The following is a 54,459-nucleotide window of genomic DNA, read 5'->3' on the forward strand; positions in this document are numbered from 1 at the left end:
TATCCGCCGGCCTCCCCCCGGCAGACAGTCTGAATCAGCTTACGGCCGATTTGGGAACCCCTCACGATTCCGTCAGATCGGGTTCCGCTCTAGCGAGGGGGGTGTCCGGTGAGAACAGCGGCTTTTCTCTTCATCTTCGCGCTTTCGGGAATGGCCGGTTCGGCAAAGGCCGAGCCACGGGACATTTCGCGAGAGATCGACAGTCTGGTGACCTTGTGCAAATCGACAACGAGCGCGGATATCCGCGGAGAGCTGGAAGGAGGCCTGAAGCAGCTGTTCGGCAATGTTGTAGAGGCGAAAGGCGATATATCCATCAAAGATAGCGAGTATTCGTTTCTTCAGTTGTTTGAGACCGATGAGGCTCGTCTGGAGGCACAAAAAGTCTTCAACGACTGCGCAATCAATGGGATCAGGATTATCTATGGCCTGCGACAAGAAGCTGAAAAGATGGCGTCAAGGTAACCTATAACGACGTATCAGCGCAGAAACAAGATCTGACCAATCGAAGCATCCAGATACGTAAATTATTCGATGTAAACGGAGAGAATTCGTTCAATATTAAATTTTTCGTTGGCAGTGTATGCAAGATAAAAACAAAGATTGTATCTTCTTCTGGTCAAGTAGGATTGAATTATGCGCTAAAGACGGACAATGACACTGTTTATGATAGTACATATCTAACATCGGGCGAAGAAAATGCTGTTGAAGTATTTGAAGGTGAATATAGTATCTCAATGTGGATAGATCGCGGTGCTGGTAGTTTCAGATTTACAATTGGAGCGAGTTGCGAGAACTGAGAATTCTCAGGCTGAGTTGCGCTCTATTCGCCTCACGTCGTGTACACCCCGCCCGTCACGTTGACGCCCTGGCCGGTCATGAAGCGGGCGGATTCGGAAGCGAGGAAGACGACGACGTCGGCGACGTCCTCGGGCAGTTCCAGCCGGCCGAGCGGGGTCTGGGCGACGTAGTCGTTGATCACCCGCTCGGGCGTGACGCCGCGCAGCGCCGCCTCCCACTCGACCTCGCGCGACTGCATCCCGGTCTTGACGAAGCCCGGGCAGACCGCGTTGACGCGGATGCCCGCCGGCGCCAGTTCGCGGGCGAGCGCCTGGGTCCAGCCGAGCACGGCGAACTTGCTCGCCGAGTAGTGCGCGAGCAGCGGCGCGCCGACCTTGGCCGCCAGCGAGGCGGTGTTGACGATCACGCCGCGACCTGCCGCCACCAGATGACGTGCCGCGATCTGGTTGGTCAGGAACACGCCGCGGATGTTGACGTCGAAGTTGAAGTCCCACTCCGCGTCGGTCAGCTCCAGCGCCCGTTGCATCGTCGAGACGCCGGCGTTGGCGATGACGATCTCGCAGCCGCCGAGCCGGGCGAGCGTCTCGGAAAAGGCCGCCTCGACGCTGTCGCGCCGGCGCACGTCCACGGTCACCGCCACCGCGCCGGCGCCGATCTCGGCGGCGGTGCGCTCGGCCGCCGCCCGGTCGATGTCGGCGACCGCGACCGCGACGCCCTGGCGCGCCAGCGCCGCCGCGATGGCGCGGCCGATGCCGGTGCCGCCGCCGGTCAGGAAGGCACGCCGGCCGGCAAGGTCGGGGAAGACGGCGCGGGACGGGGCGGTCGACATCGGCGGGGCTCTCCGGACGGGGAGGGGGCGGCCCGGCGGGCCGGGCGGATCGCGACGAGCCTAGCGCGGGGAAATCGCCCTCCGCAATCACGTCCCTGTTCTTTTTTGTGCGATCGTGATCTATATCGTCGCGATATGGTCGATGCCGTTCGCGGGGACGGCGGCGACGCGCGAACCCCGGCCGCCGACGCGGGCCGGCGGACGGGAGACGACGGATGATCTTCGAGTTCTTCGGCGCCAGGAAGAAGGCCGTGATCGCCATGGCGCACATCGGCGCCTTGCCGGGCGCGCCGCTCTACGACGCCGACGGCGGCCTCGACAAGCTGATCGAGGGCGTGCTGGCCGACGTCGAGAAGCTGCAGGCCGGCGGCGTCGACGCCATCATGTTCGGCAACGAGAACGACCGTCCCTACGTCTTCAAGGCCGCGCCCGAGGGCCTCGCCGCGATGGCCGCGATCGTCCAGGCGGTCAAGCCGCACCTCTCCGTGCCCTTCGGCGTCAACTATCTCTGGGATCCCGTCGCCAGCGTCGCGATCGGCGCGGTCACCGGCGCGTCCTTCGTGCGCGAGATCCTCACCGGCCTGTTCGCCTCCGACATGGGCCTGTGGCAGCCGGACTGCGCCGCCGCCTCGCGCCTGCGCCATTCGCTCGGCCGCGACGACATGAAGCTGCTCTTCAACATCAACGCCGAGTTCGCCCATTCGCTCGACCAGCGCCCGATCGAGCTGCGCGCCCGCAGCGCGGTGTTCTCCTCGCTCGCCGACGCGGTGCTGGTGTCCGGCCCGATCACCGGCCAGCCGGCCGACCGCTCGCAGCTCGCCGCGGTCTGCGAAGCGGTGCGCGACGTGCCGGTGTTCGCCAACACCGGCGTCAACATCGACAACGTCCGCGACGTGATGGCGCTCGCCTCCGGCTGCGTCATCGGCACCCACTTCAAGGTCGACGGCAACACCTGGAACCCCGTCGACGCCGACCGCGTCAGGCGCTTCATGGATGTCGTCGAGACGCTGCGCTGAGCCGCCGGCGATGACCTGCGTCCTCGGCCTCGACGTCGGCACCACCTCGACGATCGGCATCCTGATCCGCCTGCCGGACACCGTGCTCGCCACGGCGAGCCGGCCGGTCCGGCTGTCGTCGCCGCGGCCCGGCTGGGCCGAGGAGGATCCGGACGCGTGGTGGACCAACGTCGCCGCGATCACCCGCGCGCTGATCGCCGAGGCCGGCGTCCGTCCCGAGGCGATCGCCGCCGTCGGCGTCACCGGCATGCTGCCGGCGGTGGTGCTGGTCGACGACGCCGGCCGGCCCGTCCGCCCGTCGATCCAGCAGAGCGACGGGCGCTGCGGCGCCGAGGTCGCGGCGATCCGCGCCGAGGTCGACGAGGCGGCGTTCCTCGCCAAGGCCGGCAACGGCGTCAACCAGCAGCTGGTCGCCCCCAAGCTGCGCTGGCTCGCCGCCCACGAGCCGGAAGCGCTCGCCCGCGCCGCGACCGTTTTCGGCTCCTACGACTGGATCAACTTCCGCCTCACCGGCGAGCGCGCCGTCGAGCAGAACTGGGCCCTCGAGGCCGGCTTCGTCGACGTCGCCGCCGGCCGGCTCGACGACGGCCTGATCGCGCTGACGGGCCGGCCGCGCACGCTCGTGCCGCGCAAGGTCGCCTCCCACGAGATCCTCGGCCGCGTCACCCCGGCAGCGGCCGCCGAGACCGGCCTCGCCGCCGGCACGCCCGTGGTCGGCGGCGCCGCCGACATGATCGCCTCCGCCCTAGGCGCCGGCATCGTCGCGCCCGGCGACGTGCTCCTGAAGTTCGGCGGTGCGGTCGACGTCCTCACCGCCACCGACCGCGCCCGCCCGGACCCGCGGCTCTATCTCGACTACCACCTCGTCCCCGGCCTCTTCATGCCGAACGGCTGCATGGCGACCGGCGGCTCGGCGCTGAACTGGTTCGCGCGCACCTTCGCCGGCGGCGAGGCGGCGACGGCCGCCGCCGCGGGCGAGAGCGTCCACGCTCGGCTCGACCGCCTCGCCGCCGACCGCCCCGCCGGCGCCGAGGGACTGACGGTGCTGCCCTATTTCCTCGGCGAGAAGACCCCCCTGCACGACCCTGCCGCCCGCGGCGTCTTCGACGGCCTCACCCTGTCGCACGACCTCGGCCATCTCTGGCGGGCGATGCTCGAGGCCTATGCCTACGCCATCGCCCACCACGTCGAGGTGCTCGCCGACATCGGCCATCGCGCCGAGCGCTTCATCGTTTCCGACGGCGGTTCGGCGAGCCGGGTCTGGATGGGCATCGTCGCCGACGTGCTCGGCCGGCCGGTGCAACGCCTCTCCGGCCATCCCGGCTCCTGCCTCGGCGCCGCCTGGACCGCCGCGATCGGCGCCGGTCTCGTCGACGACTGGGCGGGCGCCGCCCGCTTCGTCACCGCCGGCGACCGCATCGATCCCGATCCCGCCAACGCCGGCATCTACGCCGCCGGCTACGCCCGCTACCGCGCCCTCCACGGCGCCATCTCCACGGTGCCGCGATGACCGCCCCCTTCGCCGCCGTCGCCTGGGACGTCGACGGCACGCTGGTCGACAGCGAACCGCTGCACCACCGCGCCCTGCTGGCCGCCTCGGCCGCCGCCGGCGTCGACCTCTCCGACCTGCCCGACATGGCCTTCCGCGGCATCCACGTCGGCGACGTCTGGGAGATGCTGGCGCCGCGCCTTTCCGGCGCGATCGGCCGCGAGGCCTGGTTCGCCGCGATCCGCGACCACTACGTGTCGCACCGGCGCGAACTCGTCGCGGTGCCGGGTGCGGTCGAGACCGTGCGCCGTCTCGCCGAGGCCGGCGTGCCCCAGGTCTGCGTCTCCAATTCGGAACGGGCGATCGTCGCCGCCAATCTCGACGCCCTCGGCATCGCCCGTCTGATCCGCTTCTCGGTCACGCTCGACGACGTCGCCGCCGGCAAGCCCGACCCGGAACCCTATGCCCGCGCCGTCCGCCGGCTGACGCTGCCGCCGGCCGCCGTCGTCGCCGTCGAGGACAGCGCCACAGGCGCCGCTTCCGCCAGGGCCGCCGGTCTCCACGTCGTCGCCTGCGGCCCCGACGCCGACGCGATCGCCGACGCCCACCGCGTCGTCGCCGACCTCCGCGACCTCGCGGACCTCTTCGTCCGCGCGGACGTCGTCGTCCGCGGCCCCGTCGCCACCGCCTGACGGCGCGAGGGGAGGGGCGGAGAGGGCGGGCGCGCGGGCTTCACTCCTCCGCCGGAACAGCGGCCGAGCCGTGTCGGATCTCGCCGTCCTGCGCCATGGTCCGGGTGATCGTGGCGATCCGGGTGATCAGCCCCGCGATCATCGAGCGGTGCCGCGACGGATGGGCGGCGCGGAAGTCGACGTCGTCGAGCACCCGCTGCAATTCGGCCTCGGCGGCCCTGAGATCGTCGATGCCATAGCGCGTCGGGGCTCTCCTCTGGCGTTTCACGTCGCTCTCCGAGTCGCGGCCGGCTGATCCGGCCACTTGGATACTTATGTAAACGAATACATTTTATGGCAACTTTCAACTATGCACGTCGACGAAGGCCGCGCCCGCCGGGCCGCGCCCGGGCGGCACGGCCGGGGAGAGCCGCTCGGCCGGACGGCACTGGCTCCTGACGCGGCGACGTGCCGCAGGCGCGCCAGTCCCGATTCGATGCGGTCGGGCCCGTGGCGCGGATCGGCCGCCGGCGCCGTGAAACGGTCGGAATCCACGCGTAGTTCCAGGCGGTTGGGCACGCGTGTTGAACGCTCGCCCCGAGCCCTCTATCAGGAGGGTTCAGAGCAAGCCGAAAGCGAAGTCCAGATGTCCGAAGCCGCCCGCCTCGCCGCCGATGAATACGGCGCGGAATCGATCAAGGTCCTGAAGGGCCTCGACGCCGTCCGCAAGCGCCCGGGCATGTACATCGGCGACACCGACGACGGTTCCGGCCTGCACCACATGGTCTACGAGGTGGTGGACAACGCCATCGACGAGGCGCTCGCCGGCTACGCCGACGAGGTTCGCGTGACGCTGAACCCGGACGGCTCCTGCACGGTCTCCGACAACGGCCGCGGCATCCCGACCGACATCCACTCGGGCGAGGGCGTCTCGGCGGCCGAGGTCATCATGACCCAGCTGCACGCCGGCGGTAAGTTCGACCAGAACAGCTACAAGGTCTCGGGCGGCCTGCACGGCGTCGGCGTCTCGGTGGTGAACGCCCTGTCGGTCTGGCTGCGCCTCAGGATCTGGCGCGCCGGCCGCGAGCACCGGATGAGCTTCACCCACGGCGTCGCCGACGCGCCGCTCGAGGTCGTCGGCGAGGCGGCTGGGCGCACCGGCACCGAGGTCAGCTTCCTGCCGAGCACCGACACCTTCAAGGGCGTGATCGAGTTCGACTACGCCACGCTGGAGCGGCGCCTGCGCGAACTCGCCTTCCTGAACTCCGGCGTCCGCATCCTGTTGACCGACGCCCGCGGCGTCGAGCCGAAGAGCGAGGAGCTGCACTACGAGGGCGGCCTCGAGGCCTTCGTCCGCTATCTCGACCGCTCCCGCAAGCCGCTGATCGGCAAGCCGGTGACGGTGGCCGCGGCGCGCGACGGCATCACGGTCGAGGTGGCGTTGTGGTGGAACGACAGTTACCACGAGAACGTGCTCTGCTTCACCAACAACATCCCCCAACGTGACGGCGGCACCCATCTCGCCGGCTTCCGCGCCGCGCTGACCCGGCAGGTGACGTCCTACGCCGAGGCGTCCGGCATCCTGAAGCGCGAGAAGGTCACGCTCACCGGCGACGACTGCCGCGAGGGCCTGACCGCGGTGCTCTCGGTCAAGGTGCCCGACCCGAAGTTCTCGAGCCAGACCAAGGACAAGCTGGTCTCCTCGGAGGTCCGTCCGGTCGTCGAGAGCGCGCTCAACGAGGCTTTCGCGACATGGTTCGAGGAGCACCAGCCCGAGGCGCGCACCGTCGTCGGCAAGGTGGTCGAGGCCGCCGCCGCCCGTGAGGCGGCGCGCAAGGCGCGCGAACTGACCCGGCGCAAGGGCGCGCTCGACATGGCCTCGCTGCCCGGCAAGCTCGCCGAGTGCCAGGACCGCGACCCCGCCAACACCGAACTCTTCCTGGTCGAAGGCGACTCGGCCGGCGGCTCCGCCAAGCAGGGCCGCAACCGCGAGTTCCAGGCCGTGCTGCCGCTGCGCGGCAAGATCCTCAACGTCGAGCGCGCCCGCTTCGACAAGATGCTGTCGTCGGCCGAAATCGGCACGCTGATCACCGCGCTCGGCACCGGTATCGGGACCGACGAATTCGACCCGACCAAGCTGCGCTACCACAAGATCATCATCATGACGGACGCCGACGTCGACGGCGCCCACATCCGCACCCTGCTGCTGACCTTCTTCTTCCGGCAGATGGGCCAGTTGATCGAGCGCGGCCACGTCTACATCGCCCAGCCGCCGCTCTACAAGGTGACCAAGGGCAAGTCCGAGAGCTACCTCAAGAACGAGCACGCCCTCGAGGACTACCTGATCGACCAGGGCCTCGACGACGCCGTGCTGCGCCTCGCCACCGGCGAGGAGCGCGCCGGCCAGGACCTGCGCGCCGTCGTCGACCGCGCCCGGCAGGTCAAGGCGGTCCTCGACGGCCTGCACCACCGCTACGACCGCTCGGTGGTCGAGCAGGCCGCCATCGCCGGCGCCCTCAACGCCGACGTCCTCACCGACGCGACCAAGGCCGCCGAGGCCGCCGCCTACGTGGCGCGCCGGCTCGACATCCTCGCCGACGAGTTCGAGAAGGGCTGGACCGGCGAGGCGCGCGAGGACGGCGGTCTGGTGTTCCGCCGCACCGTGCGCGGCGTCACCGAGGTCGCCACCATCGACCCGGCGCTGTTGTCCTCGGCCGACGCCCGCAAGCTCGACGGCCACGCCCGCCACCTCCAGGACGTCTACGGCAAGGCCGCGGGCCTGCGCCGCAAGGACGGCGAGACCGCCATCCGCGGCCCGCGCGCCCTGCTCGACGCCGTCTTCGCGATCGGCCGCAAGGGCATTTCGCTGCAGCGCTACAAGGGCCTCGGCGAGATGAACGCCGAGCAGCTGTGGGAAACCACCCTCGACCCCAACGTCCGCTCGCTGCTCCAGGTCAAGGTCGCCGACGGCACCGAGGCCGACGACATCTTCGAGCGCCTCATGGGCGACGACGTCGAACCCCGCCGCGACTTCATCCAGACCAACGCGCTCAACGTCTCGAACCTGGACGTGTGAGGGAGATCGTGTAGCGAAGCCGGACGGTTCAATCGCCGCCGTCCGGCCCCGGCTCGTGTCCGGCCCGGCTACACCGTCGGAACGGTGCCGCCGTCGATGACGTGTTCGGTTCCCGTGATCGAGGCGGCGAGGTCGGAGGCGAGGAAGGCGATCAGGTTCGCCACCTCCTCCGGCTTCGATGGACGGCCGAGGGGGATGCCGCCGAGCGAAGCCATGATGATCCGCTTGCCGCCCTCGACGTCGGTCCCGGCCTCGACCGCGAGCCGCTCGGCGAGCTTCACCGACGCCTCGGTCTCGATCCATCCCGGCGCCACCCGCACCACCCTCACGCCCTTCGGCGATACCTCCTTCGAGAGCGCCTTGCCGTAGGCCGAGAGGGCGGCCTTGGCCGCCGCGTAGGCGATGGTCGCCTCGGGCAGCGGCATCAGGCGCTGGATCGAGGTGACGTGGACGACGACGCCGCGTCCCTGGCCGATCATGCCGGGCAGCAGGGCCCGGTCGAGACGCACGGCCGGGAAGAGATTGAGGTCGATCTCCCTGCGCCATTCCTCGTCGGTCAGCGCGGCGAAGCCGCCCGCCGGCGCCGACGAACCGCCGAGCATGTGGACGACGACGTCGACACCGCCGAGCCTGTCGCGAACGGCGGTCGCGACGGCGGCGCAGCCCTCGGCCGTGGTCAGGTCGGCGGCGACGAAGCCCCGCTCGGGGACGTCGTCCGGCCGTGAGCGCGCCGTCGTGAGCACGTCGGCGCCGAGGTCCCGGAACAGGCGGACGGTCGCCGCGCCCGCCCCGCGGGTGCCGGAGGTGACGAGGGCACGCTTGCCGCGAAGGTCGAGAATGGGTGCCATCAGCCGATCCTCAGGGTGGTGATCAGGTCGTTCTCGAGCGTGAACGCGAAGGCGAGCACGGCCGGACTGCCCGGGAAGTCGCCGCTGACGCGGGCCCGCACGACGACGCCGTCTCCGTCCCGCGCCACCTCCACGGCTTCGGTGGTGGGGCGGTACTGCGCCTGCGCGGCGAGCCACCACGCCCGGATGGCGGCGTGGCCGTGGTGTCGGCGGCCCTCGTCCTCGACGACGGCGTCGCTCGCGAAGGCGCGAGCGAGCCTTTCGGGATCCGCGTCGCGGTCGGCGTCGAAATAGGTCCTGACGGCGGTCGGCATGTCCATGGACGTCTCCAGCGTTGGTGGGGTGACACGCGGAATGTGCCGCTGGACGATCGATCCGATAAGCGGGATGAAAGGGGACAAGGTATTTCGGAAATCGGGACGATGCGCAAACCTGGACTGTCCGATCTCGACGCGGCGCTGGCCTTGGCCCGGCGGGCGTCCTTCCGCGCCGCGGCGACCGATCTCGGCGTCTCCACCACGACGCTCAGCAACACGATCGCGAAGCTGGAAGCGGGCCTCGGCGTCCGCCTGTTCAACCGGACGACCCGGAGCGTCTCGCTCACCGACGCCGGGCGGACCTTCGTGGGGCGGATCGCCCCGGCCCTTCGGGAGATCGAAGGGGCGATGGACGGCGCGCGCGCGGAGCAGGCGGAGCCGACGGGCACCTTGCGCATCAACGCCTTCGCCACCGCCGCCCGCGGGATTCTCGAGCCGCTCGTCTTCGCCTTCCTCCGCGCCCATCCGCGGGTGCACGTGGAGATCGTCACGGAGGAGCGGCTGGTCGACATCGTGGCCGAGGGCTTCGACGTCGGCGTCCGCGCCGCCGACCTCGTCCCGGCGGACATGATCGCGCTGCCGCTCGGCCCGCCGCTTGCGCACGCCGTCGTGGCATCCCCGGCCTACCTCGCGCGGCACGGCCGTCCGCGGACGCCCGCCGACCTCGCTGACCACGCCTGCATCCGCGTTCGCCTGCCCAACGGCGCGCTGCTGCGCTGGCCGTTCTCGCGGTACGGCGAGACGCTGCAGGTGGACGTCACGGGGCCGCTGACCCTGGACGAGGCCGGTCTCGCCCGCGCCGCCGTCGTCGAGGGCTTCGGGATCGGCTTCTTCCAGGAGCCGAACGTCCGAGAAGAGATCGCCGCCGGGCGGCTCGAGCGGATCCTCGCGGATTGGACGCCCCCGCTGGTGCCGCTCTGCCTCTACTATCCCGGCCGGCGCAACCATTCGGCCGCCCTCCGGAGCTTCCTCGCCCTCGCCCGGGAGATCGGCAAGGGCGCGGCGCCCTGACGGCACGACCCGAACGATCGCCGTGGATCGCCCGCGATCGGAACGACCGCGGTCAGGGCGTCGTCGGTGAAGGCCGGCCGAGGAAGTCGCCCGCGACGCCGTCGGCCGACGGAGCGCGAACCGGTTCGCCCGACGGCGCGGCCGCCGTCGCGAGCGGCCGCTCCTCCGCCGCCCGCCAGGGCAGGGCGAGCGAGGCGCGGAAGCGGCCCGGGCCGACGGGGCCGGCGGCGAACAGGCCGTCGTCGCGGAAGCGGGCGCGCAGGCGTTCGGCGACGTTGCGCGTGCCGACGCCCATGCCGGCCAACCCGTCGCGGCCGGGCCGGCCACCGTCGATCGGCATGTCGTTCTCGATCGTGATCAGCAGGCGGTCGGCGTCCCGGCGCGCGCGGAGCGCGATCTCCACCTGGCCCGCGGTCGCCCCGACGCCGTGCTTGACCGCGTTCTCGATGAGCGGTTGCAGGATCAGGCTCGGCACCAGCGCGCGCCGGACGTCGTCGGCCGCGTCGATGCGGAAGGTCATCCGGTCCGAGAAGCGTTCCCGTTCGATCTCGAGATAGTCCCGTTGCAGGGCGAGTTCCTCGGCCAGCGGCACGTCGTGGACGGGGTCGAGCGCGAGGGTGGTGCGCAGGAAGGTCGAGAGCGACAGCACCATGCGCCCCGCGCGCGCGGACGATCCCTCCTCGATCAGTCCGGCGATCGAGTTCAGCGTGTTGAACATGAAGTGCGGGTTGACCTGATAGCGCAGCGCCCGCATCTGCGCCGCCAGCGCCTCCTCGCGGACGGCGGCGAGGCGCAGGCTGCGCGCGTGCAGCTCGAAGGCGAACACGAGGGCGACGAACAGCGCGCACCAGCCGAAGAACAGCGCCGCGCCGAGGGCGGTGTCGTTCACGAATCCGGCCCAGTCCGCGCCGCCGACCGAGGTCGGCAGCCCGCCCCCGCCGAGGACCCGGCCGAGCCCGGCCCGGGCGATCCCCCCGAGCAGCGACAGCGCGAAGGACGACAGCAGGAGCGCGGGCAGCGCACCCTCGGTCGAACCGTTGCGCGTCGCCCGCCCGTGGATGCCGAGGAGCGCGAGGGAGATCGCGCAGGCGCCGAGCCAGCACGCGCCGTCGAGCGCCAACGTCGCGACCACGGATCGGACGTCCACCCCCGGTGCCCCGGACGCACCGCTCCCGAGCACGGCGGCCGGCAGCGACGCCAGGAAGATCCCCGCCCAGTAGACCAGCCCGAAACGGACATGGGCCCGGCGAATGCCGCAGTCGTCGGTGAGGCGGTCCATGCTCGCGTATCCGGTCTTCGATGCCGGCGCATTCTAGCCGTGGCGGCGACCGCGTCGACGGGGATCGGGGCTGCGCCGGCGCGACTTTCGCCCGCGCGCCGGCCGGAGGGCCGGGCGTCCCCGGTAATTCCACCGGCGCCGCGTTGCCGGCCTCGTCGGGATCGCGCATCCTCTGCCCGAAACCGCGAGCTTGTCCGTCGGAGCGACCATGGAGGCATGGGGCCTGTTGTATTCGGTCGCCGTCGGCGCCGTGTTCGTCGCGGGCACGATCCTCGTCGTGCTCGGCAGCTATTTCGCCACCCGCCGCGTGATCGGACCGGGCGCGGACGGCGATCGGACGATCGAGGTGGCCGCGAACGTCGCCGTGCGGGTCGCGACGCTGCACAGCCTGATCCTCGGGCTGGTCTATGCCCAGGAACTCGACGACTACAAGGGCGTCCGCTCCAACCTCGTCGAAGAGGCGATCGCCATCTCCGACGTCTTCAACGACGCCCGCCGCTACGGTGGCGAGGCGACCGCGACCGTGCAGGGCGGCCTGTCGCGCTACGTCGCCGTCGTCGTCGACGAGGAATGGGCCGACCTCGGCGACCGGCGAGGGTTGTCCGCGCGTGCGTGGCGGGAATGGGAAACCGTCTACGACGCCATTCTGAACCTCGTGCCGGTCTCGGAACGGGAACGCTTCCTCGCCCAGCGGATGCGCGACCGGATCGCGGTCGTCGCCCGATACCGCCAGCTGCGCGAGGCCCCGACCAAGAGCCATTTCTCGGGTCTGTTCTGGGCACCGGCGATCATCGGACTGGTGATCGTCTCGGCGGCCTTCTACGTCTACCGGCCGACACGCACGCACCTCGTGTTGCTCGGTCTGTTCGGGGCCTATTCGGGGGTGATCCTCTTCTTCATCTTCGCCTTCGCCAACCCCTACGCCGAACCGGGCAAGCTCGAACCACGACCGTTCCAGCAGTTGCTCCTCGGCGATCTCGCGGTCCCGCCTCCTTCTTAGGAGGCCGCCGCGGGCGGCCGTACATCGCGCTGCCGCCCCCGGCTCACACCACCGTCCGCGCCCGCGCGTCCGTCCCGAGCAGCCCCGTCAGCCGCTTCAGTCCGATCCTCAGCGCCGTCCGGTCCGGTGCGGCGCCGAGCGAGACGCGGACGGCTTCGGGAACGGTCGTGCCGGTGGCGAAGGCGGAGGCGGGTACGACGGCGACCCCGCCGGTGCCCGCCTCGGCGGCGAAGGCGTCGGCGCGCCGGCCCGGCGGCAGTTCCAGCCAGACGTGGGGGCCGCGCGGCGCCGCGCGGAAGCAATGCCCGGCGAGGACGGCGGCGGCGATCTCCTGGCGCGCCGCGCTCTCCTCCCGGATCGCCGCCACGATCTTCGCGAGCGTGCCGTCTGCGATCCAGCGTGTCGCCACCGCCGCCGCCAGCGGCGACGCCATCAGCGTGGTCGCCCGGAGTGCCGCGCCGACGGCGTCGGCCGCCCGGGCGGTCGGCGCGGCGACGTGGGCGATCCTGAGCCCGGGCGTCGCGCACTTCGCCAGCGTCGCGACGTACCACGTCCGCTCCGGCGCGCGCGCCGCGATCGGATCCGGCGGGTCGAGTGCGAGCGGGCCGTAGGGGTCGTCCTCGACGATCGCCAGCCCTTCGCGCCGCGCGATCGCCGCGATCGCCGACCGGCGCTCCACCGACATGGTCGCGGTGGTCGGGTTGTCGAGGGTCGGCACGAGGTAGAGCGCCGAAACGCTGCCCGCGCGGCAAGCGTCCGCCACCGCCTCGGGCACGACGCCCTCGGCGTCCATGGCGAGCGGCACGATCGCCGCGCCGACCCGCTCGGCCGCCGCCCTGGCGCCGGGATAGGTGACGACGCCCATGCCGATCCGGGCACCGGGCGCGAGGATCGCGGCGAAGATCGCGAACAGCGACGCCTGCGCCCCGCTCGCGACCACCACGCGGCCGGGGTCGACCGGGCCGAGCACCTTGCCGAGCCGGTAGGCCCCGGCGACCCGGTCGGCCTCGGTGCCGGCGACGGGACAATATTGCAGCAGCCCGGCGCCGCCGCGCAGCACCTCCGCGGTCGTCCGCGCCAGCCGGCCGGCGAGATCGGCGCGCGCCGGCTGCGGCGGGATGTTCAGGCTGAGGTCGACCGGCCGCGCCAGCGCCCGCGCGGCGGACTGCGGCGCGTCTGCCGCGACCCGCGTGCCGCCACGGCCCGGGCTGGCCTCCAGCACGCCGCGCAGCTTCGCCTCGCCATAGGCGCGGGTGACGGTGGTGAGGTCGATCCCGAGCGCCGTCGCGACGCTGCGCTGCGCCGGCATCCGCTCGCCCGGCGCCACGTCGCCGGCGGCGACGTCCTCCTCGATCGCCTCGACGATCCCCATGAACTTCGAGCCGGAGCCGATCCGGATCCGCGGCCGCCACACCATGCCCCCTCCGACGTCCCGACAATCAGATCCATACATTGAGGCCATGTATGCCATTCATTTCGCCGTCGATCCATACGATATGGAGGCGACGCGACGGCCGGGTCCGGCCCGCCGCCCGAAAGGGGATCGCCATGACCACCGACGTCCGTCATCCGCCGCAGCCGCCCGTCGCCACCGGCGTCCGCGGGCTGTGCCCGCGCTGCGGGCAGGGCCACCTGTTCGACGGCTTCCTGACGCTCGCCCCGTCCTGCGAGGTCTGCGGCCTCGACTACGGCTTCGCCGACCCCGCCGACGGCCCGGCCTTCTTCGTGATCTGCTTCGCCTGCGTCCCCGCGGTGATCCTGGCGCTCTGGATCGAGATGGCCTTCCAGGCGCCCTACTGGGTCCACCTCTTCACCACGTTGCCGTTCCTGCTCCTCACCTGCGTGCCGCCGCTGAGGCCGCTGAAGGGCTGGCTGGTCGCGAGCCAGTATTACTTCAAGGCCGAGGAGGGCCGCCTCGAGACCGACGACCGCGTGCCCGCGGCTGCGCCGACCGAACTCCGGAGCTGACCGGCTCCGGATGCCCGCGGGGCGGCGGACTTCCGACGCCGCCCCGTGGGCCGAGACCCTGCCATCACGCGACCGTCCGGCGCCGCGGCGCCCCGCCGCCCCTCGTCGGCTGCGGGCGCGCGGCTCGCGTTCTCATTGACGCACCGAACTGGATCGATCGAGAGTGGCGGGAGCGTGGACGATAGGGGCGTGACGATGCGAAGGCTGGCCATCTTGCTTTGCGTGATCTGCGGAGGCTGCCGGACCGACCAACAGCCGTCGGAGAGCTTCGCACGCGAGGTGATCCCCGGAATTTGCCTTCGCGGCAAGGATAGCCGCGATGTAACCGAGTTCTTCAATGCCAGTTACATATATATCGGGAATCATCCGGATGTACCGCAAGAATTCTACGACCGCATCTGGGGCGAGGACGGTGTGGTGAAGCGGGGCGGGCTCCGTCTGGTCACGCCGGAGGGCGCGATGATCCTGACGTCTGACGTAGAGCCGTTCGAAGTAGTGGTGGTAGGGCGCCCGCAGGTTGCCGATCTGAACGGGGATCCGAAGGGGCGCTTTTTCGAGTGCCGGCAGGGCGCATTTCAAGCGTTGGGGACCCGTGAACACTAACCTCGTCTCGTCGCGGCACGCCGAGGCTGCCGTCCGCCCACTACGGTCGCCGCGCCGCCCGCCCTTGAGCCGGCCGCCGCGCTCGGCCATATGTGGCGGCGACCCCCTCCGGTGCCGCCCGCCCGTGCCGCGCCGTGCCCCCGCTCCCGCCGCCCAGGATCCACCATGAAGAAGATCGGCTTCCTTTCCTTCGGCCACTGGTCGCCGACGTCGCAGTCGGCGACGCGGACGGCGGCGGACGCGCTGTTGCAGTCGATCGACCTCGCCGTCGCCGCCGAGGAACTCGGGGCCGACGGCGCCTATTTCCGCGTCCACCACTTCGCCCGTCAGCTCGCCTCGCCGTTCCCGCTGCTGGCCGCGGTCGGCGCGCGGACGAAGACGATCGAGATCGGCACCGCCGTGATCGACATGCGCTACGAGAACCCGCTCTACATGGCCGAGGACGCCGGCGCCGCCGACCTGATCTCCGGCGGCCGTCTCCAACTCGGCATCAGCCGCGGTTCGCCCGAGCAGGTGATCGACGGCTGGCGCTACTTCGGCTACCGCCCGGCCGAGGGCGAGAGCGACGCCGACATGGGCCGCCGCGCCACCGAGGTGCTGCTCGAGGTGCTGAAGGGCGAGGGCTTCGCCCGGCCGAACCCGCGGCCGATGTTCCCCAACCCGCCGGGCCTCCTGCGCCTCGAGCCCTACGCCCACGGCCTGCGCGAGCGGCTGTGGTGGGGCGCCGGCTCCAACGCCACCGCGGAATGGGCGGCCAAACTCGGCATGAATCTCCAGAGCTCGACCCTCAAGAACGACGAGACCGGCGAGCCCTTCCACGTCCAGCAGGCCGCCCAGATCCGCGCCTACCGCGAAGCCTGGAAGGCTGCCGGCCACAAGCGCGAGCCGCGCGTCTCGGTCAGCCGCAGCATCTTCGCCCTGGTCGACGACCGCGACCGCGCCTATTTCGGCGGCCGCGACGGCGACGCCGACCAGATCGGCTTCATCGACGACCGGACGCGCGCCATCTTCGGCCGCAGCTACGCCGCCGAACCGGATGTCCTGATCCGCCAACTCGCCGCCGACGAGGCGATCGCCGAGGCCGACACGCTGCTGCTCACGGTCCCGAACCAGCTCGGCGTCGACTACAACGCCCACGTCATCGAGGCGATCCTGACCCACGTCGCCCCCGCGCTCGGCTGGCGCTGAGCGGCCCGGCGCCGGCCGCGACCGGATCGTGCTAAGCTCCCGGCCGCGACTCGCGCGGGCGTCCGCCCGTGGCGGGCGCGCAACCTTTGGCCCATCCGGCGTATGCGCTTCATCCACACGGCCGACTGGCACATCGGGCAGACGATTAACGGCTGGACCCGCGAGGCCGAGCACCGCGCCTTCCTCGCCGGTCTGCCCGACCTCGTCGCGGAGACCGGCGCCGACGCGCTGATCGTCGCCGGCGACGTCTTCGACGGCATCAACCCGTCCAACGACTCGCTCCGGCTCTACTACGACGCCCTGGCGACGCTGAACGCGCGCCATCCGCGGCTGACCACCGTGATCGTCGCCGGCAACCACGATTCCGCCGGCAGGCTCCAGGCGCCCGACGTTCTGCTTCGGCGCTTCGGCGTCCACGTCGTCGCCGGCGTCCATCGGATCGACGGCCGCCTCGACCTCGACCGCCACCTCGTGCCGCTGCCGGCCGCCGACGGCGGCGTCGGCGCCCACGTGCTGGCGATCCCGTTCCTGCGCCCCGGCGACCTGCCGGGCCTCGCCTTCGACGACGGCGCCGACGGCTCGCCGGTGGTGGCGGCGACGCGCCGGCTCTACGGCGAGGCGGTCGCCGCCGCGCGCGAGCGGATCGGCGCGGCGCCGCTGATCGCGACCGGCCATCTCCACTGCCTCGGGGCGCTCGAGTCGGAGGGCGCCGAGCGCCGCATCGTCGTCGGCGGCGAGCACGCCGTGCCGGCCGACATCTTCCCCGCCGACGTCGCCTACGTCGCGCTCGGCCATCTCCATCGCGCCCAGGGCGTCGGCCGCGACACCGTCCGCTACGCCGGTTCGCCGTTTCCGCTGTCGGCGACCGAACTCCCCTACCGCCACGCCGTCACGGTGGTCGACGTCGATCCGGACGGCGCCGTGCGCTGGGTCGAGCGCCCGCTGGCGCGGCCGGTGCCGTGCCTGCGCCTGCCCGAGACCGGCGCCCTGAAGCCGGCCGACCTCGCCGCCGCCGTCGCCGCCCTCGGCCTCGATCCCGCCCTGCCGCGCGAGGTGCAGCCGCTCGTCCACGTCGTGCTCGCCCCCGACGGCCCGCTCGCCGGCGTCGTCGTCGAGGCCGAACGGCTTCTCGAGGCCCACCCGTTGCGCTGCGCCGGCATCCGGATCGAGCGGCCGGCCGCGGCGACCGAGGGCAGGGCGCCAGAGACCAAGGCGCTGCGGCTGTCGGACTGGCGCCCGGAGGACCTGTTCGCCCGCGCCTTCGAGACGAGGAACGGCGTCCCGCCCGGGCCGGAGCACCGCGAGGCCTTCCGCCGGCTGCTCGTGGCGGAGTGATCCGATGCGCCTCCTCGCCGTCCGCGGTCGCAACATCGCCAGCCTCGCCGAGCCCTTCGAGCTCGACCTTTCCGCCGAGCCGCTCGCCTCGGCGGGCCTGTTCGCGATCGTCGGACGCACCGGCGCCGGCAAGTCGTCGATCCTCGACGCGCTCTGCATCGCCCTCTACGGCGCCTGCCCGCGCAACGAGGTCGGCGACGGCGGCGAGGAGGTGCCGGACGGCCCGGGCCGGACGCTCAAGGCCGGCGATCCGCGCACCTGCGTCTCGCGCGGCGCCGCCGAGGCTTTCGCCGAAGCCGACTTCGTCGGCGTCGACGGCGTCACCTACCGCGCCCGCTGGGCGGTGCGGCGCGCCCGCAACCGCGTCGACGGCACGCTGCAGAAGGTCGAGCGCTCGGTCACCGACCTCGATCGCGGCGTGGTCGTCGCCAACCAGGTCACCGAGGCCGGCGCCGTCGTCGTCGACCGGACGCGGCTGACCTTCGCCGAGTTCTGCCGCACCGTGCTGCTGCCCCAGGGCCAGTTCGACGCCCTGCTCGCCGCGAACGCCAAGGACCGCGCCGCCCTCCTCGAGAAGATCACCGGCACCGGCCACTACCGCGACATCTCGATCGCCGCCCACCGACACGCCGCGGACGCGGCCGCCCGCGTCCACGACCACGAGACCCGCCGCGCCGCCACCGGCGTCCTCGCCGACGACGACCGTGCCGCCCTCGACGCCGAACGCGGCGCCCTCGATGCCGCAGAGACCGCCGACGCCGACCGCCGCACCGCCGTCGACGAGGCGCTCCGCCGCCATCGCGCCGTCGCCGAGGCCGGCCGACGCCTCGCCGCCGCCGTCGCGTCCGAGATCGCCGCGACCGAGGCCGCCCGCGCCCTCGACGACGAACGCGCCGCCCTCGTCCGCCTCGCCGCCGCCGAGCCCCTGCGCGCGCCGCGCGAACGCCGCGACGGCGCTGCCGCCGCCGTCGGCCGCGCCGAGGCCCGCCACACCGAAGCCACCGCCCGCCTCGACGCCGCCGCCACCGCGGCGGCCGACGCCACCGCCGCCGCCATGAGGGCCAGCGAAGCCGCGAGGGCCGGCGAGGAGCGCGCCCGCGCCTTCGAGCCCCTCTGGGCCGAGGCCGCGCGCCTCGACGCCGAACTCGCCGTCGCCCTCGCCGAGGAGACCAAGGCCGCCGAAGAGGCAACGGCCGCCGCCGGCGAGCGCGACCGGCTGGACGCCGAGGCCGTCCGCCTCGAAGGCGTCCACGCCGACGCCGAACGGGACCTCGTCGCCGCCGCCACGGCGCTCGCCGCCACCGCCGCGCTGGAACCGCTCGCCGCCCGCCGCGACGACGTCCTGGCGTTGCTCGCCGACCGCCGCACCGCCCGCGCCGACGCCGAAACCGGCCACGCCGCCGCCCGCGCGGCCCACCTCGCCGAACGGGCCGCGGCCGACGACCTCGAGCGCGCCGCCGAGGCCGACCGTACCGCCCGCGACGCCCACGCCCGCGCCGTCGCCGACCTCGACCGCTTCGCGAACGACCTCGCCACCCGCGACGAGCCCGCGTTGCGCGCCCGACGCGAGGCCGCCGCCGAGCTGTTCCGGCAAGTTCGCGACCTCGCCAAGGCCGCGCGTGCCCATGACACGGCCCGCGCCGAGCACGACGCCGCGACCCGCCGCGCCGAGGCCGCGTCCGAAACGATCGCCGCGGCCGGGCGCGCCGCCGAGGCCGCCGAGCGCGAACGCGACGCCGCCGACGCCACCGAGAAGGCGCTCGCCGGCCCCTACGAGCGCGCCGCCGCGGCCGCTTCCGCGGAAGCCGCGCACCTCCGCCGCGTCCTGGTGCCCGGCGAGGCCTGCCCGGTCTGCGGCGCGACCGACCATCCCGTCCTCGCCGACGACCGCGTCGCCGGCCTGCTCGCCGCCCTGAAGGCCGACGTCGACGCCGCCCGCGCCCGCCGCGAGGCCGCCGGCCGCACGATCCTCGACGCCGGCCGCACCGCCGCCCGCGGCCGCGGCGAGGCCGAGGCCGCCGCGAAGGCGCTCGCCGCCGCCGACGGCGCCGTCGCCGCCGCCTGCGCGGACTGGCATACCGGCGTCGAGGCCGCCGGACGGCTCGGCGCGGCCGCCGGCCTCGCGCTCGACTGGCCGGACGAGCCCGCCGAAGCCGTCGCCACGGCCGCGCTCGCCGTGGTCGAGGAGGCCGGCCGCAGCCTTCGCGCCGAACTCGACGCCGTCGAGACGCTGAAGTCGGCGCGCGAGGCCGCGATCACGGCGCGCGACCGCGCCGCCGACGCCATCGCCGCCCGCGCCGCGACCCGCGAACGCCTCGCCGCCGACCGCACCGGTCACGCCACCGCCGCCGCCCTCGCCGAGCGCGACGCCGCCGCCGCCGAACGCCGCGAGTCGGAGGCGGCGGCCCGCCTCGCCCCCCATCTCGAGGTACTCGGCATCGCCGCCGACCGCTGCGACGAGTCCGTCGACGACGCGGTGAGGGCCGCCGCGGACCGCCGCGCCGCCGCCGTCGCCGCCCACGCCGCCGCGATCCGGGCCGAGGCCGCCACCGGCCCGGCCGCCCGCGACGCCCGTGCCGCCGCGACCCTCGCCGCGAACGCCGCGACCCGGACGGCCGACACCCTCGCTGCCCGCCGTGACGCCGCCGCCGCCTTGCGCGATGCCCGCGCGGCACTGCTCGGCGGCGAGGCGACCGCGGTCCACCGCGCCCGCGTCTCCGATGAACTGACCGAACTCCGCGACACCGCCGCCACCGCCGCGAAGGCGAACTCGGACGCCGCCGCCACCCTCGCCGCCGCCCGCGCCGATGTCGCCGGCGCCGACCATGCCCTCGCCGAGGCCCGCGAGTCCCGCGTCGACGCCGAGACCGACTTCGCGGACGCCCTCGTGCGGCTCGGCTTCGACGAGGCGGGCGCCGCCGACCTGCTCGCGGTGCCCACCGACACCGTCGCCGAGCGCCGCGCCGCCGTCGCCGGCGCCGACGACCGCCTGCGCGAGGCCGCAGCGGTGGTGGCCGAGCGCCGGATCGACCTCGCCGACGCCGAGGCCGCGCTCCCGCCCGACACGGCCGTCGAAGCGCTCGACGGCGAACGCCTCGCGCTCGACGAGGCGGCGCGGCAGCGCCGGACCCGGCTCGGCGCCATCGCCGCCGCGCTCGAAAGCGACGACCGCGCCCGCGCCCGCGTCACCGAGATGGAGACCGAACTCGCCGCCGCCCGCGCCGACGCCGCGGTGTGGGCCGCGGTCGCGGAGGCGATCGGATCGAGCGACGGCTCGAAATTCGTCAAGGTCGCCCAGGACGTCACCCTCGGCGTGCTGATCGAGCTCGCCAACGGCCATCTCGCCTACCTGAAGCCGCGCTACGTGCTGACGCGCGGCGTCGGCGACCTCGCCATCAACGTGATCGACCGCGACATGGGCGACGACACCCGCTCGGTGCGCAGCCTGTCCGGCGGCGAACGCTTCCTGGTGTCGCTGGCGCTGGCGCTCGCCCTGTCCGGACTCGGCGGCCGCGAGACCTTCGCCGACACCCTGTTCATCGACGAGGGCTTCGGCTCGCTCGACGCCGCCTCGCTCGAGATGGCGATGGACGCGCTCGAGGCGCTCCAGGGCCAGGGCCGCACCGTCGGCGTCATCAGCCACGTCGAGGGCATGACCGAGCGCATCCCGGTCCAGGTCCGCGTCGAGGCCAAGGGTGGCGGCCGCAGCCGTGTCCAAGTCGTCGCGCCGGCGGGCTGGGCCGGCGCGTGAGCGCTGCGAACTGACTATGGATTGGGCGCGCATCCCGATTGACCGGGCGCGCGTGAAATTGGATCATCCGGTCAAAATCGAGCCGCTCCCGACGGCGGCGGGGAACAGAGGGTGAGAGCCATGTCGACCGTGATCAAGGGCGGCACGATCGTGACCGCCGACCGCACCTACGAATCCGACGTGCTGGTCGAGGGCGGCCGCATCGCCGCCATCGGTCCGAACCTCTCCGGCGACACCGTGGTCGACGCCGAGGGCGCCTTCGTGATGCCCGGCGGCATCGACCCGCACACCCATCTCGAGATGCCCTTCATGGGCACCACCGCCGCCGAGACGTGGGCGAGCGGCACCTATGCCGCGCTCTCCGGCGGCACCACCATGGTGGTCGACTTCGTCATCCCGGCCCGCACCGACGGCGGCCTCCTCGACGCGCTCGCGGCCTGGGAGGAGAAGGCGACCCGGCAGGCCTGCTCCGACTATTCCTACCACATGTGCGTCACCGGCTGGTCGCAGACGGTGTTCGACGAGATGGAACAGATCGTCGCCCGTGGGATCAACACCTTCAAGCACTTCATGGCGTACAAGGGCGCCCTGATGGTGAACGACGACGAGATGTTCGCCTCGTTCCAGCGCTGCGCCGCCCTCGGCGCGCTGCCGCTGGTCCACGCCGAGAACGGCGACATCGTCGCGGCGCTGCAGAAGAAGTTCATGGACGCCGGCGTCACCGGCCCCGAGGGCCACGCCTATTCGCGTCCGCCCGAGGTCGAGGGCGAGGCCACCAACCGCGCCATCATGATCGCCGACGCCGCCGGCGTCCCGGTCTACATCGTCCACACCTCCAGCGAGCAGGCCCACGAGGCGATCCGCCGGGCCCGCCAGAAGGGCATGCGCGTCTACGGCGAGCCGCTGGTCCAGCACCTGACGCTCGACGAGACCGAGTATTTCAACCGCGACTGGGACTACGCCGCCCGCCGCGTGATGTCGCCGCCCTTCCGCGACAAGAGCCACCAGGACAGCCTGTGGGCGGGCCTCTCCGCCGGCTCGCTCCAGGTCGTCGCCACCGACCACTGCGCCTTCACCACCGAGCAGAAGCGCTTCGGCCTGAAGGGCTTCCCGGCGATCCCGAACGGCACCGGCGGTCTCGAGGACCGCATGCCCGTGCTCTGGACCAAGGGCGTCAAGACCGGCCGCATCACCATGAACGAGTTCGTGGCGGTGACCTCGACCAACATCGCCAAGATCCTCAACGTCTACCCGCGGAAGGGCGCGATCGAGGTCGGCGCCGACGCCGACGTGGTGGTGTGGGATCCGGATAAGTCCAAGACCATCTCGGCCGCGACCCAGCGCTCGATCATCGACTACAACGTCTTCGAGGGCTTCGAGGTCACCGGCCTGCCGCGCTACACCCTCTCGCGCGGCGAGATCGTCTTCGCCGACGGCAAGAACGACGCCCCGCGCCCCGGCCGCGGCCAGTTCGTGCCGCGCAAGCCCTTCGGCGCGGTCAACAAGGCGCTGTCGGTCTGGAAGGACATCACCGCCCCGCGCATGATCGAGCGCAAGCCGGAATACATGCCGATCGGCGTGTGACCTCCGGGGCAGGGGGGATGGCCGCGCAGTTGCGGGCTCCCCCTCTCCCTGTCCCTCCCCCTCGAGGGGGGAGGGGACGCGGTGGCGGCGGTCCGGCCGGGATCCCGACGTCGCACGAGAGGATGGAACGGTCCGACATCGTCCCCTCCCGCCTGGAGGGGGAGGGACAGGGAGAGGGGGCACCGACAGTCGGTCGCCCGCCACGCCCTGAAGATCCGGTCGCCCGAGCAGCGAGCCCGTCATGGCCAAGGTGATCCCCATCGACTCCCGCGCCCCGTCGGCGCAGCCGGCGCCGCGCCGGCCCGTCATCGACGTCCGCGGTCTGTCGCTGACGTTCCAAACCGCCGACGGCCCGGTCCACGCCTTGAAGGACGTCGACCTCGCGGTCGAGAAGGGCGACTTCGTGTCCTTCATCGGCCCGTCCGGTTGCGGCAAGACCACGCTGCTGCGCGTGATCGCCGACCTCGAGCAGCCGACCGCCGGCACCATCGCCGTCAACGGCGTCAGCCCGGAACAGGCGCGTCTGGCGCGCGCCTACGGCTACGTCTTCCAGGCCGCCGCGCTCTATCCCTGGCGCACCATCGCCCGCAACGTCGCGCTGCCGCTCGAGATCATGGGCCTCTCCAAGGCCGAGCAGGACGCGCGGATCGCCCGCAACCTCGCCCTCGTCAACCTCGCCGGCTTCGAGAAGAAGTTCCCCTGGCAGCTCTCCGGCGGCATGCAGCAGCGCGCCTCGATCGCCCGCGCCCTCGCCGTCGAGCCCGACCTCCTGCTGATGGACGAGCCCTTCGGCGCCCTCGACGAGATCGTCCGCGACCATCTCAACGAGCAACTGCTCCAGCTCTGGGCCAAGACCGAGAAGACCGTGGTCTTCGTCACCCACTCGATCCCCGAGGCGGTCTACCTCTCCACCAGGATCGTGGTGATGAGCCCGCGCCCCGGCCGCATCCACGACGTCGTCGAATCGACGCTGCCCCGCGGCCCTCGCCCGCTCGACATCCGCGAGACCCCGGAGTTCCTGAAGATCGCCCACCGCGTCCGCGAGGGCCTGCGCGCGGGGCACAGCTATGACGATTGAGGTGGTGTACCCGGCGAAGCTTGAGAAAGTGAACGCCGACCGGGGCCTCCCCGTGTCCGCGACGCTCCCGTTGCCCGGTATGCATTCCCCATCGGCTTGGTCCGCGCAGGCGGACCATCCACGTCCCGGACGTTCGAGCGCCGGCCTTCATGGATGGCCCGCCTGCGCGGACCAAGTCGGCCATGGAAGAGAAGGAAAAAGTGCGCCCTTCCTTCTCCCCTTGCGGGAGAAGGTGCCGGCTTCGCCGGCGGATGAGGGGGAACCCCGCCATCTCCGGTCGGAGGAGGACGAGGGAGTACCCCATCACCTCCCGTCACGCCGCCCCCCGGCCCCCTCACGGCACCAGCGCGTCCAACTCCGGCAGCAGCACGACGCTCTCCTGCTCGTTCGGGTCGGTGCGGGCGATCACCGCCACGGCCTCGTCGGGGCCGCGGTTGATCGGCAGGTGCGGCATGCCCGCCGGGATGAAGAACATGTCGCCGGCCTTGACGTCGATGCGGTGCTGCAGCCGGTCGCCGTACCAGGTCTCGGCGACGCCCTTCAGCATGTAGATCGCGGTCTCGTGGGCCTCGTGCAGGTGCGCCTTGGCCCGGCCGCCCGCCGGGATCGTCAGCAGCATCATGCAGATGCCCTTCGAGCCCGTCGTCTCGGCCGTGATGCCCTCGATGTAGTCGAACCCCTGCTTGCCGGCGTAGGACGTGGCACCGGGGCGGATCAGGCGGCAGTCGGACATGCGGGACCTCGCGTGAGAAAATCGCCGCCGATCATGGTCCGCCGCGCGCCCCTGTCAATCGCCGCGCGCGCGCCGTCGCCGCGTTCGGAGGGCCGCCCGTGAGCGCCGTCGCCGCCCCGCTGCCGCGCACCACCGGCCTCTCGGCCCGGCTGCGCCTCTCCGTCCTGCCGGTGGCGACGGTGATCCTCGCCATCCTCGCGCTCTGGTACGTCGGCGCCGTCGCGCTGAACGCGCCGTTCCAGCGCCAGCTGTTCGCCACCGCCAATCAGCCGTACACGACCGCCGACCTCGTCGTCGCCACGCTCGACCAGGAGCGCCCGGTGCTGCCCTCGCCGCATCAGGTCGCTGCCGAGCTCTGGAAGACCACGGTCGCGACGCCGGTCACCTCCAAGCGCAGCCTCGTCTACCACGGCTGGATCACGCTCTCGTCCACGCTGGTCGGCTGCGGCATCGGCACGCTGCTCGGCGTGCTCCTGGCAGTGCTGGTGGTGCACAGCCGCACCCTCGACAAGAGCCTGATGCCCTGGGTGATCGCCTCGCAGACCATTCCGATCCTGGCGATCGCGCCGATGGTGATCGTGGTGCTGAACGCGATCGGCGTCACCGGCCTCCTGCCCAAGGCGTTCATCTCGACCTACCTGTCGTTCTTCCCCGTCACCGTCGGCATGGTGAAGGGCCTGCGCTCGCCGGAGATCCTGCATCTCGACCTGATGCGGACGTGGTCGGCGAGCCCGGCGCAGGTGTTCTGGAAGCTGCGGCTGCCGGCGGCGGTGCCGTTCCTGTTCACCTCGCTGAAGGTGGCGGTCGCCGCCAGCCTCGTCGGCGCCATCGTCGGCGAACTGCCGACCGGCGCCGTCGCCGGCCTCGGCGCACGCCTGCTCGCCGGCTCCTACTACGGCCAGACCGTGCAGATCTGGTCGGCGCTGGTGGCGGCGGCCCTGCTCGCCGCCGCGCTCGTCACGATCGTCGGCGTCCTCGACCGTCTCGTCCGCGCCCGCATGGGAGCCCGCCCGTGACCCCCGCCAGCCCCGGCCGCGTCGGCGTCCGCTCCGTCGTCCTGCCCGCCGCGGCGCTCCTCGCCGCGCTCGCCGCCCTGGCGCTGCCGGTCGGGGAGGGCGGCGCCGGCCCGGGCTTCGCCGACGTCCGTCTGCTCTCGGCCGCCCTCGCGCTCGCCGCCGCGGCCTGGACCACGTGGAAACTCGCCCCCGCCGCGACGATCCTCGTCGGCCTCGTCGCCTCCACCAACGCCGCGGCCGTGGTGATCGGCGCGGTCGCCGCCGTCGGCACCGCGGTCGGTCCGGCGCACTGGGCGCTGCTCGTCGGCGGCTGGCTGACCGCGTGGGCCGCGACCGCCGCGCTCGCCGCCGCGCGCCCGGCCGATCCCGCCGCCGCCCGGATCGCCGGGCTCGCGGTGCCGGTGCTGTTCGGCGCCTGGATCCTGGTGCTGTGGGAGGCGCTGGTGCGCGGCCTCGGCGTGCCCGCGGTGCTGCTGCCGCCGCCGTCCGCGATCGGCGCCCGCCTCGTCTCCGAGATCCCGACCCTCGCCGCCGACTTCCGCCAGACCTTCCTGAAATCGGTTCTGATCGGCTGGGCCGCCGGCTGCGGCCTCGGCTTCGCCGTCGCGCTGGTGGTCGACCGCGTGCCCTTCCTGCGCCGCGGCCTCTTACCGGTCGGCAACCTCGTCTCGGCCCTGCCGGTGGTCGGCGTCGCGCCGATCATGGTGATGTGGTTCGGCTTCGACTGGCCGTCCAAGGCGGCGGTCGTCGTCATCATGACCTTCTTCCCGATGCTGGTGAACACCGTCGAGGGCCTCGCCGCCGCCGGCGCCATGGAGCGCGACCTGATGCGCACCTACGCCGCCGACCACCGCCAGGAGCTCCTGAAGCTGCGCCTGCCGGCGGCGATGCCCTTCGTGTTCAACGCGCTCAAGATCAACTCGACCTTGGCGCTGATCGGCGCCATCGTGGCCGAGTTCTTCGGCACGCCCATCGTCGGCATGGGGTTCCGCATCTCCACCGGGGTCGGCCGCATGGCGATCGACATGGTCTGGGCCGAAATCGCGGTCGCCGCGCTCGCCGGCTCGCTGTTCTACGGCGCGATCGGCATGGTCGAGCGCCGGGTCACCTTCTGGCATCCGTCCTTCCGTCGCTGACGGCGGGACGCGGGAAACCGCACGGCACCGTCCGGCGCCGTTGCGATCGAGAGCCGGGCAACCGGTCCAACAAGGGGAACGGGACTGACATGAAGACGACATTCCTCGCCGCCCTCGGCCTCGGCGCGGCCCTCGGCGTCGCCGACGCCGCCGCCGCCGACACCGTCACGCTGCAGCTGAAGTGGGTCACCCAGGCCCAGTTCGCCGGCTACTACGTCGCCAAGGACAAGGGCTTCTACGAAGAGGCCGGCCTCGACGTCACCATCAAGGCCGGCGGCCCGGACATCGCCCCGCCGCAGGTGATCGCCGGCGGCGGCGCCGACGTCATCGTCGACTGGATGCCCTCCGCCCTCGCCAGCCGCGAGAAGGGCGTGCCGCTGGTCAACATCGCCCAGCCGTTCAAGCGCTCGGGCATGATGCTGACCTGCCTGAAGGAAACCGGCATCACCAAGCCGGAGGACTTCAAGGGCAAGACCCTCGGCGTCTGGTTCTACGGCAACGAGTATCCGTTCCTGTCCTGGATGGCCCACCTCGGCATTCCCACCGACGGCAGCGCCGGCGGCGTCACCGTGCTGAAGCAGGGCTTCAACGTCGATCCGCTGATCCAGAAGCAGGCCGCCTGCATCTCGACGATGACCTACAACGAATACTGGCAGGTCATCGACGCCGGCATCCCGGCCGACCAGTTGGTCGTCTTCAAGTACGAGGACCAGGGCGTCGCCACGCTCGAGGACGGCCTCTACGTGCTCGAGGACAAGCTGAAGGACCCGGCCTTCGTCGCGAAGATGGCGAAGTTCGTCAAGGCGTCGATGAAGGGCTGGGACTACGCCCGCGCCAATCCGGAGGAGGCCGCCAAGATCGTCCTCGACAACGACGAGACCGGCGCCCAGACCGAGAAGCACCAGGTCCGCATGATGGGCGAGATCAACAAGCTGACCGAGGGTTCGGACGGCACGCTCGACACCGCCGCGGCCGACAAGACCGTCGAGACGCTGCTCGGCGGCGGCTCCGACCCGGTCATCACCAAGCCGCCGGTCGGCGCCTGGAGCGCCGCGGTCACCGACGCCGCCAAGGCGCTCTGACATCCCCCGATCGCGCGGTCCCGATCCGTCGGGGCCGCGCGGACGGGCGCGCCCCGCAGATCAGGCGACCGAGCGCGGATCCTGGTCGGCATCGTCCAGGTCGTCGTCCGCCTGCCGTTCGGCCATCCGGTCGTGCCGTTCCCGGCAAGGGCAGGGCGAGCCGAGCAGGCTGGCGAGGTCGGTCAGCAGCGTCTCGACGTGCTCGCGCGAGGCCCGGTAGTAGATCACGCGGCCCTCCCGGCGCGCCACGACCAGCCGGTCCTGGCGCAGGCGGGCGAGCTGCTGCGACACGGCGGGCTGGCCGAGTTCGAGCATGCGCTCGAGCTCGCCGACCGATCGCTCGGCCGCGGTGAGGTGACTGAGGATCAGGAGACGCTGCTCGTGCGAAAGCGCGCGGAGCGCACTGCTGGTGCGCCTGGATACGTCGACTCGCTCCACTTTCGCCGATCCCCAATTCCGACGAGAGGTGCTCGACAGGCGGGAGTCGCGCTGTCGGCATTGGCCATCTATACTAGGGCCCTTGTCAGAAGGCGCAATGGTCTTTTGGCGCCCTAAGGGCATGCCCGTTCGACCTTCGTTGCATGGCAGAGGTGAGGATGGTTGCATACCGGCACGGTCCGACGCGGCGTCTCGTCGTCGCCGGCCTCCTCGCGGCGACGGTTCCGGGCGGACCGGCGGCCGCCGCCGCCGGACGCCTCGAGGCCGAGATCGCGGCCTTCGCGGCCGGCCTCGCCGTGACGTCCGCGCCCTTCGGCCTGACGGTCGACGCGGCGGTCGAGAGCGGCTACACGGTGCCGGTCTCGATCGTCCCGGCCGGCCTCGCCGCCGGCGAGCGGCTCGAGGCCGTGCGCCTGTTCGCCCCCGAAAATCCGCTGGTGCGCGTCGCCACCTTCCACTTCGGGCCCTCGGCCACCGGCCGGCTTTCGACGCGGATCCGGCTCGCGCGCTCGCAGGCCGTGGTGGCGCTCGCGCGCACGTCGGCCGGCCGTGTGCTCCGGCAGGAGCGCCGGGTCGAGGTGCTGGTCGGCGGCTGCGGCTTCGACGTCGAGGAGAAGGCGGGATGAGTTTCGGCACCGCCCGTCTGAAGCTGCCCGCCCGCGCCGCCCGCGGCGAGACGGTCACCGTCCGCGCCCTGGTCGGTCATCCGATGGAATCGGGCTTCCGCAAGGGCGACGACGGCCGCCGCGTCCCGCGCCTGATCGTCGCCCGCTTCGTCGCCACCCTCGACGGCGAGGAGGTGTTCGCCTGCGACCTCGAGCCGGCGATGGCCGCCAATCCCTATTTCGAGTTCGACGTCGTGGTTTCCCGGTCGGGGCTTCTCCGCTGCGTCTGGACCGACGACCTCGGCGCCGCCGTCTCCGCGGAGGCCGCCATCACCGTCGATTGACGGCCGTGCGACGCGACGCCCCTTCCGGCGGCGGCGCGATCGACTAATCTCCACGCTGGTGCCGCGCCGGTCCGGAGGGACGGTCCGGGCGGGGCCGGGAGGAGAGGAATGCCGAAGATCCGGAGCGTCGCCGCGCTTGCCGCGGCGGCGGTCGCATCCACGCTCGCCACGTCGGCGACGGCGGGCGGCCGCACCATCGACTATCTCGCCGAGACCTGCTTCGCCTGCCACCGCGCGGGCGCCACCACCGGCATCCCGGCGATCACCGGCCGGCCCGGCTTCGAGGTGGTCAAGGCGCTGACGGACTACAAGTCCGGCGCGCGCAAGCACCCGGTGATGGCCGCCGTCGCGGCCGAGATCCCCGACGAGCAGATCGGCATGCTCGCCGCCTTCCTGGCCAAGCAGCGGTGAGGCGCGCCATGCTCGATCGTCGCGGTTTCCTCGCCCTCTCCGCCGCGGGCCTCCTGCCCGGCGGCGCCTTCGCCCAGACCCCGCCGAAGGTCGTCGTGCTCGGCGGCGGCGCCGGCGGTGCCACCGCCGCCCGCGTGCTGCGCAGCTACGGCGGCCCCCGGATCGACATCACCCTGATCGAGGAGAACCGGGACTACGTCACCTGCTTCTTCTCCAACTGGGTGATCGGCGGCCTGCGCGAGATGGCCGACATTACCCACGGCTACGACCGCCTCGCCGCCGCCGGCATCCGCGTGGTGAACGCCCGCGCGGCCTCGATCGACCGCGACGGCAAGGCCGTCGTCCTCGCCGACGGGTCGCGCGTGTCCTACGACCGGCTCGTGCTCGCGCCCGGCATCGCCTTCCGCTACGACACGCTGCCCGGTTATTCCGAGGCCGCGGTCGAGAAGATGCCGCACGCCTGGAAGGCCGGACCGCAGACGCTGGCGCTGCGCGAGCGTCTCGACGCCCTCGACGACGGCGCCACGATCGTGATGACTGTCCCGGCGATGCCCTATCGCTGCCCGCCTGGCCCCTACGAGCGGGTGTCGCTGATGGCGGCGTCCCTGAAGGCGCGCGGTCACGCCCGTTCCAAGATCGTGATCCTCGACGGCAAGGAGAAGTTCTCCAAGCAGGCGCTGTTCCAGGAGGGGTGGGAGGCGCACTATCCCGGCATGGTCGAGTGGCTGCCGCCGTCCGTCCACGGCGGCCTGAAGGGCTGCGATCCCGACCGGATGGTGATCGAGACCCAGCTCGACAGCTTCCACGGCGACCTCGTCTCCGTGATCCCGCCGCAGACCGCGGGGGCGATCGCGATCGCGGCCGGTCTCGCCGGCGAGGACGGTTGGTGCGCGGTCGATCCGGTCACCTTCGCCTCGGCGGTCGATCCGGCGATCACGGTGGTCGGCGATTCGAGCAAGGCGGGCGAGATGCCGAAGTCGGCCTTCTCGGCCAACAGCCAGGCCAAGGCCGCGGCCTTCCACCTGCTCGCGGACCTCGCCGGCCGTGCGCCGTCGGATCCGCTGCTGTTCAACACCTGCTGGAGCCTGATCGCTCCCGACGACGGCGTGAAGGTCGGCGGCGTCTACGAGCCGAAGGACGGCGCGCTCGCGGCCAAGGTGTCCTTCGTCAGCAAGTCCGGCGAGAGCGCCGAGGACCGCCGCAAGGGTGCCGAGGAGGCCGCCGCCTGGTACGCCGCCATCGTCGCCGACATGTTCGGCTGACCGCGTCCCCGAAACGAAAACGCCCGGCCCCCCGCGAAGGGGACCGGGCGTCGAAGAGCGCGGGGAGCGCCCCGGTCGTCAGATCACTTGAAGGTCTCGAGGTAGGCGATCACGTCGGCGATCTCCTCGTCCTTCTTCAGGCCGGCGAAGGCCATCTTGGTCCCCGGCGCGAACGCCTTGGGGCTCTTCAGCCACTCGGTCAGCGCGGCCTCGTCCCAGACCTTGCCGGCGGCGCCCATCTCCTGCAGCGCCTTGGAGAACTGGTAGTCCTCCGGGTGCTTGCCGATCACCGAGCCGACGACGCCGTTCAGCGCCGGGCCGACCTTGTTCTTGGCGCCCTCGCCGACGGCGTGGCAGGCCATGCACTTCTTGAAGACCTTCTCGCCGGCGGCCGGATCGCCCGCCAGGGCAGCCGACGACATCGCCGCGAACGCAACGGCGGTCAGAACCAGAATCTTCTTCATGTTACCCCTTCCTCGTCGCTCCCGGCCCGGCGCTCGGTCGTCCCGAACTGGACCCCGGACCGCAACTATTCCCATTCCCGCGCCTTCCGCAAGGCGCACCTTGGTCGCCCCGCCGGCTCCCGATGACGCAGGGCCGTCGACCGGCCCCGCCACGTTCCAGCTAGCGCGCCGTCGTCCGCCGTCCACCGCGTCGCGGCGTCCGGACGGCCTCCGCCCGAACGCCGCGATCCTGCGCCGGCGCAACTGAACCGCCGATGAACCCGCCGGACACGGCGCCTTGCCGAGCCGGGCCGCGTCGGCGATATGGAGGGGACGACGAGGCGCAGGATCCGCGCCGGACGAGAAGGCGAGAGATGGCCGGCTATCCCCACCACAGGTTCGCGGTCGCGCCGATGATGGACTGGACCGACCGCTGGTGCCGGCTGTTCCACCGTCGGCTGTCGCGCCACGCGCTGCTCTACACCGAGATGGTCACCTCCGCCGCCGTGATCCACGGCGATCGCGACCGCCTGCTCGGCTTCTTCCCCGAGGAGCACCCGGTGGCGCTGCAGCTCGGCGGCTCCGATCCGGCCGAGCTCGCCGCCGCCGCCCGCATCGCGGCCGACTACGGCTACGACGAGGTCAACCTCAACGTCGGCTGTCCGTCCGACCGGGTCCAGTCCGGCCGCTTCGGAGCCTGCCTGATGCGCGAGCCCGCTCTCGTCGGCGACTGCGTCGCCGCCCTGCGCGCGGCGGTGTCGATCCCGGTCACCGTCAAGTGCCGCATCGGCGTCGACGACCAGGACCCCGAGGAGGCGCTCGACACCCTCGCCGACGCCGTCGTCGCCGCCGGCACCGACGCGATCTGGGTCCACGCCCGCAAGGCCTGGCTGAAGGGTCTTTCGCCCAAGGAGAACCGCGACGTTCCGCCGCTCGACTACGGCCGCGTCCGGCGGCTGAAGGCGCGGTTGCCGCAGGTCTTCGTCGGCATCAACGGCGGCATCGGCTCGCTCGAGGCCGCCGAGGCGGCGATCGCCGGGCTCGACGGCGTCATGCTCGGCCGCGCCGCCTATCACGAGCCGGCCCTGCTCGCCGCCGTCGACCGCCGCTTCTACGGCGAGACCGGCCCCGACCCCGACCTCTTCGAGGTCGTCGACTCCATGCGAGGCCCGATCGCCGACCACCTCGCAAAGGGCGGCCGGGTCGGCCACGTCGCCCGGCACATGCTCGGCCTGTTCCAGGGCCGGCCCGGCGCCCGCGCCTTCCGCCGCATCCTCACCGAGGGGGCGGTCGAGCCCGGCGCCGGCCTCGAGGTGCTCGACGCCGCGCTCGCCGCGCTGCGCCGTCCCGCACGCTCCGCCGCCTGACGGCGGGGCGTTGCGCTCAGCCGTGGGCGATCTGCCAGCCGGCCATCAGCGCCACGATCAGCGCCAGCCACACCGCCGCGTGCCAGAGCCGCGGCGAGAACCGACCGCGGCCGCCGATCAGCGCGGCCGCGATCACCAGCCCGATCGCACCCATCTTGAACAGGGCGGCGAAGCGCTCGTCGTCGAGGCCGAGGATGCCGCCGTCGTCGCCGAACAGCAGCAGCGCGGCGAGGCCGGTCACGGCGATCGCCAGCGCCAGCGGCAGCACGACGCCGCGCCTCACGGTGACAACTCCGCGGCGCCGCGGGCGGTGAGGGCCGCCATCAGCGCGCGCCGTTCGCGCTCGCTCATCGATCCCCAGCGCGCAATCTCGTCGAGCGTGCGCCGGCAGCCCCGGCAGAGGCCGGAGACCGGGTCGATCGTGCAGAGCTTGACGCAGGGCGTCGAGACGCTGGGCATGCGGGCTCCTCGCCGGGAACGGACCCTCCCGAAGTAGGCGCTCCGCGCCGGCACATCAACCGCCGCGAAGGTCGCGGTGCCCGCGGCGACTCAGCCGTTGCCTCCGGCCAGCAGCCCCGTCAGGAACGCGGTCTCGCCGAGGAGTTCGGCCGCGCCGAGCACGTCGCCGGTCTGGCCGCCGATCTTCGCCCGCGCGATCCGGCCGACCGCGGCCACCGCGAGTCCGGTCGCGCACAGCCCGAGCGCGACCCGCCCCGGCCCCGCCGCCGCCAGCGCCGCCGCCGCCACGACCAGCCCGGTCGCCGACGCGACCGCCGCGGCCGCCGCACCCGGTCGGCCGGCGCCCGCCGAGAGCCCGTCGGTCCGCGCCGGCGGCAGCGCCCACCACAGCCCGACCATGCCGGCGCGCCCGACCGCCGCCGCCGCCAGCACGGCCGCCGCCACCGCCGCCGGTCCGGCCGGTGCGAGCGCGGCGAAGGCGGAGGCGCGGGCGAGCGTCGTCAGCGCGAGGGCGAGGGCGCCGAAACTGCCGATCCGGCTGTCGCGCATGATCTCGAGGCGGCGCTCCCGCGAGCCGCCGCCGTAAAGGCCGTCGGCGCTGTCGGCGAGGCCGTCTTCGTGGAGCGCGCCGGTCGCCGCCGCCAGGGCCGCCACCGTCAGGGCGCCGGCGAGGAGGTCCGGCAGTCCGACCGCCACCGCCAGCGCGGCCACCACCGCGCCGGGCAGGGCGATCACCACGCCGGCGAGCGGCACCAGCGCGGCGGCGCGCCGCATCTCCGGCAGCGCCGCCGGATCGTCCGCGGCCGACAGCGGCGGCACCGGCAGGCGCGAGAAGAAGCGCAGGCATCCGGCGAGGTCGGCGATCACGCGCGAAGGGGAGGGCGGGCGCATCGGATGGTCACCACGGTCTGTCCGGGCCGTCGGGGCTCGTGTATACGAGGCCGCTCCGCGGCGCCACCCGCGTCGCCGCCGCCCGCCGCCGCACCGCCGCGCGGGCGCTCGCCCGAGACCGGCCGCCCGCCGCGGCCCACGCACAAGGACCGCCGATGTCGCTCGCCCTCTCCGCCCTGCCGTTCGACGACATCCGCAGCCTGGTCTCCCGCATGCCCGGGCCGGACGCCGACGCGGTCGACGCGGTGCGCCGGCGCGACGCCCGCCTCACCAAGCCCGCCGGCTCGCTCGGCCGCCTGGAGACGCTCGTCGAGTGGCTGGCGGCGTGGCAGGCCCGGCCGACCCCGCGGGTCGACCGCCCGGTGGTGTCGATCTTCGCGGCGAATCACGGCGTCGCCGCCCGCGGCGTCTCGGCCTTTCCGCCCTCGGTGACCGAGCAGATGGTGGCGAATTTCGCCGCCGGCGGCGCCGCCATCAACCAGATGTGCGTCGCCTTCGACCTCGGCCTCAAGGTGCTCGAACTCGCCCTCGAGGTGCCGACGCCGGACATCACCGTCGCCGACGCCTTCGACGAGGCCGGCTGCGCCGCCACCATCGCCTTCGGCATGGAATCGGTCGCCGGCGGCGCCGACCTCCTGATCGTCGGCGAGATGGGCATCGGCAACACCACCGTCGCCGCGGCGATCTACCACGGTCTCTACGGCGGCGACGCCGCCGACTGGGTCGGCCGCGGCACCGGCGTCGACGACGAGGGCCTCGCCCGCAAGCGCGACGCCGTCGCCGCCGCGGTCGCCCGCCTCGGCGAGGGCCGCCGCGATCCGCTCGAGGTGCTGCGCCGGGTCGGCGGCCGCGAGATCGCGGCCATGGTCGGTGCCCTGATCGCGGCCCGATTCGAGCACGTGCCGGTGATCGTCGACGGCTTCGTCGCCACCGCCGCCGCCGCCGTGTTGCACGCGATGGATCCCGCCGCGGTCGACCACGTCCTGGTCGGCCACCGCTCGGCCGAGGGCGCCCACGGCGCGGTGCTGGAGCGGCTCGGCAAGACCGCGCTGCTCGACCTCGGCCTCCGCCTCGGCGAGGGCACCGGCGCCGCGCTCGCCGCCGCGCTCGTCAAGGCCGCCGCCGCCACCCATGCCGGCATGGCGACCTTCGATCAGGCCGGCGTCGCCGAGAAGGGCTGACGCGGGCGCGAAAAGGGAGACGGACGGGAGGCGGGCGATCCCTGGCGGGCTCAGGCCCGGCGGCGCGCGTCGTGGAAGCCGCCGGGGCGGCGCTCGTCGGGCCCCGACGGTTCGGCGATCTGGTGCATCACCTCCATCACCCGCGCCGGCGGGAAGGTCACGGTGACCTCGGTGCCCTCGCGGAGCTTGGAGCGCAGGTCGAAGGTGCCACCGTGCATGGTGACCAGCGCCTGCACGATCGGCAGGCCGAGGCCGGTGCCCTGTTCGGCCGTCTTGATCGCGAGCGAGCCCTGGCCGAAGGCCGACAGCACGATCGGGATCTCCTCCTCGGGAATGCCGGGGCCGTTGTCGCGCACGCTGACATACTGGCCGCCGCCGGCGGTCCAGCCCATCTTGACCCAGATCTCGCCGCCGGTCGGGGTGAACTTCACCGCGTTCGACAGGAGGTTCAGCACGATCTGGCGCAGGCCGCGCTCGTCGGCCCACAGCTTCGGCAGATTAGGCTCGAACTGCTCGTGGATGGTCAGGCCCTTGGTCTTGGCCTTCAGCTTGATCAGGTGGTGGCAGTCCTCCACCACGTCGGCGAGCCGCACCGCCTCCTCGTTCAGCGCGTAGCGCCCGGCCTCGATGCGGGAGAGGTCGAGGATCTCGTTGATCAGGTTGAGGAGGTGGGTGCCTGAATTGTGGATGTCGGTGACGTATTCGCGATAGTGGTCGTTGCCCATCGGCCCGAACACCTCGCCCTTCATGATCTCGGAGAAGCCGAGGATCGCGTTGAGCGGCGTGCGGAGCTCGTGGCTCATGGTCGCCAGGAAGCGCGACTTGGCGAGGTTGGCCTCCTCGGCGCGGCGGCGGCTGTCGTCCGACACCGCCTTGGCCTGCTCGAGTTCGGCGATCAGCGCGTCCTTCTCGGCGCGGAACTCCAGCACCGTCAGCGAGGTCTCGTGCAGGCGGATCGCGAGCAGCACGAAGAAGCCCTCCGCGATCACCACGAAGCCGGCCATGGTGTAGCCGACGAATGCCTGGGTCATCGCCATTTCGGCGCTGCCGAACACGGCCATCGGCAGCGTGCCCCAGATCACCGCCTGCGGCAGGTTGCTCGCCACCATGCCGGTCACCGCGATCGCGGTGAGGAGGGCGCCGAAGGCGAACACGCCGAGCTGGCCCGGCTCGGCGGTCGGCAGGAAGGCGAGCGCGCCGAAGGCGAGGCCGAACAGCGCCTCGGTGATCGCGAACTGCCGGCGCCAGTAGGCGAGCTTGACATCCTCCGGCGACGTGCCGAGGAAGCGACGGCAGATCAGCCAGTTGAGCGCGAGGGTCGCCAGCGCCGCGGTGCCCCAGCCCGCCGCCAGCGGCAGCGCGATCCAGTAGCTCGCGGTCGCCGCGATCACCGCCACGAAAACCGCCACCGCCGCGAAGGCCGAGACGCGGTTGCGGGCGTAGCCGAGCATCAGCTCGTAGTCGAAGGCCGGGCGCGTGCCCGTCGACGACGACAGCCGCTCGCGGACGTCCCGGACCGCGCGCGAGGTCTCGCGGCGACGATCGGCCTTGCGCCGATTCATCTCCGTCCGATCCGCCGTGCGTCCGATCGTCGTGTCGGTCATCACGCCCCGTCTAGGCATTTCGCGCGCCGGCACCGGCTTTACGCGTTCCCCGCAGTCTTTCGGAAACTACGCGCGGGAACCTTAAGGGGCCGTTCGGCCGTGTGGTTAACGATTGGTCGATCGCGTCGATCCACCCGCCCGCTCGGCCGGGACGCCGTCGGGACCGCGGCGGCATTGACTTCGGCCGGAGAATGGATTTCTACTCCAAGCCATCAGATGGGCGTCGGCGTGGAATGTCATTCTCAGCCTTCGCCATTCAGCCCGAGGCTTCCCAAGTGATCGACCGTCTGGACCGCAAGATCCTCTCCATCCTCCAGGAGGATGCGACCATCCCCGTCGCCGAGATCGGCAAGCGCGTGGGGTTGTCGACGACGCCGTGCTGGCGCCGCATCCAGAAGCTCGAGGAGGACGGCGTGATCCGTCGCCGCGTCGCGGTGCTGGACCCGAAGAAGATCAACGCCAAGGTCACCGTCTTCGTGGCGATCACCACCAACCAGCATTCCGAGGAATGGCTGAAGCGTTTCGCCGAGGTGATCCGCGACTTCCCCGAGGTGGTCGAGTTCTACCGGATGAGCGGTCAGGTCGACTACCTGCTCCGGGTCGTCGTGCCCGACATCGAGGCCTACGACGCCTTCTACAAGAAGCTGATCGCCCGCATCGACATCGCCGACGTCTCGTCCTCTTTCGCGATGGAGCAGATCAAGTACACCACCGCGCTGCCGCTGCAGTTCGTGCCGGTCGAAAAGGACAAGCAGGTCTGATTGCCGTCGGCCGAAAGGCCGAGGGTTCTGTCCGGCACCGGGGCGTTCGGTCGCTTCAAATTCCCCCGCGACCTCCTATATGCTCGGATCCGGGAGAAGCGCGGCGGCCGCGAAGGCCGGCCCGTCCCTGGGGACGCCGTTCGTTCCCAGGCGGATGGTGAACCGGCGGACCGCCGCCCGAGCGAGGAAGATCGAGGACCCCCATGACCATCGCTGCCGATCGGACGCCGACGTCGCCCGCGCTGATCGACCCGTTCGGGCGCACCGTGTCCTATCTCCGCGTCTCGGTGACGGACCGCTGCGACTTCCGCTGCGTCTACTGCATGGCCGAGGACATGACGTTCCTGCCCAAGCGGGACATCCTGACCCTCGAGGAGCTCGACCGGCTCTGCTCGGCCTTCGTGCGCAAGGGCGTTCGGCGGCTGCGCCTCACCGGCGGCGAACCGCTGGTCCGGCGCGACATCATGCAGCTGTTCCGCTCGCTGTCGCGCCATCTCGATTCGGGCGCGCTCGAGGAACTTACCCTCACCACCAACGGCTCGCAGCTCGGCCGCTACGCCGCCGAACTCGCCGCCTGCGGCGTCCGCCGCGTCAACGTCTCGATCGACACGCTCGACCCGGTCAAGTTCCGCCGCATCACCCGTTGGGGCGACCTCTCCAAGGTGCTCGCCGGCATCGACGCCGCCGAGAAGGCCGGCCTCGGCGTCAAGGTCAACGCGGTGGCGCTGAAGGGCGTCAACGAGGACGAGATCGAGCCGATGATCCGCTGGGCCCACGACCGCGGCTTCGACCTCACGCTGATCGAGACCATGCCGCTCGGCGAGATCGAGCAGGACCGCACCGACCAGTACCTGCCGCTGTCGCGCGTGCGCGCCGACCTGATGGACCGCTTCACCCTCACCGACATCCCCTACAAGACCGGTGGCCCGGCCCGCTACGTCCGCGTCGAGGAGACCGGCGGGCGGCTCGGCTTCATCACGCCGATGACCCACAATTTCTGCGAGAGCTGCAACCGCGTCCGCGTCACCTGCACCGGCACGCTCTACATGTGCCTCGGCCAGGAGGACGCCGCGGACCTGCGCGCGCCGCTGCGCGCCTCGGAGTCCGACCACCTGATCGACGCCGCCATCGACGAGGCGATCGGCCGCAAGCCCAAGGGCCACGACTTCGTCATCGACCGCGAGCGCGCCGCCCCGGCCGTCCACCGCCACATGAGCGTCACCGGCGGCTGATCCCGGGCGCGGGCCGGCACCGGCCCCGAGGCCGAAACCTCGTCACGTCCCGGCGAGTCGGGACGTCACCAGTCGGGCTTCAACTGCAGGAGATCGTGTCGATCCGCCCGGCGCGGTCGAGGCCGATGGTCAGCCGGCCGAACTGGAACTCCATCGTCACCGCCATCCCGAACGGCACGGTGCGCACCAGCTTGGCGCCCGAGCGTGCCTTGATCGCGCCGAGCGTCGCCGCGTCGGGCGTCGCGCCGCGGAAGGAGGCGACCGCCGCCGCGTTGCAGGCCGCGCCCGGGTTCGGCGGCGGATCGTATTGCACCGGCCCGCCCGAACCCGATCCGGACCCGCCCGGCGGTCGGTACTGCACCGGGCCGCCCGAGCCGGGGCCGCGCGGCGGCTGCGGGTCGAACACGCGGCCGTCGGCGATCGGGGGAGGGGGCGGCGGAGCCGCTTGCACGCAGCCCGCCAGCGCCAGGGCCATCGCCGCGATCGTCGTCCGCCTCATGCCGTCCTCCCGAACCGTCTTCCGCGTTCGGGCCAGTCTAGCGCAACGGCGCCGTGGCGGCGACGGCGGCATCACCCCGCCGCCGGCGGATCGAAGGCGCCGACGCCGACCGCGGCCTCGAAGGCGTGCGCCGCCGTCAGCAGGAGGTCCTCGCGCCACATCGGCGCCACCAACTGCAGCCCGACGGGCAGGCCGTCGACCTTGGCGCAGGGCAGGCTCGCCGCCGGCAGGCCGACGAAGTTGAACGGCGCGCAGTTGGCGACCGCCAACCCGAGGTCCGCGCCGCGCCGGCCGCCGAACAGCGTGCGGTCGACCGCGTCGATCGCGCTCTCCGGCGTCACGTAGCGCGGCGCCCGCACCGGCACGGTCGGCATCGCCAAGAGGTCGCAGCCGGCGAAGGCGGCGGCGTACTGCGCAGCGAAGGCCGGCCGTACCGCGTGGGCCTTGGCGGCGAGCCGGCCGTCGTAGCGCTCGTGCGCATAGGTGCCGGCCATCGCCATCAGCTTGAAGTTCAACGGCAGTTCGTGCGAGTGGCCGCGCTTGCCGCGCCCGAAGGCCGCCATGAACGAGGCCGGCCGGAACGCCCCGCCGAAGGCGCCGGCGAAGTTGCCGTCGAGCCCTTGGCGCGCGCCCTCGAGGTAGAGCGGGGTCAGCGCCGCCAGCGCCGAGCGGTGCAGCGGCACCGAGACCGGCACCGCCGTCGCCCCGGCCTCGACCAGCACGGCGATCGCCGCCCGTACCACCTCGTCCACCGCCGCCTCGCCGCCCGGCCAGCCGAAGCCCTCGGCGAGCACGCCGATCCGGAGCCCCGCCACCGGCTTGCCCGTCGCGCCGACGTAGTCCGGCAGCGCCGCCGGCACTTCGCCCTGGCGCGGATCGTAGCCGTCCGGCCCGGCGAGGACGGCGAGCACCGTGGCGAGGTCGGCCACCGTCCGCGTCATCGGCCCGACGAAGTCGATGCTCGGCTCCAGGCCGAACACGCCGCTGTGCGGGATCAGCCCGAAGCTCGCCTTCAGGCCGACGCAGCCGCACCACGCCGCCGGGATCCGGATCGAGCCGCCCTGGTCGCCGCCGATGCCGATGTCGGCCGCACCCGACGCCACCGCCGCCCCCGATCCCGACGACGACCCGCCGGTGACATGGGCGGGGTCGTGCGGGTTCAGCGGGCGGCCGAAGTCGCCGATCCCGGAGAAGCCCGGGCCGCCGAACGAGAAATCCTCCATGTTGGTCTTGCCGATCACCGTCGCGCCGGCGTCGAGCAGCCGCGTCACGATGGTGGCGTCGAAGTCGGGCGTGTAGCCGTCGAGGAAGTGCGAGCCGAGCGTCATCGGCACGCCGGCCACCGCGGTGTGGTCCTTCACCGCCACCCGCTTGCCCGCGAGCGGCCCGGTCGCCGCCCCCGGCACCTCGCAGCGGCGGATGAAGGCGTTGAGCGGGTCCTCGGCCGCCGTCGGGCGCCGCCCGGGATCGCGCGCCAAGTGCCGGCGCGGCGGCCGGTGCTCCTCCAGCCGCATCTCCATGAAGTCGTCGAGCGCGCCGACCTGCTCGGCCATCCGCTCGGCGAAGACCGCCGTCTCGTCCTCCGACAACCGGATCCCCAGCCCCTCCGCCAACTCCGCCACCTGACCACGGTCGAGACGTTGGAACGGCATGGCGATCCTCCCCGGACGCCGCGGTGGCGGCGTTGGATTGTTGATCACGCGATTATTGAAAAGGAAATTACATCCGGCAAGCTGCATTCCGCGCCGCCTGAGATCGAAGTATGGGCAGGCGAAGACCCGTCGCCGGCGGGGGCGCGGCTATCCGTCGGACGTCGCAGCGCACGACCCCGGCGTCGGCGATGCCGGCGGGACGGGATCGCTCGGCACCGCGTCCGCTTCTTCCGGAATCCGCCATGTCAGGAAGAAGGCGGTCGCCGCCGCGATGGCGGGGATCCGGTAGAGGTTGGTCTGCCCGCGCGCGAGTGCTTCCTCGTTGTGGCAGATCAGGTTGACGATGCGCTTCTCGCCCGGTTCGTCCGCCTCGATGTGGAGCCGCTTGGCGACGAAGTCGTTCAGTTGCGTCGTGGTCATGTCGGCTCCCGCCACGGCGATCTCGGCCGCCAGCGCACTGAAGCGGCGATAGAGGTCCTGGTGGAGGCGTGCCTTTTCGGCGAGTCCGAAGGTGCGGTCGAACGCCGCCAGCGCCGTGACGGTGGCGCTGGCGATCACCGCGAGCCAGTTGATCGCGCCCTGGTCGCTGCCGTCCGGGGCGGTCAGCCTTCCGAAGGTAGCGGAACCGCCGATCAGCACCAACGTCATCGCGAGGCGGTTCAGCCCGTCGTAGTGGGCCTTCAGCTTGTTGTGGTAGCGCCGCGACCGGTGGACGGCGAAGTCCAGGTTCGCCAGCCTCGTGGGATCCGCCGGGGTGTCCGCCGCCGTCACGGCCGCCTCCCGCCCGGCCCCTTGGCGCCGCCGACGCCCGGTCCGGACTTCGGTTTGGTTTCGGGGCCTGTTCCCGGCCGCGGATCGGCGACGAACTTTACGGGGCCTGTTCCCGGCCGCGGATCGGGGACGAACTCGGCGTGGCCGGTTCCGATCCGCCGCCCGTCGATGTCGAGCCCGGCCGCCCGCATCGCCTCCTCCAGCATCGCGTCGAGCTTCGGCGCGGCCGGGTTCACCACGAACACCTCGGCATAGTGCTGCGGGATCCGGTGCTTCTCGGCGAAGACGCTGAAGTCGTGGATCTTCTCGCCGGAGGCCTCCCACAGGATCCGCTCCTTGCGCACCTCGCTCCACGGCACCAGCAGCAGGAAGGCGAGGGCCTCGGCGGCGTTCTCGATCTTGACCTTGGGATTGTAGAACTCGCCGTCGAAGTCGCCGAGCGAGAACGGCTCGGCGCCGAGGCTGCGGAACAGCTCGAGGATCTCGCCGTCGCCGATGGTGGCGGGATAGGGATCGAGACCGTCGTCCTCCCGGCCCCAGTGCTCCGCCTCGGCGACGCTCTTCAGGATGGCGTGGCTCGCCTCCTTGGCGATGGCGAACCTCTTCCAGACGTCGGACTGACCGATGTCGACCAGGATCTCGCAGAGCTTCGGGTCGTTCTCCAGGCCGATGACGTTGAACGATTTCAGCGGCCGGTCGGCCGGTCCGAGGAAGACGTCGCGCACCGCCGCCGCCTCCGCGCTTTCGACGGCGCGGAAGTCGAACGGGTCCCGGACCTTGAAGCGCGCGACCTCGCCGACCACCCCTTGGACGGTCGCCGCGAATCGCCGCCAACTCCGCATCGGTTCGCTGTGGATGCCGGCGCCGCCCTGGGTGTCCTCGGCGGCCTTCAACGCGATGTCCGTGAAAATCTCGGTGAACTTCTGCGGAAGAGAACTCGTCATGGTTGTGCAGCTCGGCAAAAAAAGGGCGCCTCTCGAAGAGGCGCCCGGTGTCGTCAGCAGGCGAAGACGGCGTCGAGCTGGTCGTCCGTCATGAAGCCGTGCGCCTTGCGCTGCCGGAGGGCGTTGGCCAGCGTCCAGGCGAACGCCTCGGTCGCACGCTCGGCCCGAAGGCCCGAGAGGCACTTCAGGTCGATCGCGCCCTCCTGGCGGATGATCTCGAGCTGCTCGTGAAAATCCGCCTGCAGCCGCTGAAGCGCCTCTTGTCCGGTCATGATGGTGGCTCCGTGATGTCGATGCCCGTTCGCTTACGGGATCGTCAAATTGAGAGAGGCATCCCACTACAGGATGAGCGAGTCGATTTCAACAGGAAATTCCTAATCAATAGGAAATTCCGAATCAATGGAGGTCCCTATAGTCGACGGGAACCCCTATTGGGGTGCAGATGACGGCATATCATGCGTGATGGGAGCGTGACTCTATTTGGTGTCGAAGTCGCGATGGGTTCTGAAGCCGAATTGCACCAAACAACAACTTGGGAGGTGTGCACGGTTGCATGGCAGCCGCTCGGCGTCCGGGAGGTTCCCCCCTTGCAATCCGCCCGCCTTGCCCCGATAGCAGGGGCACCTCCGCCCGCTCCCGCGAGCCGCAATCGGATTCCTCGTCCTCCGCCATGCCTGCCGTCCGCGACAACGTCCGCGGCATCCTCGCGATGCTCGCCTGCTGCCTCGCCTACATCCTCAACGACACGATGGTGAAGGCGGCCGGCGACACCGTGCCCTTCGGCCAGATCCTGGTGCTGCGCGGTCTCCTCGCCTCGGCGATCGTCGCCGCGATCGCCTGGCACGGCGGCGCCTTCACGCGTTGGCGGCTGCTGTTCGCGCGCGGCGTCGTGCTGCGCGGCATCGCCGAGGCGGCGTCGACGCTGCTCTACGTCGGCGCGCTGTTCCACATCCCGATCGCGGTCGCCTCCAGCATCGCCCAGGCGGCGCCGCTGATGATGACGGCGGTCGGCGCGCTCTTCCTCGGCGAGCCGGTCGGCTGGCGGCGCTGGACGGCGGTCGTCGTCGGCTTCCTCGGCATCATGATCATCGTGCGCCCCGGCGCCGACGGCTTCGACCTCTGGGCCGTGGTCGCCCTGATCGCGGTGGTCGCCATGGTCGTGCGCGACTTCGTCACCCGCGCGGTACCGGCCGATACGCCCACCGTGCTGGTCACGCTCGCGACCTCGGTCGCGGTCACGCTGCTCGGCGTGGTTCTGTCGGTGGTCGGCGCGCCCTGGGTCGCGCTCGGCACCGGGGAGGCGGGGCTGATCGGCGGCGCGGCGGTGTTCTTCGTCGCCGGCACCTTCTTCCTGGTGATCGCCATGCGCCACGGCGAGGTGTCGGTGGTCGCCCCGTTCCGCTACGCCTTCATCCCCTACGCCGTGCTGATCGGCTGGCTGGTCTGGGGCGACGTGCCCGACGGCCCCACGGTTCTCGGCATCGCCATCGTCGTCGCCACCGGCGTCTACACCTTCTGGCGCGAACGCCGGCTGCCGGCGCCGCTGCGCCCGGCGAGCCGCGTCGAGCCGGCGACTTAGGTCGAATCGGCGAAGTCGTGCCGGTCTCGGCTCGGAACGGGGGCTTGGCCGTTCGGCCGCCTGCTGTAGGATCGGCGGCGCGGCGCGAGCCGCTAGGGAGACCGCGATGATCCTCGCCGCACGGCCCGGGACCGGGACCGAACCGCCGCTCGTCGCCGCGCGCGACCGTCTCGCCTTTCTCGACGCGCGCTCGCTCGACCTGCCGGTCGCGATGACGGCGCTCGGCGCCTGGAACCGCATGATCGGTGGCCGGATGCCGCTCGTGTCCGCGGCGATGCGCCTGCGCGACGCCGTCTGCCGGCCGTTCGGGATCGCGCCGATCGGCGGCTTCCGCTCCGACCGCCGTCCCGACGTCGTCCGCCCCGGCGACCGGCTCGACTTCTTCACCGTCGAGGACGTCGCCGACGACCGTCTCGTCCTCACCGTGCGCGACCACCACCTCGACGTCATGAACGCGGTGACGATCGTGGACCGGCGCCTGACGGTCACCACGTCCGTGGTCGTGCACAATGCGCTAGGGCGGCTCTACATGCTGCCGGTCGGCCCGGCGCACCGGCTGATCGCGCGCGTGCTGATGGCCCGTTTCGCCCGTTCGCTCGCCGCCGGCGCCGTCACTCGATGACGATGCGCGGCGCCGGCCGCCGCTTGGCGCCGGGGCCGGCGACCTCGTCCCAGACCTTCTCGGCGATGGCACGGTAGACCGCGGCGTGCGGGCCGGCGGGTTCGGTCGCCACCACCGGCAGGCCGGCGTCGGAGGTCTCGCGGATCTTCAGTTCCAGCGGCACCTCGCCGAGGAAGGGCACGCCGATGCGCTCGGCCTCGTGGCGGGCGCCGCCGTGCCCGAACACGTCGGAGCGGCCGCCGCAATGCGGGCAGAGGAAATAGCTCATGTTCTCGACGATGCCGAGCACCGGCACCTCGACCTTGCGGAACATCGCGACGCCGCGGCGGGCGTCGATCAGGGCGAGGTCCTGCGGCGTCGAGACGATCACCGCGCCGGCGAGCGGCACCTGCTGCGCCATGGTCAGCTGGGCGTCGCCGGTGCCGGGCGGCATGTCGACCACGAGCACGTCGAGTTCGCCCCAGGCGACCTCGCGCAGCATCTGGGTGATCGCCGAGACCACCATCGGGCCGCGCCAGATCATCGGCGTCTCCTCGTCGACGAGGAAGCCGATCGACATCACCTTCAGCCCGTAGTTCTCCATCGGCTTCAGCGTCTTGCCGCCGATCGCCTCGGGCCGGCCCGAGAGCTTCAGGAGGCGCGGCACCGAGGGGCCGTAGATGTCGGCGTCGAGAATGCCGACCTTCAGCCCGTTGGCGGAAAAGCCGAGTGCGAGGTTGACCGCGGTGGTCGACTTGCCGACGCCGCCCTTGCCCGAGGCGACCGCGACGATCGCCTTCACGCCGGCCACCGCCGGCTTCTGCGGCTGGCCGCCGCCGTGGGCATGGGGATGGGCGTGGGAGTGTCCGTGGCCCTGCTGCGGTGCGCGCGCCGGCGGGGCGGCGGCGGCGCGCGAGCCGGGCGCGACCTCGGCGGTGAGCGCCACCATGGCGCGCTCGACGCCCGGCAGCGCCTTCACGCGCGCCTCGATCTCGGCCCGCAGCGGCTCGAAGGCCTTGGCGCGGTCGGCCGGCACGGTGAGCGAGAACATCACCCGTCCGTCCGAGACGAACACGTCGGACACCATGCCCGCCGACACGACGTCGGAGCCGGTGCCCGGCGCCGCGATCTGGCGCAGCGTGGCGATGACGTGATCCTTGAGCGCGGCGGACATGGGGGAGGCTCCGGCGGACGGGCGTGGCGTGCCCGTTACCTAAGGCCCCCGCCCGTGCCGGTCAACGCGGACCGGTCGACGCGGGACCGGCCGGCGATCCCGGGGACGGCGCGCGGCCGCCCCCGGGTTCGATTCGTGGGCGCGGCTCAGCCGCCGGTCGGCACCGTGCCGGTGATGGTGTACTGGCCGAGGCTGCCGTAGTCGGAGTAGCCGGTGCCCGTCACCGAACCGGTGCCGATGCCCTCGATCTTGAGGAAGTAGGTGCCGGCGGTGACGCGCGCGCTCAGGGTGGCGTTGGTGTTGGCGGCCGGGGCCGAGGCCACGACGGCCGCCCCGATGGCGTTGCCGTTCGCCCGGTAGAGCGTGGCGCGGATGTCGAGGTCGGCGTTGCGCAGCGACTGGGCGCGGAAGGTGTCGCGCCACGCCGGCGTCACCACCAGCGACACGGTCCCCGCCGCCGGCACCGACAGCTTGAACACGTCGACGTCGGCGCGGGTGCCGATGACGCCGCGGTTCACCTTGGACAGCGGATTGAACGGGTCGCTCTCGGGGGTCTTCGAGGTGATCTTGCCGGACACCACCGACAGGGCCGTCGCGGTCGGGCCGGTGTTGCCGTGGTCGTCCCTGGCCGCCGACAGCTTGCCGGTGATGATCGCGATGTCGTCTTCCTGGTTGTTGGCGCCGGAATACTCGCCCTTGCTCCACTGCGAGACGTTGACGTAGTAGCCGACGCCCATGATCGGCGCCCACGAGACCAGACCGGAGCCGTGGCCCGAATAGTAGCCGACGCTCGACGTGCCGTCGTGGGAGAGGCCGAGGTTGTGGCCGAGTTCGTGCGAGCCGGCCTCGATCATGTTCTTGGCGCCCGGCACGCCCTCGGGGAACACCAGCGCCGGCTGGTAGTACTTGAAGTCGCTGAGGCCCCAGACGTCGACGTAGGCGACGCCGCCGACCGACGAGCCGTAGATGTAGTTGCCGTTGGCGTCGAGCCGCGGCGAGAACAGCACGTGGCCGACGTTCGGCCCGAAGGACGCCGGCTTCTCGGTGGTCACGTCGACGTCGAACGGCGCGTAGTCCTCCGACATGCCCGCCCACACCTCGGCGATCGTGGCGATCTCGGAGGCGTTGAAGGTCGTGGTGTCCGCGTCCTCGCTGTAGGGCTTCATCTTGAAGCTCGAGACCGAGGAGTTCCAGATCGTGCCGGTGACGGTGGCGCCCCGGAAGTTCAGGTAGACCTTGCGCGAGGCGCCCGGCTTGCTGTGCAGCTTGAAGGCGTTGGCGGCGGTGATCGTGTAGTTGGCCTTCGCTGCGGCGGCGGCCTCGGTGCCCGACGCCGGCGCGGCGGTCTCGTGCGCGGGATCGCCGGCGACCGGATCGGCGTAGAACAGGTGGCCGGTGCGATCGACGCGCAGCGTGGCGGCGTCCTCGGCCGGGAAGCCGAGCTTCTGCAGTCGGGCGATCGCGGCCGCGCGCGGGCCGACCGGCAGACGCTCGAGGTCGGTGCGCAGCGGGCTCGCGGCCGGCAGGTCGGCGACCGCCAGCGGCGCGCCGGCGGCGAAATAGGTGCCGTCGGCGGCCACGGCGGGCAGGACGGCGAAGGCGGTGCTGGCCGCGAGGGCCGCCACGATCGAACGATGCATTCGGAAACTCTCCTCCGGTAATGACTCGACGATACTCGCTGCGAAGCGTTCGGGCTAGGCGCGTCGCGGCCCGAACGAGCCGCGGCCGACCCGAAACGGGGGCGATGGTGAACGATCGTCGTCCGCAGCTTGCCGCGCCCGGTCCGCCCGACTAGCCTTTCCGCCCCTGACGGAGGATCCCGGCCATGGCGCACGACGGAGACGCGGTCGTCGGCTGCATTCTCGCCGGCGGCCGTTCGAGCCGCTTCGGCGGCGGCGACAAGTGCCTCGCGATGCTCGGCGGCGTCAGCCTGCTCGACCGGGTCGCCGCCACGCTCGCCCCGCAGGTCGGCGCGATGGTGCTGAGCGCCAACGGCGATCCCGCCCGATTCGCCCGCCACGGCCTGCCGGTGCTGCCGGACGGCGTCGGCGACTTCGCCGGCCCGCTCGCCGGCCTCCTCGCCGCGCTCGACTTCGCCGCCACCGAGCGGCCGGACGCCGCCTTCGTCGCCACCGTCGCCGCCGACACGCCCTTCTTCCCCGACGTCCTCGTCGACGCCCTGCTCGACGAGGCGGCCGGGCGGAACACGGTCGCGGTGGCGGCGTCCGAATCGGGGCGCCAGCCGGTGTTCGCGCTGGTGCCGGTCGCGCTCCGCGAGGATCTGCGCGCCTTCCTCGCCGCCGGCGCGACGCTGAAGGTCGGCGCCTTCCTCGACCGCCACGCCCCCGCGGTGGTGCGCTTCCCGCCGCTCCGGCTCGGCGACGTCCTCGTCGACCCCTTCTTCAACGTCAACACGACCGCCGACCTCGACGCCGCGCGCACCGTCGCGGCGCTCATCGATTCGGCACGCACGGAATGAAGGCGGGTTCGCTCGCGCTTCGCCATTGCATCCGGCGAGCCGATCGGATGAGATGTTCCGAATGCGGACGGAACGCCGAGGAGGGGCCGGACCGGACGCAGTTCGTCAGGGGACTCGTGGCCGCACGAGGCCGCGCCGCCGCCGGCAACGATCCGGACCACATCGGCGCGCGGCCCTTCCACAGAGGGGTATCATGAAGGCTTTCAAGACGTTCGCTCTCGCCGTCTCGTTCGTCGCGCTCGCCGTCGGCGGTGCCGCCGCGAAGGACTGGACCAAGATCCGCATCGGCACGGAGGGCGCCTACCCCCCGTTCAACTACGTGGACACCGACGGCAAGGTGAAGGGCTTCGACGTCGACATCGCCCTCGCGCTCTGCGAGGAGATGAAGGCCGAGTGCGAGGTCGTCACCCAGGACTGGGACGGCATCATCCCCGCCCTCGTCGCCGGCAAGTTCGACGCCATCGTCGCGTCGATGTCGATCACCGACGAGCGCAAGAAGACCGTCGACTTCACCGACAAGTACTACAACACCCCGCCGGCGATCGCCGCGCCGAAGGACACCGACATCAAGGGCGTCACCGCCGCCGACCTCGCCGGCAAGACCATCGGCGTCCAGGGCTCGACCACCCATTCGGCCTATTCCGAGGCGACCTACAAGGACAGCGAGGTCAAGATCTATCCGACCTCCGACGAATACAAGCTCGACCTCGCCAACGGCCGCCTCGACGCGGTCAACGACGACATCGTCGTGCTCCAGGAGTGGCTGAAGACCGAGCCGGGCGCCTGCTGCAAGATCGTCGGCACCATCACGCCGGTGGTCTCGATCCACGGCCCGGGCGCCGGCATCGCCGTGCGCAAGGAGGACACCGACCTGCGCGACAAGCTCAGCGCGGCGATCAAGGCGATCCGCGCCAACGGCAAGTACGCCGAGATCAACAAGAAGTACTTCGACTTCGACGTCTACGGCGGCGAGTGACGCCCCCCGCACCGGGCCGGCTTCGGCCGGCCCGGTGCGCGCACCCATCCGCCGCTGTCGACGCCGGGTCCGCCGCGCCGCCGTCCGGGCCGCGCCGGGCCACCCGCCAAGGGTGATCCATGGAGTATCATCTCCAGCTGCTTTCCTTCGGCGACGCCGGCTGGGGCGACGAGATCGCCCGTGGCGTGTTCGTCACCGTCTCGCTCGCCGCCTGCACGCTGCCGCTCGGCCTCGTCTTCGGCTTCTTCATCGCGCTGGCGAAGAACTCGTCCGAGCCGACGCTGCGGCTCGCCGCCGACATCTACACCACCATCTTCCGCGGTCTGCCCGAGCTCTTGACGCTGTTCGTGATCTACTACGGCGGCCAGATCGCGCTGTCGGCGGCGACGCGCGCGCTGTTCGGCGAGCCGCTTGAGGTCAACAGCTTCCTCGCCGGCATGATCGCGCTGGCGCTGGTGTTCTCGTCCTACGCCAGCGAGGTGTTCCTCTCGGCCTTCCGCGGCATTCCCGCCGGCCAGTACGAGGGGGCCGGCGCGCTCGGCCTGTCACGCGCCGCCACCATGCGGCTGGTGATCCTGCCGCAGCTGATCCGGCTGGCGCTGCCGGGCCTGTCGAACCTCTGGCTGATCCTGCTCAAGGACACTTCGCTGGTCTCGGTGATCGGCCTCGCCGACCTCCTGCGCAACACCAACATCGCCGTCGGCGTCACCAAGCAGGCCTTCTTCTTCTTCTTCGTGGCCTGCATGATCTACCTCGTGCTGTCGATCGTCTCCTCGATCGGGATCGGCCGCGTCTCCGCCTGGGCCGAGCGCGGCCAGGGGGCGGCGCGATGAGCGCGCCGGCCGGAACCGTCGCGGCGGCCGCGCCGCCGCCGCCGGTGCGCAAGGTCACCCGCGCCCGCGTCGTCGGCACGGTGCTGCTGGCGGCCTGGGGCCTGTTCTTCCTCGGTCTCGCCGCGCTGCTGGTCGAGGGCTACGATCCCGAGATGGTGTCGCGCCACCTGCCGCGCATCCTGTCGGGCGTCTGGGTGACGGTGCAACTCGTCGTGCTGGCGATCGGCATCGGCGCGGCGATCTCGCTGCCGGTGGCGGCGGGGCGGCTGTCGGAGAACCCGGTCCTCGGCGCGCTCGCCTTCGGCTACTCCTATTTCTTCCGCGGCACGCCGCTCTTGGCGCAGACCTTCGTGGTCTACTACGGCGCCGGCTCCTTCGCGGCCGAGCTGAAGTCGGTCGGCCTCTGGTGGTTCTTCCGCGACGCCTTCAACTGCGCCGTCTTCACCTTCGCGCTCAACACCGCTGCCTATCAGGCCGAGATCCTCGCGGGCGCGATCCGTTCGGTGCCGTCCGGCCAGTGGCAGGCCGCGGCCGCGCTCGGCCTGCACCGCGGGGTGACGCTGCGCAAGGTGATCCTGCCGCAGGCGCTGATCGTCGCGCTCCGGCCCTACGGCAACGAGATCGTGCTGATGATCAAGGGCTCGTCGGTGGCCGCGATCATCACCGTCTTCGACCTGATGGGCCAGACCCGCTACGCCTTCTCCAAGACCTACGACATGCAGGTCTATCTGTGGGCGGCGCTGCTCTATCTCGCCATGGTCGAGGTGCTCCGCCGGATCTGGAACCGCCTCGAGATCCGCCTCACCCGGCACCTCCGCCGCCGGACGGACTGATACCGAACCCGACCGGGCGCCGGGGCTTGGTGGCCGGATCTGGCCGGGCAGGGTCCCGCAGGTCCCTTCCGAAACGCGAACGCCCGCCGCGAAGCGGCGGGCGTGGTCTCGTGACCGGCACGGGCCGTGTCGGCCCGGACCTCGTCGCTTACGGGCAGACGACGGCGTAGCGGCGGCCGTACTGGTCGTAGGCGTAGCAGTTCTTCGGGGCGGTGGCGCCGGCCACCGCGGCACCGCCGACGCCGCCGACGACGGCGCCGATCGCCGCACCGCGGCCGCCACCGGCCAGGGCACCCACGGCGGCGCCGCCGAGCGCGCCGACGGCCGCGCCGGTGGTCACGCGCTGCTGCGTGGCGGTCTGGTTGCAGGCGGCCAGGCCGAGGGCCATGGTCAGCACGACTGCGAGCTTCTTCATCTTCTGCCTCCGGTTTTCGTCCCACGAGCGCGACGTGGACATACGGTCCGACCCCGCTCCACGTCCCGACTGACGCCGTTGCTCAACGCAGGTTCCACGTCACTGGATCCCAAGTGCAGCCGATTTGCGGCGAATTGGTGAATCCGTGCAACGGTCGCGCGGCTGTGCGGCACCCGAACCGCTCCCCCCGCGCGCGCCGGTGGGGTGTCGGGGCGCCGCGGTGTCGCGCCACGACGGACAAGTCGCAGCCCCGCGCCCCCATGACAATCCGCATTCCGGGGGATATCAGGAGGGCGAACCCTTGGATCCGCAGCGGGAAGGTCGTCATGGCGAAGGTTGCTTTCATCGGTCTCGGCGTGATGGGCCATCCGATGGCCGGTCATCTGAAGACCCGCGGCGGCCACGAGGTCGCCGTCTACAACCGGACCGCCGAGAAGGCGACGCGCTGGGTCGAGACCTTCGGCGGCCGCGCCGCGCCGACCCCGGCCGAGGCGGCCGCCGGCGCCGACTTCGTGTTCTCCTGTGTCGGCAACGACGACGATCTCCGGCAGGTCACCACCGGTCCCGACGGCGCTTTCGGGGCGATGGCGCCCGGCGCCGTCTTCGTCGACCACACCACCGCCTCCGCCCACGTCGCCCGTGAACTCCACGCCGCCGCCGCCGCCCGCGGCCTCGCCTTCCTCGACGCTCCGGTGTCGGGCGGGCAGGCGGGTGCCGAGAACGGCGTGCTCACGGTCATGGTCGGTGGCGACGCCGAACCCTACGCCGCCGCCGAGCCGGTGATCGGATCCTTCGCCCGCATGATCGGCCACATGGGGCCGTCGGGCGCCGGCCAGCTCGCCAAGATGGTCAACCAGATCGCCATCGCCGGCCTCGTCCAGGGCCTCGCCGAGGCGATCCACTTTGCCAAGGCCGCCGACCTCGACGTCGAAAAGGTGATCGGCGTCATCTCCAAGGGCGCGGCGCAGTCCTGGCAGATGGAGAATCGCTGGAAGACCATGGCCGCCGGCGAGTTCGCCTTCGGCTTCGCGGTCGACTGGATGCGCAAGGACCTCGGCATCGTGCTCGAGCAGGCCAAGGCCACCGGCGCCCGACTGCCGGTCACCGCCCTGGTCGACCAGTTCTACGCCGACGTCCAGGCGATCGGCGGCAATCGCTGGGACACCTCCAGCCTGATCGCCCGGCTCGACCCGCCGAAGCGCGGCTGACCGCCCCACTCTCCGGAGGATCCCCCGATGACCGACACCGTCTGGCCGACCGAGATCCGGCTGTCGCGCGACAAGCGCACCCTCACCGTCACGTTCGACGACGGCGCCGCCTTCGCGATCGCGGCCGAACTGCTGCGGGTGCGCTCGCCCTCGGCCGAGGTCCAGGGCCACGCGCCCGGCCAGCGCGTCACCGTGCCCGGCAAGCGCGAGGTCGCGATCCTCGAGGTCGCGCCGGTCGGCTCCTACGCCGTCCGCCTGCGCTTCGACGACATGCACGACACCGGCATCTACACGTGGCCGTTCCTGCGCGACATCGGCGCGCGGCAGGGCGAGGTCATGGCCGAATACGAGGCCGAACTCGCCGCCAAGGGCATGAGCCGCGACCGCGTCCGCCGCGGCTGACCTACGGCCTACCCCCGCCCTCCGCCGGACGCCGATCGCAAACACGACGAGGCCGCCACTCCCCGGTCAGGGGAGGGCGGCCGTTCGTTCTCGATGGTGCGCTGCGATCAGCTGTAGGTGCCGGTGATCGTGCAGTAGGTGTTGAAGGTGCCGGCGATCGCGCTGGTGTAGGCGGTCACGGTCGGGGTGGTGCCGGAGAACATGTTGGTGACGTTGGCCGAGTAGACCCAGGCGGTGGCGTTGGCCGGGTTGATCGCCTTCTCGGTGCGGGCGGTCAGGTAGCTGTTGCCCGAGATCGAGGCGCCGAAGCTGTGCAGCGCGGTGCCGTAGACGGTGATGCCGCTGGTGACGACGATGCGGCAGTCGACCTGGCGCACGACCAGCGTCTTGCCGGCGGCGATCGGCGTGAACTGAGCGACGCAGGGCGAACCGCCGCCGCAGCTCTTGATGATGTTCTCCTGGTAGAAGCCACCCTGGATCTGCGGCGCGGCCTCGGCGGCGACGGTGCCGATCGCGAGGAGGGAGAGGGCGGCGAAGGCGGAAGCGAGCTTGGTCATGATGTCTGAAGTCCCCGAAGTGCGATGCCGGATCGTCCGGCGGTCGGGGATGGCTTACGGGACGCCCGGAACGGGTTTTCGGCGCGCCCGGAGCCGAAATCCCCCCATCCGAGAAAAAAGATGCCGCCCGGACGAAAAAGGCCGGACGATCGGTCGATCGTCCGGCCTCGACATTTGCCTTGCCCGCCGCCGTACCGGCGCGGGCCGACCTCACTCGTGCAGGACCACCACCGTGGTACCGACGCCGACCTTCTCGTAGAGGTCGGCCACGTCCTCGTTGGTCATCCGGATGCAGCCGGACGAGACCGCCTGACCGATCGTCCACGGCTCCGCGGTGCCGTGGATGCGGTAGATCGTCGAGCCGATGTACATGGCGCGCGAGCCGAGCGGATTGTCCGGGCCGCCGGGCATGAAGATCGGCAGGTCGGGCTGGCGCTTGCGCATCGCCGGCGGCGGCGTCCAGCCGGGCCACTCGGCCTTGCGGGTGATGTGGTGGGTGCCCGACCACGTGAAGCCCGGCCGGCCGACGCCGATGCCGTATTTCACCGCCTTGCCCTCGCCCGAGACGTAGTAGAGCCGGCGCTCGGCGGTGTTCACGATCACCGTACCGGCGCCATAGGGGCCGGCGTAGTCGATCACCTCGCGCTTGACCGGGCTCTCCATCGCGCGGCGGGTCGGCGCCCGCTTGATGGTCTGCATGCTGCCGGTGGAGGGATCGTAGATCTTGTAG

General features: G+C 71.9%; 56 protein-coding genes (1 of these 56 only partly in view). 33 read left to right on the top strand and 23 right to left on the bottom strand.

What is annotated here, in order from left to right; all coding sequences use genetic code 11:
* Positions 1–108: 108 nt before the first annotated feature.
* A complete protein-coding gene (locus tag EDD54_RS00155; RefSeq protein WP_126537713.1) occupies positions 109–462 on the top strand; it encodes a hypothetical protein in 354 nt (117 codons plus the stop codon).
* 367 nt (positions 463–829) lie between these two features.
* Here EDD54_RS00155 and EDD54_RS00160 read toward each other — a convergent pair whose 3' ends face one another.
* Positions 830–1,627, bottom strand: coding sequence for an SDR family NAD(P)-dependent oxidoreductase (locus tag EDD54_RS00160; protein ID WP_126537711.1), 798 nt, complete (start codon positions 1,625–1,627; stop codon positions 830–832).
* 215 nt (positions 1,628–1,842) lie between these two features.
* On the opposite strand from EDD54_RS00160, the gene EDD54_RS00165 reads away from it, so the two are divergent.
* From EDD54_RS00165 to EDD54_RS00175, 3 genes are read left to right on the top strand one after another with little or no spacing between them, the layout of a single operon-like run.
* Positions 1,843–2,643, top strand: a complete 801-nt coding sequence (locus EDD54_RS00165; RefSeq protein WP_126537709.1) for a BtpA/SgcQ family protein — start codon at positions 1,843–1,845, stop codon at positions 2,641–2,643.
* Positions 2,644–2,653: 10 nt separating this feature from the next.
* Entirely contained in the window at positions 2,654–4,153 is a 1,500-nt protein-coding gene (locus tag EDD54_RS00170) for an FGGY-family carbohydrate kinase (protein ID WP_126537707.1), read from the top strand.
* Positions 4,150–4,824, top strand: coding sequence for an HAD family hydrolase (locus EDD54_RS00175; protein WP_126537705.1), 675 nt, complete (start codon positions 4,150–4,152; stop codon positions 4,822–4,824). The genes EDD54_RS00170 and EDD54_RS00175 overlap by 4 nt, the downstream gene beginning before the upstream one ends.
* Positions 4,825–4,864: 40 nt before the next feature.
* On the opposite strand, the gene EDD54_RS00180 is transcribed toward EDD54_RS00175, so the two are convergent.
* Positions 4,865–5,092: a hypothetical protein gene (locus EDD54_RS00180; RefSeq protein WP_126537703.1), complete on the bottom strand. Its 228-nt coding sequence runs from the start codon at positions 5,090–5,092 to the stop codon at positions 4,865–4,867.
* A gap of 357 nt (positions 5,093–5,449) precedes the next feature.
* Between EDD54_RS00180 and gyrB the strand changes: the two genes are divergently transcribed.
* Positions 5,450–7,879 (top strand): DNA topoisomerase (ATP-hydrolyzing) subunit B, encoded by a 2,430-nt coding sequence (gene gyrB / locus EDD54_RS00185; protein WP_126537701.1) that lies wholly within the window; start codon positions 5,450–5,452, stop codon positions 7,877–7,879.
* Between the two features lie 68 nt (positions 7,880–7,947).
* Here the strand turns inward: gyrB and EDD54_RS00190 are convergent, their stop codons facing one another.
* Complete coding sequence (locus tag EDD54_RS00190; protein WP_126537700.1) at positions 7,948–8,727, bottom strand: SDR family oxidoreductase; 780 nt, start codon at positions 8,725–8,727, stop codon at positions 7,948–7,950.
* Positions 8,727–9,047 (bottom strand): nuclear transport factor 2 family protein, encoded by a 321-nt coding sequence (locus EDD54_RS00195; protein WP_126537699.1) that lies wholly within the window; start codon positions 9,045–9,047, stop codon positions 8,727–8,729. The genes EDD54_RS00190 and EDD54_RS00195 overlap by 1 nt, the downstream gene beginning before the upstream one ends.
* A gap of 102 nt (positions 9,048–9,149) precedes the next feature.
* Between EDD54_RS00195 and EDD54_RS00200 the strand changes: the two genes are divergently transcribed.
* The gene (locus EDD54_RS00200) at positions 9,150–10,055 is read left to right on the top strand and encodes a LysR family transcriptional regulator (RefSeq protein ID WP_126537698.1); all 906 of its coding nucleotides are present in this window, start codon (positions 9,150–9,152) and stop codon (positions 10,053–10,055) included.
* Positions 10,056–10,107: 52 nt separating this feature from the next.
* Here EDD54_RS00200 and EDD54_RS00205 read toward each other — a convergent pair whose 3' ends face one another.
* The gene (locus EDD54_RS00205) at positions 10,108–11,334 is read right to left on the bottom strand and encodes a sensor histidine kinase (protein WP_126537695.1); all 1,227 of its coding nucleotides are present in this window, start codon (positions 11,332–11,334) and stop codon (positions 10,108–10,110) included.
* 208 nt (positions 11,335–11,542) lie between these two features.
* On the opposite strand from EDD54_RS00205, the gene EDD54_RS00210 reads away from it, so the two are divergent.
* Positions 11,543–12,334, top strand: a complete 792-nt coding sequence (locus EDD54_RS00210; RefSeq protein ID WP_126537693.1) for a bestrophin-like domain — start codon at positions 11,543–11,545, stop codon at positions 12,332–12,334.
* A 43-nt stretch (positions 12,335–12,377) separates the two neighbouring features.
* On the opposite strand, the gene EDD54_RS00215 is transcribed toward EDD54_RS00210, so the two are convergent.
* On the bottom strand, positions 12,378–13,751 hold the full coding sequence (locus tag EDD54_RS00215) for an aminotransferase-like domain-containing protein (RefSeq protein ID WP_126537691.1): 1,374 nt from the start codon (positions 13,749–13,751) through the stop codon (positions 12,378–12,380).
* A gap of 131 nt (positions 13,752–13,882) precedes the next feature.
* On the opposite strand from EDD54_RS00215, the gene EDD54_RS00220 reads away from it, so the two are divergent.
* From EDD54_RS00220 to EDD54_RS00250, 7 genes are all read left to right on the top strand, one after another.
* Positions 13,883–14,302 (top strand): DUF983 domain-containing protein, encoded by a 420-nt coding sequence (locus tag EDD54_RS00220; protein ID WP_126537689.1) that lies wholly within the window; start codon positions 13,883–13,885, stop codon positions 14,300–14,302.
* Positions 14,303–14,491: 189 nt separating this feature from the next.
* Positions 14,492–14,905, top strand: coding sequence for a hypothetical protein (locus EDD54_RS00225; RefSeq protein ID WP_126537687.1), 414 nt, complete (start codon positions 14,492–14,494; stop codon positions 14,903–14,905).
* A gap of 165 nt (positions 14,906–15,070) precedes the next feature.
* Positions 15,071–16,093 carry an LLM class flavin-dependent oxidoreductase gene (locus EDD54_RS00230; RefSeq protein ID WP_126537685.1) on the top strand — a complete coding sequence of 341 codons (1,023 nt, stop codon included), beginning with the start codon at positions 15,071–15,073 and terminating at the stop codon, positions 16,091–16,093.
* 102 nt (positions 16,094–16,195) lie between these two features.
* The gene (locus tag EDD54_RS00235; RefSeq protein WP_126537683.1) at positions 16,196–17,428 is read left to right on the top strand and encodes an exonuclease SbcCD subunit D; all 1,233 of its coding nucleotides are present in this window, start codon (positions 16,196–16,198) and stop codon (positions 17,426–17,428) included.
* 4 nt (positions 17,429–17,432) lie between these two features.
* Positions 17,433–21,179 carry an AAA family ATPase gene (locus tag EDD54_RS23605; RefSeq protein WP_126537681.1) on the top strand — a complete coding sequence of 1,249 codons (3,747 nt, stop codon included), beginning with the start codon at positions 17,433–17,435 and terminating at the stop codon, positions 21,177–21,179.
* 120 nt (positions 21,180–21,299) lie between these two features.
* Entirely contained in the window at positions 21,300–22,763 is a 1,464-nt protein-coding gene (hydA, locus tag EDD54_RS00245) for a dihydropyrimidinase (RefSeq protein ID WP_126537679.1), read from the top strand.
* A gap of 241 nt (positions 22,764–23,004) precedes the next feature.
* Positions 23,005–23,841 (top strand): ABC transporter ATP-binding protein, encoded by an 837-nt coding sequence (locus EDD54_RS00250; RefSeq protein WP_126537677.1) that lies wholly within the window; start codon positions 23,005–23,007, stop codon positions 23,839–23,841.
* Between the two features lie 334 nt (positions 23,842–24,175).
* Here the strand turns inward: EDD54_RS00250 and EDD54_RS00255 are convergent, their stop codons facing one another.
* Positions 24,176–24,574 carry a cupin domain-containing protein gene (locus EDD54_RS00255; RefSeq protein ID WP_126537675.1) on the bottom strand — a complete coding sequence of 133 codons (399 nt, stop codon included), beginning with the start codon at positions 24,572–24,574 and terminating at the stop codon, positions 24,176–24,178.
* A 119-nt stretch (positions 24,575–24,693) separates the two neighbouring features.
* On the opposite strand from EDD54_RS00255, the gene EDD54_RS00260 reads away from it, so the two are divergent.
* From EDD54_RS00260 to EDD54_RS00270, 3 genes are all read left to right on the top strand, one after another.
* Positions 24,694–25,590, top strand: a complete 897-nt coding sequence (locus tag EDD54_RS00260; protein WP_207620540.1) for an ABC transporter permease — start codon at positions 24,694–24,696, stop codon at positions 25,588–25,590.
* Entirely contained in the window at positions 25,587–26,726 is a 1,140-nt protein-coding gene (locus tag EDD54_RS00265) for an ABC transporter permease (RefSeq protein ID WP_245515602.1), read from the top strand. Before EDD54_RS00260 ends, EDD54_RS00265 begins: the two co-directional genes overlap by 4 nt.
* An 89-nt stretch (positions 26,727–26,815) precedes the next feature.
* Complete coding sequence (locus EDD54_RS00270; protein WP_126537673.1) at positions 26,816–27,808, top strand: ABC transporter substrate-binding protein; 993 nt, start codon at positions 26,816–26,818, stop codon at positions 27,806–27,808.
* Between the two features lie 60 nt (positions 27,809–27,868).
* Here the strand turns inward: EDD54_RS00270 and EDD54_RS23310 are convergent, their stop codons facing one another.
* Entirely contained in the window at positions 27,869–28,246 is a 378-nt protein-coding gene (locus EDD54_RS23310; RefSeq protein WP_425374975.1) for an ArsR/SmtB family transcription factor, read from the bottom strand.
* A 158-nt stretch (positions 28,247–28,404) separates the two neighbouring features.
* On the opposite strand from EDD54_RS23310, the gene EDD54_RS00280 reads away from it, so the two are divergent.
* The 4 genes from EDD54_RS00280 to EDD54_RS00295 all read left to right on the top strand — a co-directional run bounded on the left by EDD54_RS00280 (position 28,405) and on the right by EDD54_RS00295 (position 30,868).
* The gene (locus EDD54_RS00280) at positions 28,405–28,872 is read left to right on the top strand and encodes a thiosulfate oxidation carrier protein SoxY (protein ID WP_165644712.1); all 468 of its coding nucleotides are present in this window, start codon (positions 28,405–28,407) and stop codon (positions 28,870–28,872) included.
* Positions 28,869–29,195: a thiosulfate oxidation carrier complex protein SoxZ gene (locus tag EDD54_RS00285; RefSeq protein ID WP_126537667.1), complete on the top strand. Its 327-nt coding sequence runs from the start codon at positions 28,869–28,871 to the stop codon at positions 29,193–29,195. Before EDD54_RS00280 ends, EDD54_RS00285 begins: the two co-directional genes overlap by 4 nt.
* 108 nt (positions 29,196–29,303) lie before the next feature.
* A complete protein-coding gene (locus tag EDD54_RS00290) occupies positions 29,304–29,606 on the top strand; it encodes a c-type cytochrome (RefSeq protein ID WP_126537665.1) in 303 nt (100 codons plus the stop codon).
* 8 nt (positions 29,607–29,614) lie between these two features.
* Positions 29,615–30,868, top strand: coding sequence for an NAD(P)/FAD-dependent oxidoreductase (locus tag EDD54_RS00295; RefSeq protein WP_126537663.1), 1,254 nt, complete (start codon positions 29,615–29,617; stop codon positions 30,866–30,868).
* A gap of 83 nt (positions 30,869–30,951) precedes the next feature.
* Here the strand turns inward: EDD54_RS00295 and EDD54_RS00300 are convergent, their stop codons facing one another.
* Entirely contained in the window at positions 30,952–31,332 is a 381-nt protein-coding gene (locus EDD54_RS00300; protein ID WP_126537661.1) for a c-type cytochrome, read from the bottom strand.
* Between the two features lie 353 nt (positions 31,333–31,685).
* On the opposite strand from EDD54_RS00300, the gene dusA reads away from it, so the two are divergent.
* Complete coding sequence (gene dusA, locus EDD54_RS00305; RefSeq protein WP_126537659.1) at positions 31,686–32,678, top strand: tRNA dihydrouridine(20/20a) synthase DusA; 993 nt, start codon at positions 31,686–31,688, stop codon at positions 32,676–32,678.
* 16 nt (positions 32,679–32,694) lie between these two features.
* Here dusA and EDD54_RS00310 read toward each other — a convergent pair whose 3' ends face one another.
* From EDD54_RS00310 to cobS, 3 genes are all read right to left on the bottom strand, one after another.
* Positions 32,695–32,961 (bottom strand): hypothetical protein, encoded by a 267-nt coding sequence (locus tag EDD54_RS00310; RefSeq protein WP_126537657.1) that lies wholly within the window; start codon positions 32,959–32,961, stop codon positions 32,695–32,697.
* A complete protein-coding gene (locus tag EDD54_RS00315) occupies positions 32,958–33,137 on the bottom strand; it encodes a DUF1289 domain-containing protein (RefSeq protein WP_126537655.1) in 180 nt (59 codons plus the stop codon). The genes EDD54_RS00310 and EDD54_RS00315 overlap by 4 nt, the downstream gene beginning before the upstream one ends.
* A gap of 90 nt (positions 33,138–33,227) precedes the next feature.
* Positions 33,228–34,028 carry an adenosylcobinamide-GDP ribazoletransferase gene (gene cobS, locus EDD54_RS00320; RefSeq protein ID WP_126537653.1) on the bottom strand — a complete coding sequence of 267 codons (801 nt, stop codon included), beginning with the start codon at positions 34,026–34,028 and terminating at the stop codon, positions 33,228–33,230.
* A gap of 155 nt (positions 34,029–34,183) precedes the next feature.
* Here cobS and cobT point away from each other — a divergent pair, with 155 nt between their 5' ends.
* Entirely contained in the window at positions 34,184–35,209 is a 1,026-nt protein-coding gene (cobT, locus tag EDD54_RS00325; protein WP_126537651.1) for a nicotinate-nucleotide--dimethylbenzimidazole phosphoribosyltransferase, read from the top strand.
* Between the two features lie 50 nt (positions 35,210–35,259).
* Here cobT and EDD54_RS23610 read toward each other — a convergent pair whose 3' ends face one another.
* Positions 35,260–36,771, bottom strand: coding sequence for a sensor histidine kinase (locus EDD54_RS23610; RefSeq protein ID WP_281008609.1), 1,512 nt, complete (start codon positions 36,769–36,771; stop codon positions 35,260–35,262).
* A gap of 320 nt (positions 36,772–37,091) precedes the next feature.
* On the opposite strand from EDD54_RS23610, the gene EDD54_RS00335 reads away from it, so the two are divergent.
* Both EDD54_RS00335 and moaA read left to right on the top strand, forming a co-directional pair.
* Positions 37,092–37,574, top strand: a complete 483-nt coding sequence (locus EDD54_RS00335; RefSeq protein ID WP_208112161.1) for an Lrp/AsnC family transcriptional regulator — start codon at positions 37,092–37,094, stop codon at positions 37,572–37,574.
* Between the two features lie 203 nt (positions 37,575–37,777).
* Positions 37,778–38,806, top strand: coding sequence for a GTP 3',8-cyclase MoaA (moaA, locus tag EDD54_RS00340; protein ID WP_126537645.1), 1,029 nt, complete (start codon positions 37,778–37,780; stop codon positions 38,804–38,806).
* Positions 38,807–38,885: 79 nt separating this feature from the next.
* On the opposite strand, the gene EDD54_RS00345 is transcribed toward moaA, so the two are convergent.
* From EDD54_RS00345 to EDD54_RS00365, 5 genes are all read right to left on the bottom strand, one after another.
* Positions 38,886–39,305, bottom strand: a complete 420-nt coding sequence (locus EDD54_RS00345; RefSeq protein ID WP_165644545.1) for an I78 family peptidase inhibitor — start codon at positions 39,303–39,305, stop codon at positions 38,886–38,888.
* Between the two features lie 71 nt (positions 39,306–39,376).
* On the bottom strand, positions 39,377–40,957 hold the full coding sequence (locus EDD54_RS00350; protein ID WP_165644546.1) for an amidase family protein: 1,581 nt from the start codon (positions 40,955–40,957) through the stop codon (positions 39,377–39,379).
* Positions 40,958–41,104: 147 nt separating this feature from the next.
* The gene (locus EDD54_RS00355) at positions 41,105–41,728 is read right to left on the bottom strand and encodes a hypothetical protein (RefSeq protein WP_126537639.1); all 624 of its coding nucleotides are present in this window, start codon (positions 41,726–41,728) and stop codon (positions 41,105–41,107) included.
* The gene (locus EDD54_RS00360; protein ID WP_126537637.1) at positions 41,725–42,672 is read right to left on the bottom strand and encodes a hypothetical protein; all 948 of its coding nucleotides are present in this window, start codon (positions 42,670–42,672) and stop codon (positions 41,725–41,727) included. Before EDD54_RS00360 ends, EDD54_RS00355 begins: the two co-directional genes overlap by 4 nt.
* A gap of 53 nt (positions 42,673–42,725) precedes the next feature.
* A complete protein-coding gene (locus tag EDD54_RS00365) occupies positions 42,726–42,944 on the bottom strand; it encodes a hypothetical protein (RefSeq protein WP_126537635.1) in 219 nt (72 codons plus the stop codon).
* A gap of 398 nt (positions 42,945–43,342) precedes the next feature.
* On the opposite strand from EDD54_RS00365, the gene EDD54_RS00370 reads away from it, so the two are divergent.
* A complete protein-coding gene (locus EDD54_RS00370; RefSeq protein ID WP_207620396.1) occupies positions 43,343–44,251 on the top strand; it encodes a DMT family transporter in 909 nt (302 codons plus the stop codon).
* 106 nt (positions 44,252–44,357) lie between these two features.
* Positions 44,358–44,873 carry a DUF2867 domain-containing protein gene (locus tag EDD54_RS00375; RefSeq protein WP_126537633.1) on the top strand — a complete coding sequence of 172 codons (516 nt, stop codon included), beginning with the start codon at positions 44,358–44,360 and terminating at the stop codon, positions 44,871–44,873.
* Here EDD54_RS00375 and EDD54_RS00380 read toward each other — a convergent pair.
* Together EDD54_RS00380 and EDD54_RS00385 are read right to left on the bottom strand one after the other, a co-directional pair.
* Positions 44,863–46,026 carry an Mrp/NBP35 family ATP-binding protein gene (locus tag EDD54_RS00380; RefSeq protein ID WP_126537631.1) on the bottom strand — a complete coding sequence of 388 codons (1,164 nt, stop codon included), beginning with the start codon at positions 46,024–46,026 and terminating at the stop codon, positions 44,863–44,865. The genes EDD54_RS00375 and EDD54_RS00380 overlap by 11 nt on opposite strands.
* Positions 46,027–46,172: 146 nt before the next feature.
* Positions 46,173–47,666, bottom strand: a complete 1,494-nt coding sequence (locus EDD54_RS00385) for a zinc-dependent metalloprotease family protein (RefSeq protein ID WP_126537629.1) — start codon at positions 47,664–47,666, stop codon at positions 46,173–46,175.
* Between the two features lie 185 nt (positions 47,667–47,851).
* On the opposite strand from EDD54_RS00385, the gene mobA reads away from it, so the two are divergent.
* The 4 genes from mobA to EDD54_RS00405 all read left to right on the top strand — a co-directional run bounded on the left by mobA (position 47,852) and on the right by EDD54_RS00405 (position 51,147).
* On the top strand, positions 47,852–48,505 hold the full coding sequence (gene mobA, locus EDD54_RS00390) for a molybdenum cofactor guanylyltransferase MobA (protein ID WP_126537627.1): 654 nt from the start codon (positions 47,852–47,854) through the stop codon (positions 48,503–48,505).
* A 193-nt stretch (positions 48,506–48,698) separates the two neighbouring features.
* Positions 48,699–49,481 carry an ABC transporter substrate-binding protein gene (locus EDD54_RS00395; RefSeq protein WP_126537625.1) on the top strand — a complete coding sequence of 261 codons (783 nt, stop codon included), beginning with the start codon at positions 48,699–48,701 and terminating at the stop codon, positions 49,479–49,481.
* Positions 49,482–49,600: 119 nt separating this feature from the next.
* A complete protein-coding gene (locus tag EDD54_RS00400; protein ID WP_126537623.1) occupies positions 49,601–50,314 on the top strand; it encodes an ABC transporter permease in 714 nt (237 codons plus the stop codon).
* Positions 50,311–51,147 (top strand): ABC transporter permease, encoded by an 837-nt coding sequence (locus EDD54_RS00405; RefSeq protein ID WP_126537621.1) that lies wholly within the window; start codon positions 50,311–50,313, stop codon positions 51,145–51,147. The genes EDD54_RS00400 and EDD54_RS00405 overlap by 4 nt, the downstream gene beginning before the upstream one ends.
* Positions 51,148–51,295: 148 nt before the next feature.
* On the opposite strand, the gene EDD54_RS00410 is transcribed toward EDD54_RS00405, so the two are convergent.
* Positions 51,296–51,562, bottom strand: coding sequence for a YMGG-like glycine zipper-containing protein (locus EDD54_RS00410; RefSeq protein WP_126537619.1), 267 nt, complete (start codon positions 51,560–51,562; stop codon positions 51,296–51,298).
* 326 nt (positions 51,563–51,888) lie between these two features.
* On the opposite strand from EDD54_RS00410, the gene EDD54_RS00415 reads away from it, so the two are divergent.
* Positions 51,889–52,770, top strand: coding sequence for an NAD(P)-dependent oxidoreductase (locus EDD54_RS00415; RefSeq protein WP_126537617.1), 882 nt, complete (start codon positions 51,889–51,891; stop codon positions 52,768–52,770).
* 27 nt (positions 52,771–52,797) lie between these two features.
* Positions 52,798–53,172, top strand: a complete 375-nt coding sequence (locus EDD54_RS00420) for a gamma-butyrobetaine hydroxylase family protein (protein ID WP_126537616.1) — start codon at positions 52,798–52,800, stop codon at positions 53,170–53,172.
* Positions 53,173–53,279: 107 nt separating this feature from the next.
* Here the strand turns inward: EDD54_RS00420 and EDD54_RS00425 are convergent, their stop codons facing one another.
* On the bottom strand, positions 53,280–53,729 hold the full coding sequence (locus tag EDD54_RS00425) for a hypothetical protein (protein ID WP_126537614.1): 450 nt from the start codon (positions 53,727–53,729) through the stop codon (positions 53,280–53,282).
* A gap of 210 nt (positions 53,730–53,939) precedes the next feature.
* On the bottom strand, positions 53,940–54,459 hold the 3' portion of the coding sequence (locus EDD54_RS00430) for a L,D-transpeptidase (protein ID WP_126537612.1). Its footprint extends 83 nt past the window's final position; the window shows 520 of its 603 coding nt (coding positions 84–603); its start codon lies off the right edge, out of view; it ends in the stop codon at positions 53,940–53,942.

Origin of the sequence: Oharaeibacter diazotrophicus, assembly GCF_004362745.1 — a bacterium.
GTDB lineage: Bacteria > Pseudomonadota > Alphaproteobacteria > Rhizobiales > Pleomorphomonadaceae > Oharaeibacter > Oharaeibacter diazotrophicus.

Coding starts and splice junctions, on each gene's coding strand:
- EDD54_RS00410 (WP_126537619.1), bottom strand. CDS start 51,562: ATGAAGAAGCTCGCAGTCGTGCTGACCATGGCCCTCGGCCTGGCCGCC.
- EDD54_RS00165 (WP_126537709.1), top strand. CDS start 1,843: ATGATCTTCGAGTTCTTCGGCGCCAGGAAGAAGGCCGTGATCGCCATG.
- EDD54_RS00220 (WP_126537689.1), top strand. CDS start 13,883: ATGACCACCGACGTCCGTCATCCGCCGCAGCCGCCCGTCGCCACCGGC.
- EDD54_RS00385 (WP_126537629.1), bottom strand. CDS start 47,666: ATGCATCGTTCGATCGTGGCGGCCCTCGCGGCCAGCACCGCCTTCGCC.
- EDD54_RS00255 (WP_126537675.1), bottom strand. CDS start 24,574: ATGTCCGACTGCCGCCTGATCCGCCCCGGTGCCACGTCCTACGCCGGC.
- EDD54_RS00205 (WP_126537695.1), bottom strand. CDS start 11,334: ATGGACCGCCTCACCGACGACTGCGGCATTCGCCGGGCCCATGTCCGT.
- cobT (WP_126537651.1), top strand. CDS start 34,184: ATGTCGCTCGCCCTCTCCGCCCTGCCGTTCGACGACATCCGCAGCCTG.
- EDD54_RS00405 (WP_126537621.1), top strand. CDS start 50,311: ATGAGCGCGCCGGCCGGAACCGTCGCGGCGGCCGCGCCGCCGCCGCCG.
- EDD54_RS00280 (WP_165644712.1), top strand. CDS start 28,405: ATGGTTGCATACCGGCACGGTCCGACGCGGCGTCTCGTCGTCGCCGGC.
- EDD54_RS00250 (WP_126537677.1), top strand. CDS start 23,005: ATGGCCAAGGTGATCCCCATCGACTCCCGCGCCCCGTCGGCGCAGCCG.
- EDD54_RS00295 (WP_126537663.1), top strand. CDS start 29,615: ATGCTCGATCGTCGCGGTTTCCTCGCCCTCTCCGCCGCGGGCCTCCTG.
- EDD54_RS00415 (WP_126537617.1), top strand. CDS start 51,889: ATGGCGAAGGTTGCTTTCATCGGTCTCGGCGTGATGGGCCATCCGATG.
- dusA (WP_126537659.1), top strand. CDS start 31,686: ATGGCCGGCTATCCCCACCACAGGTTCGCGGTCGCGCCGATGATGGAC.
- EDD54_RS00215 (WP_126537691.1), bottom strand. CDS start 13,751: ATGGTGTGGCGGCCGCGGATCCGGATCGGCTCCGGCTCGAAGTTCATG.
- EDD54_RS00400 (WP_126537623.1), top strand. CDS start 49,601: ATGGAGTATCATCTCCAGCTGCTTTCCTTCGGCGACGCCGGCTGGGGC.
- moaA (WP_126537645.1), top strand. CDS start 37,778: ATGACCATCGCTGCCGATCGGACGCCGACGTCGCCCGCGCTGATCGAC.
- EDD54_RS00285 (WP_126537667.1), top strand. CDS start 28,869: ATGAGTTTCGGCACCGCCCGTCTGAAGCTGCCCGCCCGCGCCGCCCGC.
- EDD54_RS00395 (WP_126537625.1), top strand. CDS start 48,699: ATGAAGGCTTTCAAGACGTTCGCTCTCGCCGTCTCGTTCGTCGCGCTC.
- EDD54_RS00375 (WP_126537633.1), top strand. CDS start 44,358: ATGATCCTCGCCGCACGGCCCGGGACCGGGACCGAACCGCCGCTCGTC.
- EDD54_RS00420 (WP_126537616.1), top strand. CDS start 52,798: ATGACCGACACCGTCTGGCCGACCGAGATCCGGCTGTCGCGCGACAAG.
- EDD54_RS00315 (WP_126537655.1), bottom strand. CDS start 33,137: ATGCCCAGCGTCTCGACGCCCTGCGTCAAGCTCTGCACGATCGACCCG.
- EDD54_RS00300 (WP_126537661.1), bottom strand. CDS start 31,332: ATGAAGAAGATTCTGGTTCTGACCGCCGTTGCGTTCGCGGCGATGTCG.
- EDD54_RS00345 (WP_165644545.1), bottom strand. CDS start 39,305: ATGAGGCGGACGACGATCGCGGCGATGGCCCTGGCGCTGGCGGGCTGC.
- EDD54_RS00425 (WP_126537614.1), bottom strand. CDS start 53,729: ATGACCAAGCTCGCTTCCGCCTTCGCCGCCCTCTCCCTCCTCGCGATC.
- EDD54_RS23610 (WP_281008609.1), bottom strand. CDS start 36,771: ATGAATCGGCGCAAGGCCGATCGTCGCCGCGAGACCTCGCGCGCGGTC.
- EDD54_RS00190 (WP_126537700.1), bottom strand. CDS start 8,727: ATGGCACCCATTCTCGACCTTCGCGGCAAGCGTGCCCTCGTCACCTCC.
- EDD54_RS00160 (WP_126537711.1), bottom strand. CDS start 1,627: ATGTCGACCGCCCCGTCCCGCGCCGTCTTCCCCGACCTTGCCGGCCGG.
- EDD54_RS00365 (WP_126537635.1), bottom strand. CDS start 42,944: ATGACCGGACAAGAGGCGCTTCAGCGGCTGCAGGCGGATTTTCACGAG.
- EDD54_RS00230 (WP_126537685.1), top strand. CDS start 15,071: ATGAAGAAGATCGGCTTCCTTTCCTTCGGCCACTGGTCGCCGACGTCG.
- gyrB (WP_126537701.1), top strand. CDS start 5,450: ATGTCCGAAGCCGCCCGCCTCGCCGCCGATGAATACGGCGCGGAATCG.
- EDD54_RS00235 (WP_126537683.1), top strand. CDS start 16,196: ATGCGCTTCATCCACACGGCCGACTGGCACATCGGGCAGACGATTAAC.
- EDD54_RS23605 (WP_126537681.1), top strand. CDS start 17,433: ATGCGCCTCCTCGCCGTCCGCGGTCGCAACATCGCCAGCCTCGCCGAG.
- EDD54_RS00370 (WP_207620396.1), top strand. CDS start 43,343: ATGCCTGCCGTCCGCGACAACGTCCGCGGCATCCTCGCGATGCTCGCC.
- EDD54_RS00350 (WP_165644546.1), bottom strand. CDS start 40,957: ATGCCGTTCCAACGTCTCGACCGTGGTCAGGTGGCGGAGTTGGCGGAG.
- EDD54_RS00200 (WP_126537698.1), top strand. CDS start 9,150: ATGCGCAAACCTGGACTGTCCGATCTCGACGCGGCGCTGGCCTTGGCC.
- cobS (WP_126537653.1), bottom strand. CDS start 34,028: ATGCGCCCGCCCTCCCCTTCGCGCGTGATCGCCGACCTCGCCGGATGC.
- mobA (WP_126537627.1), top strand. CDS start 47,852: ATGGCGCACGACGGAGACGCGGTCGTCGGCTGCATTCTCGCCGGCGGC.
- hydA (WP_126537679.1), top strand. CDS start 21,300: ATGTCGACCGTGATCAAGGGCGGCACGATCGTGACCGCCGACCGCACC.
- EDD54_RS00170 (WP_126537707.1), top strand. CDS start 2,654: ATGACCTGCGTCCTCGGCCTCGACGTCGGCACCACCTCGACGATCGGC.
- EDD54_RS00175 (WP_126537705.1), top strand. CDS start 4,150: ATGACCGCCCCCTTCGCCGCCGTCGCCTGGGACGTCGACGGCACGCTG.
- EDD54_RS00290 (WP_126537665.1), top strand. CDS start 29,304: ATGCCGAAGATCCGGAGCGTCGCCGCGCTTGCCGCGGCGGCGGTCGCA.
- EDD54_RS00195 (WP_126537699.1), bottom strand. CDS start 9,047: ATGGACATGCCGACCGCCGTCAGGACCTATTTCGACGCCGACCGCGAC.
- EDD54_RS00270 (WP_126537673.1), top strand. CDS start 26,816: ATGAAGACGACATTCCTCGCCGCCCTCGGCCTCGGCGCGGCCCTCGGC.
- EDD54_RS00360 (WP_126537637.1), bottom strand. CDS start 42,672: ATGACGAGTTCTCTTCCGCAGAAGTTCACCGAGATTTTCACGGACATC.
- EDD54_RS00210 (WP_126537693.1), top strand. CDS start 11,543: ATGGAGGCATGGGGCCTGTTGTATTCGGTCGCCGTCGGCGCCGTGTTC.
- EDD54_RS00380 (WP_126537631.1), bottom strand. CDS start 46,026: ATGTCCGCCGCGCTCAAGGATCACGTCATCGCCACGCTGCGCCAGATC.